The sequence below is a fragment of the Sinosporangium siamense genome, assembly GCF_016863435.1.
GTDB lineage: Bacteria > Actinomycetota > Actinomycetes > Streptosporangiales > Streptosporangiaceae > Sinosporangium > Sinosporangium siamense.
The window spans coordinates 1-57,671 of record NZ_BOOW01000020.1 but is presented as its reverse complement, the minus strand read 5'-3'; the positions used below and the strand labels follow the sequence as shown (position 1 = coordinate 57,671).

Annotated in this window: 42 protein-coding genes (1 of these 42 running past the window's edge); 27 read left to right on the top strand and 15 right to left on the bottom strand. The window is 68.7% G+C overall.

What is annotated here, in order from left to right:
- From Ssi02_RS15670 to Ssi02_RS15630, 9 genes are all read left to right on the top strand, one after another.
- Nucleotides 1-397, top strand: the 3' portion of a protein-coding gene (locus Ssi02_RS15670) for an endonuclease/exonuclease/phosphatase family protein (RefSeq protein ID WP_204026180.1). It extends 3,284 nt beyond the left edge of the window; the window shows 397 of its 3,681 coding nt (coding positions 3,285-3,681); its start codon lies off the left edge, out of view; its stop codon occupies nt 395-397.
- A gap of 133 nt (nt 398-530) precedes the next feature.
- Nucleotides 531-743 carry a hypothetical protein gene (locus tag Ssi02_RS15665; protein ID WP_204026178.1) on the top strand — a complete coding sequence of 71 codons (213 nt, stop codon included), beginning with the start codon at nt 531-533 and terminating at the stop codon, nt 741-743.
- A gap of 538 nt (nt 744-1,281) precedes the next feature.
- A complete protein-coding gene (locus Ssi02_RS15660) occupies nt 1,282-1,551 on the top strand; it encodes a hypothetical protein (protein WP_204026176.1) in 270 nt (89 codons plus the stop codon).
- Nucleotides 1,544-2,167, top strand: coding sequence for a DUF6879 family protein (locus Ssi02_RS15655; protein WP_204026174.1), 624 nt, complete (start codon nt 1,544-1,546; stop codon nt 2,165-2,167). Before Ssi02_RS15660 ends, Ssi02_RS15655 begins: the two co-directional genes overlap by 8 nt.
- Nucleotides 2,168-2,227: 60 nt before the next feature.
- Nucleotides 2,228-4,573, top strand: a complete 2,346-nt coding sequence (locus Ssi02_RS15650; protein ID WP_204026172.1) for an ATP-binding protein — start codon at nt 2,228-2,230, stop codon at nt 4,571-4,573.
- A 386-nt stretch (nt 4,574-4,959) separates the two neighbouring features.
- Entirely contained in the window at nt 4,960-17,991 is a 13,032-nt protein-coding gene (locus Ssi02_RS15645; RefSeq protein WP_204026170.1) for a Tc toxin subunit A-related protein, read from the top strand.
- Nucleotides 17,992-18,005: 14 nt separating this feature from the next.
- Nucleotides 18,006-20,351, top strand: a complete 2,346-nt coding sequence (locus Ssi02_RS15640; protein ID WP_204026168.1) for a hypothetical protein — start codon at nt 18,006-18,008, stop codon at nt 20,349-20,351.
- A gap of 210 nt (nt 20,352-20,561) precedes the next feature.
- Entirely contained in the window at nt 20,562-20,981 is a 420-nt protein-coding gene (locus Ssi02_RS15635; RefSeq protein WP_204026166.1) for an FAD-binding protein, read from the top strand.
- On the top strand, nt 20,951-21,937 hold the full coding sequence (locus tag Ssi02_RS15630) for an SDR family NAD(P)-dependent oxidoreductase (protein WP_204026164.1): 987 nt from the start codon (nt 20,951-20,953) through the stop codon (nt 21,935-21,937). The genes Ssi02_RS15635 and Ssi02_RS15630 overlap by 31 nt, the downstream gene beginning before the upstream one ends.
- A 269-nt stretch (nt 21,938-22,206) precedes the next feature.
- On the opposite strand, the gene Ssi02_RS15625 is transcribed toward Ssi02_RS15630, so the two are convergent.
- The gene (locus tag Ssi02_RS15625; RefSeq protein ID WP_204026162.1) at nt 22,207-22,806 is read right to left on the bottom strand and encodes a TetR/AcrR family transcriptional regulator; all 600 of its coding nucleotides are present in this window, start codon (nt 22,804-22,806) and stop codon (nt 22,207-22,209) included.
- Between the two features lie 35 nt (nt 22,807-22,841).
- Nucleotides 22,842-23,951 carry a CaiB/BaiF CoA transferase family protein gene (locus tag Ssi02_RS15620; RefSeq protein ID WP_204026160.1) on the bottom strand — a complete coding sequence of 370 codons (1,110 nt, stop codon included), beginning with the start codon at nt 23,949-23,951 and terminating at the stop codon, nt 22,842-22,844.
- Nucleotides 23,952-24,092: 141 nt separating this feature from the next.
- On the opposite strand from Ssi02_RS15620, the gene Ssi02_RS15615 reads away from it, so the two are divergent.
- The 3 genes from Ssi02_RS15615 (at nt 24,093) to Ssi02_RS15605 (ending at nt 29,618) form a co-directional block, all read left to right on the top strand.
- The gene (locus tag Ssi02_RS15615) at nt 24,093-25,688 is read left to right on the top strand and encodes an AMP-binding protein (RefSeq protein WP_204026158.1); all 1,596 of its coding nucleotides are present in this window, start codon (nt 24,093-24,095) and stop codon (nt 25,686-25,688) included.
- A gap of 10 nt (nt 25,689-25,698) precedes the next feature.
- Nucleotides 25,699-28,929 carry a carboxyl transferase domain-containing protein gene (locus Ssi02_RS15610; RefSeq protein ID WP_239128935.1) on the top strand — a complete coding sequence of 1,077 codons (3,231 nt, stop codon included), beginning with the start codon at nt 25,699-25,701 and terminating at the stop codon, nt 28,927-28,929.
- Between the two features lie 65 nt (nt 28,930-28,994).
- Nucleotides 28,995-29,618, top strand: a complete 624-nt coding sequence (locus Ssi02_RS15605) for a TetR/AcrR family transcriptional regulator (protein WP_204026154.1) — start codon at nt 28,995-28,997, stop codon at nt 29,616-29,618.
- Here Ssi02_RS15605 and Ssi02_RS15600 read toward each other — a convergent pair.
- Nucleotides 29,602-30,792 (bottom strand): thiolase family protein, encoded by a 1,191-nt coding sequence (locus tag Ssi02_RS15600; RefSeq protein WP_204026152.1) that lies wholly within the window; start codon nt 30,790-30,792, stop codon nt 29,602-29,604. The genes Ssi02_RS15605 and Ssi02_RS15600 overlap by 17 nt on opposite strands.
- Nucleotides 30,793-30,971: 179 nt before the next feature.
- Here Ssi02_RS15600 and Ssi02_RS15595 point away from each other — a divergent pair, with 179 nt between their 5' ends.
- The 8 genes from Ssi02_RS15595 (at nt 30,972) to Ssi02_RS15560 (ending at nt 38,579) form a co-directional block, all read left to right on the top strand.
- Nucleotides 30,972-32,159 (top strand): lipid-transfer protein, encoded by a 1,188-nt coding sequence (locus Ssi02_RS15595; protein ID WP_204026149.1) that lies wholly within the window; start codon nt 30,972-30,974, stop codon nt 32,157-32,159.
- Nucleotides 32,156-32,602 carry a MaoC family dehydratase N-terminal domain-containing protein gene (locus Ssi02_RS15590; protein ID WP_204026147.1) on the top strand — a complete coding sequence of 149 codons (447 nt, stop codon included), beginning with the start codon at nt 32,156-32,158 and terminating at the stop codon, nt 32,600-32,602. Before Ssi02_RS15595 ends, Ssi02_RS15590 begins: the two co-directional genes overlap by 4 nt.
- On the top strand, nt 32,599-33,036 hold the full coding sequence (locus Ssi02_RS15585; RefSeq protein WP_204026145.1) for a MaoC/PaaZ C-terminal domain-containing protein: 438 nt from the start codon (nt 32,599-32,601) through the stop codon (nt 33,034-33,036). Before Ssi02_RS15590 ends, Ssi02_RS15585 begins: the two co-directional genes overlap by 4 nt.
- Nucleotides 33,036-33,869 (top strand): SDR family NAD(P)-dependent oxidoreductase, encoded by an 834-nt coding sequence (locus Ssi02_RS15580; protein WP_204026144.1) that lies wholly within the window; start codon nt 33,036-33,038, stop codon nt 33,867-33,869. Before Ssi02_RS15585 ends, Ssi02_RS15580 begins: the two co-directional genes overlap by 1 nt.
- Before the next feature lie 79 nt (nt 33,870-33,948).
- Nucleotides 33,949-35,376 (top strand): MFS transporter, encoded by a 1,428-nt coding sequence (locus tag Ssi02_RS15575; protein WP_204026142.1) that lies wholly within the window; start codon nt 33,949-33,951, stop codon nt 35,374-35,376.
- A gap of 85 nt (nt 35,377-35,461) precedes the next feature.
- Complete coding sequence (locus Ssi02_RS15570; protein ID WP_204026139.1) at nt 35,462-36,646, top strand: acyl-CoA dehydrogenase family protein; 1,185 nt, start codon at nt 35,462-35,464, stop codon at nt 36,644-36,646.
- The gene (locus Ssi02_RS15565; protein ID WP_204026137.1) at nt 36,643-37,776 is read left to right on the top strand and encodes an acyl-CoA dehydrogenase family protein; all 1,134 of its coding nucleotides are present in this window, start codon (nt 36,643-36,645) and stop codon (nt 37,774-37,776) included. Before Ssi02_RS15570 ends, Ssi02_RS15565 begins: the two co-directional genes overlap by 4 nt.
- 41 nt (nt 37,777-37,817) lie before the next feature.
- Nucleotides 37,818-38,579 carry a 3-hydroxyacyl-CoA dehydrogenase gene (locus Ssi02_RS15560; RefSeq protein ID WP_204026135.1) on the top strand — a complete coding sequence of 254 codons (762 nt, stop codon included), beginning with the start codon at nt 37,818-37,820 and terminating at the stop codon, nt 38,577-38,579.
- A 728-nt stretch (nt 38,580-39,307) separates the two neighbouring features.
- Here the strand turns inward: Ssi02_RS15560 and Ssi02_RS15555 are convergent.
- Both Ssi02_RS15555 and Ssi02_RS15550 read right to left on the bottom strand, forming a co-directional pair.
- Nucleotides 39,308-40,489, bottom strand: coding sequence for a UDP-N-acetylglucosamine--N-acetylmuramyl-(pentapeptide) pyrophosphoryl-undecaprenol N-acetylglucosamine transferase (locus Ssi02_RS15555; protein WP_204026134.1), 1,182 nt, complete (start codon nt 40,487-40,489; stop codon nt 39,308-39,310).
- 183 nt (nt 40,490-40,672) lie between these two features.
- A complete protein-coding gene (locus Ssi02_RS15550) occupies nt 40,673-41,080 on the bottom strand; it encodes a MerR family transcriptional regulator (protein ID WP_204026133.1) in 408 nt (135 codons plus the stop codon).
- 60 nt (nt 41,081-41,140) lie between these two features.
- Between Ssi02_RS15550 and Ssi02_RS15545 the strand changes: the two genes are divergently transcribed.
- Nucleotides 41,141-41,848 (top strand): SDR family oxidoreductase, encoded by a 708-nt coding sequence (locus Ssi02_RS15545; RefSeq protein ID WP_204026132.1) that lies wholly within the window; start codon nt 41,141-41,143, stop codon nt 41,846-41,848.
- A gap of 108 nt (nt 41,849-41,956) precedes the next feature.
- On the opposite strand, the gene Ssi02_RS15540 is transcribed toward Ssi02_RS15545, so the two are convergent.
- From Ssi02_RS15540 to Ssi02_RS15510, 7 genes are read right to left on the bottom strand one after another with little or no spacing between them, the layout of a single operon-like run.
- Complete coding sequence (locus Ssi02_RS15540; RefSeq protein WP_204026131.1) at nt 41,957-42,868, bottom strand: 2-hydroxy-3-oxopropionate reductase; 912 nt, start codon at nt 42,866-42,868, stop codon at nt 41,957-41,959.
- Entirely contained in the window at nt 42,865-43,674 is an 810-nt protein-coding gene (locus Ssi02_RS15535; RefSeq protein WP_307825676.1) for a hydroxypyruvate isomerase family protein, read from the bottom strand. Before Ssi02_RS15535 ends, Ssi02_RS15540 begins: the two co-directional genes overlap by 4 nt.
- A gap of 47 nt (nt 43,675-43,721) precedes the next feature.
- Entirely contained in the window at nt 43,722-44,975 is a 1,254-nt protein-coding gene (locus Ssi02_RS15530; RefSeq protein ID WP_204026130.1) for a pyridoxal phosphate-dependent decarboxylase family protein, read from the bottom strand.
- Nucleotides 44,972-45,751, bottom strand: coding sequence for an amino acid ABC transporter ATP-binding protein (locus Ssi02_RS15525; RefSeq protein WP_204026584.1), 780 nt, complete (start codon nt 45,749-45,751; stop codon nt 44,972-44,974). Before Ssi02_RS15525 ends, Ssi02_RS15530 begins: the two co-directional genes overlap by 4 nt.
- A gap of 5 nt (nt 45,752-45,756) precedes the next feature.
- Complete coding sequence (locus Ssi02_RS15520) at nt 45,757-46,662, bottom strand: amino acid ABC transporter permease (protein ID WP_204026129.1); 906 nt, start codon at nt 46,660-46,662, stop codon at nt 45,757-45,759.
- Nucleotides 46,655-47,563 carry an ABC transporter substrate-binding protein gene (locus tag Ssi02_RS15515; RefSeq protein ID WP_204026127.1) on the bottom strand — a complete coding sequence of 303 codons (909 nt, stop codon included), beginning with the start codon at nt 47,561-47,563 and terminating at the stop codon, nt 46,655-46,657. The genes Ssi02_RS15520 and Ssi02_RS15515 overlap by 8 nt, the downstream gene beginning before the upstream one ends.
- A 47-nt stretch (nt 47,564-47,610) precedes the next feature.
- A complete protein-coding gene (locus Ssi02_RS15510) occupies nt 47,611-48,912 on the bottom strand; it encodes a serine hydrolase domain-containing protein (RefSeq protein ID WP_204026125.1) in 1,302 nt (433 codons plus the stop codon).
- Nucleotides 48,913-49,291: 379 nt separating this feature from the next.
- On the opposite strand from Ssi02_RS15510, the gene Ssi02_RS15505 reads away from it, so the two are divergent.
- Nucleotides 49,292-49,981, top strand: a complete 690-nt coding sequence (locus tag Ssi02_RS15505; protein WP_204026123.1) for a GntR family transcriptional regulator — start codon at nt 49,292-49,294, stop codon at nt 49,979-49,981.
- A 15-nt stretch (nt 49,982-49,996) separates the two neighbouring features.
- Here the strand turns inward: Ssi02_RS15505 and Ssi02_RS15500 are convergent, their stop codons facing one another.
- Nucleotides 49,997-50,722, bottom strand: a complete 726-nt coding sequence (locus Ssi02_RS15500) for a TetR/AcrR family transcriptional regulator (protein WP_204026121.1) — start codon at nt 50,720-50,722, stop codon at nt 49,997-49,999.
- Nucleotides 50,723-50,827: 105 nt separating this feature from the next.
- Between Ssi02_RS15500 and speB the strand changes: the two genes are divergently transcribed.
- From speB to Ssi02_RS15475, 5 genes are all read left to right on the top strand, one after another.
- Nucleotides 50,828-51,844, top strand: coding sequence for an agmatinase (gene speB / locus Ssi02_RS15495; protein WP_239128934.1), 1,017 nt, complete (start codon nt 50,828-50,830; stop codon nt 51,842-51,844).
- A 374-nt stretch (nt 51,845-52,218) separates the two neighbouring features.
- A complete protein-coding gene (locus tag Ssi02_RS15490; RefSeq protein WP_239128933.1) occupies nt 52,219-52,455 on the top strand; it encodes a heavy-metal-associated domain-containing protein in 237 nt (78 codons plus the stop codon).
- Nucleotides 52,456-52,571: 116 nt separating this feature from the next.
- Nucleotides 52,572-53,993 (top strand): MFS transporter, encoded by a 1,422-nt coding sequence (locus Ssi02_RS15485; protein ID WP_204026116.1) that lies wholly within the window; start codon nt 52,572-52,574, stop codon nt 53,991-53,993.
- A 130-nt stretch (nt 53,994-54,123) separates the two neighbouring features.
- Nucleotides 54,124-54,717 (top strand): hypothetical protein, encoded by a 594-nt coding sequence (locus Ssi02_RS15480; protein WP_204026115.1) that lies wholly within the window; start codon nt 54,124-54,126, stop codon nt 54,715-54,717.
- Nucleotides 54,718-54,826: 109 nt separating this feature from the next.
- Nucleotides 54,827-55,351, top strand: coding sequence for an NUDIX hydrolase (locus Ssi02_RS15475; RefSeq protein ID WP_204026114.1), 525 nt, complete (start codon nt 54,827-54,829; stop codon nt 55,349-55,351).
- 50 nt (nt 55,352-55,401) lie between these two features.
- Here Ssi02_RS15475 and Ssi02_RS15470 read toward each other — a convergent pair whose 3' ends face one another.
- Nucleotides 55,402-55,989 (bottom strand): histidine phosphatase family protein, encoded by a 588-nt coding sequence (locus Ssi02_RS15470; RefSeq protein WP_204026113.1) that lies wholly within the window; start codon nt 55,987-55,989, stop codon nt 55,402-55,404.
- Nucleotides 55,990-56,098: 109 nt separating this feature from the next.
- The coding region (locus tag Ssi02_RS15465; protein WP_204026112.1) for a pyruvate, phosphate dikinase at nt 56,099-57,671 on the bottom strand (1,573 nt) is incomplete at its 5' end.

The following is a 57,671-nucleotide window of genomic DNA, read 5'->3' as shown; positions in this document are numbered from 1 at the left end:
CGTCAGCGGCGGCCACACCGCGGAGAACACCCCGGTTATCCTGCACGCCGACCAGGACGCGCCCAACGAGCGGTTCACCAGGATCCCCGCAGGGCAGACCGAGGGCGCCGACTGCAACTACCTCGTCTACGCCGGCAAGTACCTCAACTCGACGGCGGCCAGCCTCGATCCGATGACCGGCAACGGGGTCACGCTCAACTCGTTCCGCCCCAACAGCGACGGCTACCTGTGGTGCGAGCAGAACGGACCGGACGGGATATCGGTGACCAACTACTCGTTCCGCACACACATGGTCGAGGAGCCCATGTACCTCACCGAGAACGGAACGAACCACCAGTTGACCATCGTCACGAGCCACGCCGCAGACACCTGGCGCTGGCTCCCCGTCACCCAGTGACCACCTACACTCGCCGACCGCTCTGACACCGGGCCGTCGCCGTACCGGATCGCACCGGTACGGCGACGGCCAAAGGTGTGCGCACTAAAAAGCGGAGTTGGTCCGTGCCGGCTGTGCCAGGTCGTGGCGTGTCGTGTCCGTGCGTGGTGGTGAAGCGTTTGCGGTATTCGGTTGGGGTGATGCCGAGGCGGCGGGCGAAGGTGCGGCGGAGGGTCTCGTCGCTGCCAGGCCGCTGTACTGCGCCGCCGAGGTGATGCTGTGGCCCGCCAGGAGGAGTCTGGTGCTCCTCGTGCTCTTCTTCCAACGCCGCATCGTCGCCGACCTGACGGCCGGCGCCCTCAAGTAGCCCGGCCTCACCGCCACCGTACGGTGTCCCGGTCATCGGCCCGGCAGGCGTTTGTCCCAATGGCCACCCTTACGGCGTCTCCGAGTGCCTAGCCGGCGATTGTCGTATTCCGTGAGTGTTCAGCATTCCAACCACCACACTTGGCTGACTTCTCGCCTATGGAAGGCCTACCCCCTTCCCAAAGAGTGGTTCGTCCTAGTTGGACCGTTCTGTCATTTCGACGATCAATTGCTGGCTACATTTCTGTCTCCTCGGGGGTGGCCGGCTATAGGCAGGCCCACACTCGAGAGGTACAGTCATGATTGCGTAGAGGACAAAGCGGACGCTTCGCGAACTAGCCTGCCGTAAGTCAGATGCTTGCTTGCCGATCGGGGTCGCACGCAACTCCACAGTGCCATAACCTCGTTTGCTGCAGTCACGCCTGCGGACGGCAAACGAGGATGGGAGGCCCGCGTTTCGGCCATTGAGCCTGCGTAACCGGGTGTAAGTGGTCCCAAGTTACGGGATCGCGCAATGAAGAGCATCTAAGGAGTAGCCAATGGCCCGCCCCTGGGAAGCCGATCCCCGAGCCGATTTCAAACGCCGATTGGGCGCATCCCCCTCAGACACTGGTGCTTCCCAAGACGAAGTCGACTGCCCAGACATGTGGGAACTCGATAACGGCGATATCGCAATCATCGGCCGAGATCTCACAGAGGTATACCAATCACGACTGCCGAATGGGGTCAGGATTGGCAACGACGAACGACTGGTCATCTTCCCCGGCCGTATGCTCAGCGCAGCAAAACCCGACATTCCCGATGCCTAATCAAACTTGGATCACTCTCGACCCTTCGGCCGGACGACGCCTCGCCAGAGACGCCTACCACGCGGACTTCCGACATTACCGCGGAATCATCCGCGACAGTAACTCCTGGAAGCTGGAGCGACGGCAACACTTCGAGGAAATAGGCTCCCCGAGCCGCGACGCCTTGCGCCGTGGGGAATGGGAGGAGTCCCTCGCCTACCTCGAGGAACTACGCGAAGGCTTCCTGAGGGGTGTACTCAAAGATCGGGAGAACAACACGGCCTTCCACAGGTTGCGGATCGTGGAAGAGCCGCTGACACCGTACATCCAGTGGGAGCTGCACTCCCTTCGCATCGAGGCGGAGTGCGGCAAGCCGATTCGCGTCGTGAACGCCAGGACACTTGGCTCCCTCGAAGAACCCGGGCCGCTCCCGGAGATCGTCATCCTGGGGCAGGCGGCCCTGTATCAAGTGCATTATACAGAATCAGGCGTCCCCGATGGAGCCACCGCGTTCTACGACCGAGACGTCATCCGTTCATGGACTGAACTAATACAACAACTCTACGAGGCCGGAGAAGGCGTGATCGAGTACTTCAATAATCACGTGGCACGTCTCCCTCCGCCGCCGAAAGCTTAGGTGGAGACAATTAAAGAGGGTAATGATCGGGGGCTGCCCCCCGGTGAGACACATGCCGAGATGTCTGGACATTCCCGCGACGTTGTCCAGGCCGGCAATGTGTCCGGCGGAGTCCACTTTTACGGCCAGTGGCGGGATAAGCGGCAGGGCGGGCGGACGCCACGGCAGTTGCTTGCCGCCATAAAGGGCTTTGTCAATCGCACAGATGAACTAGGGCGCCTGAACGCGGCACTGGCAGAAGAGTCACCGACTCACAGCGCTGTGTACGTCATCGTCGGCACAGCGGGTGTGGGGAAGACCTCCTTGGCCCTGCAGTGGGCGAACCAAGCGCAGAGCAACTTTCCGGACGGCCAGCTGTACATCAACCTCCGCGGTTACGACCCCGGCGAGCCGGTGAAGCCTGAGGAAGCGCTTCACCGGTTCTTGAGCGCGCTCGGTGTGCCTTCGGCTGCTGTCCCCCGCGATCGCGAGTCTGCCGCGGCGATGTACCGATCGGAGTTGGCCGACCGGCGGATGCTGATCGTCCTCGACAACGCCGCCACCGTCTCCCAGGTACGCCCTCTACTGCCCGGCAACTCCCATTGCCTCACGGTGGTGACAAGTCGTAGCCGCCTGTCCGGCCTTGCGGTACACAACGGAGCCGTACGCCTGAAACTCGATGCGCTGATCGAATCGGAGTGCGTCGTTCTGCTTCGCACGCTCACCGCGGAGTATCGACCCCACGATGACACCGAGGAGTTGGTCCAACTTGCGGCACTGTGCGCGCGCCTTCCACTGGCATTGAGAGTGGCAGCCGAGCGCGCGGTTTGCCGTCCGCACATGCGGCTGGACGAGTTGATCGCCGACCTCCGGGACACCTCCGCCCTTTGGAACGCCCTGAGCACGGGTGACGATGAGGACGAGGGGGCGGTTCGCAGCGTGTTCGCCTGGTCGTATCGAGCGCTGTCCATCGATTGCGCACGCATGTTCAGGCTGCTCGGCCTCCATCCGGGTGCCGATTTCGGGATCGGTGCGGCCGCCTCGTTGGCTGAGGTGAGTATCCGGCAAGCGCGGCATCTGCTTGACAGCCTGGTCGCGGCACACATGGTGGAGCAAAAGGCTCCTGACCGGTATGAGTTTCACGACTTGCTGCGGGCCTACGCGCGGGACCAGGCTCTCTTGGAGGAAACCCCTGAGAGTCGTCTGAAGGCTCTGGAGCGTGTGCTCGACTGGTACATCCACATGACGGATGCGGCACAGGTGTGGATCATGCCCAAGCGTGAGCGCATCGCCCTCGATCTCCCGCACAACGGGGTGTCCACCCCCTTTCTCACCTACGACCAGGCGGTGGACTGGACCGAGCTCGAACAGTCAAACTTTCTGCCAGTCGTCCATGCCGCACTCCAGGCGGCGCTGGACAAGCAGGCATGGCAGTTGTCGTTGATTCTCTGGAGCACCCGGCCCCCGACCGCGGTTGGAATTGATTGGATCGAACTGGGTCAGCTGGGTCTGCAGGCGTCCCGGCGCCTGAACGACCGCGCCGGCGAGGCCGGCTCGTTGAAGAGCCTGGGATTCACCTACGCTTCTGCCAACCAACTGGCCAAGAGCGTGGAACACCACGAGGCGGCGCTGGCCGTTTACGTGGAGCTCGGCGACCGGCAAGGCGAGGCGGCCGCGCTCAACGCCATCGGGATCACTCATCTCAGGTCGAGGGACCTTCCCGCCGCGGAAAGAAGACTCCGTCAAGCCGGCTTGCTGTTTGAAAGCCTGGGCTCGACCTACTGGAGCGCCGTCGTCAGTTCCAATCTCGCCTCTGTGTACTACCACGCGGGACGATTGGAGGAGGCCGACGAGGTCGGCATCAGGGCATTGAACCTCCATCGAGAGCTGGGCAACAAGAACACCATCGGCAACGCTCTCTATCTGCGCAGCTGCATCCATCTTGACCGCGGTGAACTCGAGCAGGCCCTGGAAGCCGCGCAGGAGGCATACGAGATCGCTTTGAGCCTCCGTAGCCATGCGCTGGAGGGCTTCTGGTTGCTTGCGCTTGGCGACGCTCAGCACGCGCTTGGGCGAGGCGACGAGGCGTTGGTCTCCTACCAGCGATCGGCGGTGCTGCACCGGCGGTCGGGTAACCGTAGTCGTGAGGCGTTGGCGTGGCAGGCTGCGGGCCGGGTGTACCACCGGGGTGGGCGGCACGGTGAGGCTGCGGATTTCCACCGCCAGGCGGCCGTGGTTCAGCGTGAGCTTGGGTTTCGATGGCATGAGGCGACGGCTCTCGAGGACTTGGCCGAAGCGTTGTCGGAGAGCGATGCCGATGCCGGCCGGGAACAGTGGCGGAGGGCTCTGGGGCTGATCTCTGACTACTCCGACCCGAGGGCGTTGCGCATGCGGCAGCGGATCAGGGAGCGTTTGGGGGGCGAATAGAGGGCTTTTATGGGCATTTAGGGAGGTTTGTGGTTTTCCTGGAGGTAGATGTGCGCATCTCCTTTCTGGGATTTTGGGTGGGGCAGGGGCTCCGGGTGCTTGGTGGCGGGGGATTCCCTCTTTAGGGTGAGAATTTGCGAGATTTATTCGTATTAACGGCATGTAGGCGTTCGCGAGGCTGCGGGGTTCGTATTCGCAGGTGACAGCAGGGTTGTGTGCTGCCAACGGTCCGGGACACACCGATAAGCAGTGGCTTGCTAGAAAAGGGGAGTTTTGTAGTGGATGAAAGGAGGATTAGAGATATGTCGGACTGGTAAGTAGGCGTGGGTTGTTCATCTTCGGGATCATGAGGCGCCGTTCCGGGGCCTTTTGGGGAGATGAGCATGATGAGCGCAGGATCGTCGCCCGACTACGCACGGTTGTTTGGAGAAATACGTTTTCCCGAGGCGGACGACGCGCGGTCGGTGTACTCACCGGCCGCTTATTTTGTGGAGCTGCTTGGGCTGCTTGAGGGGACGTTCGACCAGCTTGAGCTCTTGCGGCGGCGGCCCGACTTGACGGAGTTCCTGCTCGACGAGAAGAACACGTTCACCGAGATCGCCTACCTCGACGTCGTCAACGAGGTGCTGGAGCGGCTGATCGGGAACGCTCCGTACGACACTCTGCGTAACGACACGCACCCTTTCGGGCTCCCGTTCTCGCTGCACTCCGAGCGGCTGCGGGTCTGCCTGGAGGAGTTGAAGGTGACGCCGGAGGAGCTCTACCGGCTGTTCGCGGCGCGCGTCGACCACGATGTGGCGGCGCGGGAGTATCTCGAACTCAGCGCCGAGGACGTGGAGGTCGTCACCGGATCCAGCACGGACCCGGCCGTGCTCAAGGAGCGCTACGGCCTCGCCGGCGATGAGGATCTCAAGGCGCTGCTGGTCACCCGGCGGTTCAACGAGGCGACCGGGCTGGACCACCCGCGACTGCGTGAACTCGTCGCGCTCGGCGGGCAGTTGAACGACGTCACGCTCAAGGTGGACGACGAGTCCGCGCTCATCCCGGCCGGGGGCGCCGCCGACCTGCCGCCGCGGTGGCTCGACCGGGCGCACCGGCTGATCCGGCTGGCCCGCAAGACCGGCCTCTCGCTCACCGATCTCGACCTCGTGCTGACCTCGTACGCCGGAGGCCTGCTGGACAAGTCCGCGCTCCGCGCGGTGGCGGGGGTTGTACGGCTCGGCCGGGTGAGCGGGGTCGAGATCAAGGACGTCTGCGAGCTTGTCGTGGAGTGGAAGCCCGACGAGGAGGTGAAGGTCGAGTTCGGCTCGGGCGACATCCTCACCCCCGCCAACCGCGACTACCGCTTCCGGCTGGCGGCCGTCATCGGCGTCGCCGAGCCCGACATCGTGGAGATCGTCCGCCGCTATCGGGAGCGCTACTCGGCGAGCGACCCCAGCCCGTTCGACCGCGGCACGATCGCGATGCCGGAGATCTCGCTGCTCCGGCGGGTGGGGCTGCTGGCGTCGGCGCTCGGCGTCGGCGCGGGCGAGCTGTTCGACGTGCTCGTGGCGCTGGAGGGCGACCCGGGGCTTCAGCGGTATACGACGTTCGCCGTCCTCGGCGAGGCGGGGCCCGAGACGCGCGACCTGCACAAGGTCCTTGAGGGCGGGGACTCGGCGGCGGTGTCGACGCTCTGGCTGGTGCAGACGCTGTTCGCCGTCGTCGGCTGGATGCGCACCGCCGGGTTCGAGGGCTCGGAGCTGGCCGAGATCCTCGGCGGCCGGCCCGATCCCGATCCGGGCGAGCTGAAGGCACTGTTCGACCGGCTGAGCGATGAGCTCGACCCGGTCGCGCTCTCCCCGCGGACGCTGGTGTCCGACCGGTTCGGCGAGCGGGCCGCGGAGGTGATCCACGACGTGCTCGTCGCGTTCGATGAGGGGGTCGTGGCGTCCGTCGGCAGCCGTCTGCTGGAGGTGGAGCGTGCCAAAGCCGAGGCCGCCGCCCACCGGGCCGTCACCGACCTCGGCGTGATCTTCCCCTCGGACCTCACAGGACTCGGTCTCGGCGACCGCCTCCAGGGGAAGATCTTCCGCAATCTGGTGTATCGGGGGCGGCTGCGCGCCGACGGCACGCTCACCGCCGCGACCTCCGAGGACCTCGCGGGCGATTTCACGCCGTACGGCGAAGCCCTGTTCACCGCGATCTCCGCCACCGTGAACGGCACCGCGGCCTACTATCCGTCCGACCTCGAGACGCTCGCGGTCGAGGGCCTCACCCCGCAGCTGCGGGCCGAGCTGTACGACAACCTCCTCTACAACGGCCACATCGACGAAGAGGGCGAACTCCGCGACCCCGGCTTCTTCCTCGATCCCCGCAACGCGCCGGGCTTCACCGTGAACGTCGACCTCGCCGACGCCGTCAAGCCCGTCGCCGGCCTCATCCAAGAGCGCCTCGACCGGTTTCGCGAGGAGGCGCTCAAGCTCGACGAGGCGGCGCTGGCCGGGCTGCGGTTCACCGGAGCCCAGCTGGCCCGGCTGCTGGAGAGCCTGCGCTTCAACGGCCACATCGACGCCGCCGGCCGCTATACCGACCAGGCAAGGCTGCTCACGTTGGATCCGGCCGACTTCGGGCTGGCCGCCGAGTTCGCGGTGGTGCGCATCGCCGTGCTCTCCGCGCTGCGCGGCCAGATCGCGGCCTTCCACACCGAGCTGACCACGTTCGACGCCGAGGACCTCGCCGAGGTCGCCGACGAGCTCGCCGCCGCCCGTGCCTTCGCCGCGCTCGACGGCGTCGAGCTCGCAGACGGCCGGGTGATCGACCCGTCGCGGTTCGCCGGCCCCGAGGGCGCCGTCTCGCTCGGCCCGCAGTTCAGCGCCACCGACGAGCAACTCGTGTTCGGCCGCCTCGTCGAGGTGCTCAAGGACGAGGCCCCCTACCGGCTGGAGCCGGCGGCGCTCACCACCCTCGGCCTCACCGACGCGCAGCGCGCCGCGCTTTTCGCCCATCTGGTCGAGACGGGCGCTCTCGACGAGCGGCAGTCGGTGCCGGCCGCCAAGCTGGGCTACTTCGCCAACGCCGACAACTCCCTCGCGTTCGAGCTGCCCGGCATGATCGACTACTCCCGCGATGTCTTCTTCCTGCTCCACGACGTGGCCAAGGAGCTGACCGCCGCCGTCGAGGAGGTCGTCGACCGGCTCGTGGCGCTCGCCGGCCGGCAGGACGAGACGCTCTACGCCTGCCTCGCCGACGTGCTCGGCCTCGACCAGGACACCGCGCGGGCGCTGTGCGTAAGCGTCGCCGGCGGCGAGCGGCAGGCCCGCGTGCTGCTCGCGGCCCCCGCGCTCGACCTCCCCGAGCTGCCCGACGACCCGCGGCTGCGCCTGGCCCACCGCAGGATCCGCAGGTTCGCCCTGCTCGCCGCCAAGCTCGGCCTCGACGCCGTCGAGGTGCGTGTGGTCTTCGCCGACCAGGACCTCGTCGGCAAGTTCCCCGAGCCGCTGACCCTGCCGCCGGGCGTCACTCGCATCCAGGCCCTGCTCGACGCCGGAGACGGCACGATCCTGCTGTTCGGCGACGACGGCGGCTACTGGGCCTACTCGGCCGTCACCCGCGCCCTCACCAGCCCGGCCCGTCTCCCGCTCACCGAGCTGTCGCCCAACCTGGCCGCCCTGACGACCGTGGACGCGGCGTTCGTACGGCCCGGCGGCGTCGCCTGGCTCGTCGGGCGCGACGCCGGCGGCTCGCCCCTGGCGTACACCCGTGAACCGGGCGGCACCCGCTGGGGCCGCAAGACCCAGGCGTGGGGGAAGGTCAAGAACGCCTTCGCCGATCCGGCCAGGATCGACAGCGCGTTCACCGACCTCGACGGGCGCACCTACCTTTTCGCCGGCGACCAGTACGTGCGCTACTCCGGCACATACGACACCGTCGACGAGGGCTACCCGCGCGACGTCGACGAGTGGCGGACCTTCGAGGGGCTGCCGCTGCCCGCCGTACGGGAGACCGTGGACGCCTGCTTCCAGGACCTCGACGGCGTCGTGCACGTGTTCACGGGCGACCGCTCGATCACCGCGGGAGGTGAGCGGCCCGCCGCCGAGGTGTGGGGCCTGACCGGGTCGGCATTCGCCGAGCTGAAGGGCCTGGACGCCGCCTACACCGAGCCTTCGGCCGTGCGCCTGATCCTCGGCGGTGAGGCGCTGCGCTACTCCGACAGCGTCGAGAACCCCGGCGTCGTCGCCGACGAGGGCGTGCCGCGCCGCCTCCAGGGCGTCCCGCCGCAGTTCGAGAGCGGGGTGGAGGCCGCTTTCACCGACCCGTCAGGCGTGGTGCACCTGTTCAAGGACGGCAAGACCGTCGCGCTCGACGGCACCGGCACGATCCTGCCGACGGCGGAACGCTGGGGCCGGCTCCTGCGTCCGCCGCTGGGGGCGCACGTCGACGCGGCGTTCGCCGGGCTCGACGGCCGCACCTACGTGTTCAGCGGCCAGACCTACCTGCGCTACTCCACCTCCGACTACTCGGTCGCCGATCCGGGATATCCGCGTCTGATCCCCGGCGACTGGGGAGGGCTGGACCGGGTGCGCGCGTCGTTCGTCATGGACGGCTGCACCTACCTGTTCGGCGACGGCGGGATGCTCTTCGAGCTGCCGGTCGCCCACCAGGCCGATCTGGACGCCGGGCGGATCACCCCCGCGCTGCGCGTCCTCTTCCAGGAGCACGGCCTCACCCTCACCGGGATCACGGGTGGGGCGGTGCCGCGCTGGGACCTCACCACCGCCGAGCGCGTCGCGCTCGTCGTGGAGCGGAGGGGGCTGCGGCTGAAGGTGTACGGCCGCGGCTCGCGCTTCTACGTGCGCTACTCCACCCGCGACTACCGGACCCCTGACCAGGGCTTCCCCAAGCCGCTGTCGGACAACTGGTGGAACATGCCGGAAGGCATACAGTTCGAGCAGGTCGACGCGGTGTTCACCGGAAGGGACCAGCGCACCTACCTCTTCGCCGGTGACCGGTTCGTGCGCTTCGACGCCCGGCACCGCTGGTGGTCGGAGCCGATGGCGCTGCGCGAGAAGTGGGACAGCATCCCGTTCAGCAGGATCGACGCCGCCTTCGTCGGCGTCGACGGCCGGACCTACCTGTTCTCCGGCGGGCAGTACGTGCGCTACTCCACCGACGACTACACCGAGGTCGACGACGGATACCCCGCCGCCGTGAACAACCTGTGGGGCCACGTCGCCAACAATCTCGCCCGCACAGGAAAGGTCGACGCGGCGTTCGTCCTGCGCGTCACGGAGAAGGTCGACGGTGTGGACCAGGAGTTCACCCGCACCTATCTGGTCTCCGGCGATCAGTTCGCGCGCTACACCGGGGACCGCCCGGAGGCCGCAGACCCCGGCTACCCCCGCCGGATCTCCGCGCTCGCCGGCGAACCGGGCCTCGGCGCGCTGTCCGTCACGCTCGACGGGGTCGACGCGGCGTTCACCGACCGGCGCACCCTCTACCTGGTCAGGGGCGGGCAGTGCCACGCGGTGTCCACCACGCCTGAGCGCCGCTACGACAACCTGCCCCTCCAGGGGCTGAGCTGCGCATACCTCGAAAACGGCTCGATCGTGGCCGAGACCGGCGCGGGCTGGCAGCGGCTGTCGGCGCTGGAGGGAACCACCGTCGCCGCCACGCCGTTCCTGCCGCGCACGCTGCGCACTGTGCCGGCGGGGTTCGCGAGCGGTCTTTCCTCCGTGCTGACGGGCGCCGACGGCACCACCTACCTGTTCAAGGGCACGAACTGCTTCAACACCGAGGTCGGCCACGCCTACCCGATCGCCGACGAGTGGGGCCGCCCGCGTGACGTGCTGCGCGAGACCGGCGCGGTGGACGCCGCGTTCGTCGGCCGCGACGGAAGGACCTACCTGTTCAGCGGTGACCAGTTCGTCGTGCACGACGTCGGCCAGGCGCTCGCCGAGGGCGACCCGCGGCCGATCGCCGAGCACTGGGGCGGTCTCGAAAGCGTCGGGCTGGCCTATGTGCATCGCGACAAGACGCACCTGTACGGCAGGCCGGACGCCGAAGGCCGCGTCCGGCACGTGGTCTACTCGGGCACCTCCTACGCCGCGCCCGACGGCGGCTACCCGGTCACCGTCGAGGCGGCCTCGGTGTTCCCCGGCGCCCCGGACGGCTTCGCCGTACCCGACGCCGTCCTGGTCGAGGGCACCGCGCTGGTGCTGCTCGCGGGCAAGCGGTGCGTGTCCTACGACGACCGGGCAGGCCACTGGTCGATCGTCCGCCCGATCGACCGGCTCTACCCCGGCTTCGGCCAGGGCCTCGACGCCCCCGACAAGCTGCGGTCGGCGCTGCGCGCGGCCGACGGAGCCACCTGGTTCTTCTTCGGCGACACGTGCGTGGACTTCCGCGACGGCGCCTTCGGCACCCGCGGCCCGGTCAGGGACCACTGGGGCGGCTCGCCCAACCCGTTCCTCGCCGCGGACGGCACGGTTGACGCGGCGTTCGTCTGGCGCGGGGAGCACACCTACCTGTTCTCCGGCGACCGGTACGTGCGCTACACCGGGCGGGTCTACGACCACATCGACCCCGGCTATCCCAAGCTCACGGCCGGCAACCTCCGCAAGGAGGAGCCGTTCGCCAAGTTCCCCGAGAGCTTCGAGGACGCACTCGGCCGGCCGGTCGACGCGATCGTCGGCAACGACCGCACCATCCACGTGATCATCGAAGGGGTCTGCCACACCGCCTCACCCGCCCAGGCCGCCACCTTCGCGCTGAGCTCCCTCGGCCGGATGCGCAACACCCTCGCGGAGACCGGCCGGGTCGACGCCGCGCTCGTCTACCAGGGGAAGCTCTACCTGTTCTCCGGCGACCAGTACGTGCGCTACTCGGGCAGGGACCGCGCGCGGGTGGACGACGGCTACCCGCGCGCGCTCGGCGATCTGGCCGCGGAGCTGAACATCCCGCAGTTGCCGCCCGGCTTCCAGAACGGCCTGGACGCCGCGTTCTGCGGCTCCGACGGCGTCGTCCGGCTGTTCAAGGGACGCCAGGTCCTGTGCGGCGGAACCCTCGACGAGATACGCGGCAAGTGGGGCCTGGTCCGCAACGGACTGGAGGCCGGCAGGCTCGACGCGGCCTTCACCGCGCCCTCAGGCGAGCTGTACGTGTTCAGCGGCGACCAGTACGTGCGCTACCCGGCCGACGGCGTGCTGGAGTACGTCGAGTCCGGCTATCCCAGGACCGTCAAGGACGACTGGGGTGACATTCCATCCGACTTCGAGGCCGGCCCCGACGGCGCGTTCGTGCTCGACGGCCGCACCTACCTGCTCAAGGGCGACAGGTACATCCGCTACTCCGGCCCCTACCACGTGGTGGACCGCACGTTCCCGCAGGACTTCCTGCACCGCTGGTCGGGCACCGCGGACTACCGGCTGAACGACGTGCACACGATCGTCAGGTTCACCGAGCTGTGCCGTACGCAGCCGGACGGGCTCGCCGCGTTCTTCCTCGACGGCGCCGAGGACCCCTACGCCTACCTGGCCGAGACGTTCGGGCGGGACCTCGACGAGGTGCGGTGGGCCCGGCGCAACATGGGCCTGCTGCGGGCCGACACCCGCGAGGAGAACCTGTTCGAGATCGAGTTCCTGCTGACCCTGGTGGACCTGTTCACCGCGGCAGGCAAGATCGGCAGCGACCTCCCCGAGTTGCATGGCGTCTGGGCGAAGGCGTTCGGCGCCGCCCCCGATCTCGACGGGGCCGCCACGGCGCTGCACGCCGTGCTCGAACGGCGCACCGCCGCACAGGAGTGGCGGGCGGTGTCGGACCGCCTGCGCGACCGGTTGAACGTGCTCAAGCGCGACGCGCTCGTCGCCCGGCTCACCCCGCAGCACGGCAGCTCGCGCGACCTTTACGAGCAGTACTACATCGACGTGGACATGGGGGGTGAGGGCAGGGCCTCGCGGGTCCGCGAGGCCATCGCCGCCACGCAGCTCTACCTCCAGCGCTATCTGCTCGGCCTGGAGAGCGTCACCCTGCCTGCCGGCTCCGGCCCCGAGGAGGAGGTGCGCGCCCGGCTTCGCAAATGGTGGAGCTGGATGCGCAGCTACCGGACCTGGGAGGTCAACCGCAAGGTCTTCCTCTATCCGGAGAACTACCTGCGGCCCGACCTGCGGACCCGCCAGACCCCGGCGTTCGCCGCGCTGAAGGACGACCTGCTCCAGGGCGACATCACCGACGCGACCGTCCAGGCCGCCTACAAGCGCTACCTCGACGAGTACACCGAGGTCTCCCGGCTGGCGATCGCGGGCGGCTACGTCTGGAACCCCGACGGGGCCGCGCCCGGGGTGCGGCGGCTCGTGCTGTTCGGGCGCACCCGCACCGAGCCGCGCCGCTACTACTACCGCTCCGCCGAGTTCCGCGACGGTGGCAAACTGTCGGCCACCTGGGATCCCTGGTTGAAGGTGGACGTGCAGATCGACGCCGACCGGGTCCACCCGGTGCACGCCTTCGGCCGGGTGTTCGTCTTCTGGTCGGTCGTGGAGCCCGTCCCGAAGGAGGACCCGTCCAAGTCAACCGTCGTCGTCAAGGACGGCGCAGACGGGCGCCAAGACGTCAGCACGCCGCCGCCGCTCTTCCGGGTGAAGATCTACTACTCGTTCCTCAACCTCAACGGCGAGTGGGTGCCGGCGCAGGTGCTCGACGCCAAGATCGAGGAGACCGACCCCGACGTCAAGGCCGCGCAGATCGCCGACCCCGACGCGAACAAGGAGCTCGAAGGTCTGATCTTCGGCGTCGACCTGGCCGTGCAGGCGTCGCGTCACGTGCCGGACGTCGGCGGGGGAGAGCACGACTCCGTCGTCGTGCAGTGCAGCTATGTCGCCATCACCTTCCCCTCGGCGGGACGCTGGGATCTGAGTTTCGTGAAGTCGGCCCTCTCCCTCACCCCCGAGATGTACGGACTGACCGCCACGACGACCGTCGCCCCGGCCCAGCCCGCCGACCTCGAGCGCGTGTTCGCCGAACCCCCCGAGACGGCGATCAGAGAGGGCCAGGTCGTCCGGTTCAACGCGCCGGCGGACTATCAGGACGGCCGCTGGTTCAGCGTGGACCACAAGGGCGGAAGCTTCCTGTGCAGGCCCATCGCCGACGAAGGCGCCGCCGAGCCCCCGCTGCCGTATGCCGGCAATCAAGACCAGCTGCCCACCACGTGGAGTCAGGTCGACGCCGCATTCCGCCTCGGGGACGGAACCCTCTACTTCTTCGACGCCGGCGCCGGACAGTACATCGCCGTTCCCCCCGGCAAGGCCGCGCCCAATCAGAACCGGAAACCGACCGGCACGAGGTTCGGCATCATCGACACCTCCCTGTGGCGCACCGGTGTCGTCGACGCCGGCGTGGTCCGAGGCGGTCGGCTCTACCTGTTCGCCGGTGCGGACTACTACCGCTACCAGGCGACGGTGCCGCTCGGCGACCTCGACCCCGGTTACCCCAAGAAGATCCGGGGCAACGCCGACGGACTGCCGCCGCGCTGGGACCGGGTCGATGTGGCGTTCACCATCCCCAACGGCGTCGAGGTGTTCTACGAGCGGGCGAGCAACGGGTTCGTCACCTCGGCCGACCTCCTCACTCGCCAGTCGGCGGAATCGAAGTGGAAGGTGCCCTCCAACGTCGGTGTGCAGCGAGTCCACCAGTCCGGCGGCGATGTGTTCGTCGTCTTTGGCGACAAGTACGTGCGGCTGGCCGCCGACCTCACAACGGCCTCCCAGCCCCTCGCGCTCGCCGGCAACAGGGACGGTGTGCCCGAACAGGCCAAGCCGGGGCCCGAGCTGCGGATCGGCTCGACCTTGCTCTCCTTCGACAACACCCGCGGCACGTACACATTGAACGGACTGAACGAGAGATTCGCCACGCGCGACCTCGGCCGGGTTCCCACCGAGTTCGGCCGGAGCGGGGCGGTCACGGCGTCCTACATCGTCGACGGCAAGCTCTTTCTCGTCGGACCAAGGGAGTACGTCCGGTACACCCTCCCCGATGACAGAACGACGATTCCCGAATGCATCGACGCGGGCTATCCGAAACCCGTGAGGCGGGCGATCCGCGGCGTGTTCCCGCGCGGGAACCTGCTGTACGCGTTCACCCCCTCCGGGTATGCCCGCGTCCCCCGCAACTGGGAACCCGACGCCGACCTCACGTTGCTGCCTTACGAGGGCAACTGGCGCGGGGTGCCCGACGGGTTCCCCGGCCGGTTCAACGGACTGTTCGAGAGCGACACGAAGTTGTTCTTCTTCCTCGGACCGAAGTACGCCCGCTACCCGCTCGGCGACACCGTTTCGCGCCCCTATGAGATCGCCACGCTGCCCATCCAGGTGATCCGGCTGACCTCGAGCACGGCTTCCGAGCTGAACCGGCGTCTGCTCGCCGGAGGTTTGGACGCGCTGCTCGACCCGAGCACCCAGGAACTGGACGAGTTGCCTGCCTTCAGCACCACCGTCTCGAACGCCACGACGGTGCGGGTCCGGCCGGAGCTTGGAAGCTACATCCCGGTCAGCGCGCACCTGGACTTCGAAAGCTCCAACGGCCTGTACTACTGGGAGCTCTTCTTCCACGCGCCGCTTCTCATCGCGCAGGCGCTCAACGGAGCCCAGCGCTTCGAGGAGGCCCGCCGCTGGTATGAATACGTTTTCGACCCGGGCCTGCTGACCCGCTACTGGCGGTTCCTGCCGTTCCTCGCCGCCGACGTCGACGCACTCATCGCCGGATGCCGCCAGGACCTCACCGATCTGGGGCCGAATCCGGTCCAGCCGGAGCTGGAGCCCATCCTCGCCGCACTGGCGACCCTCGCACCCGCGTTCCGCCACGTCCGCGAACTCACCAAGCCCGAGCTGGACTACCTCGACCTCCTCGCGGACACCGGCCTCGACGAGGTCAGGAGGAAGCTGGCCACCATGCCCCCCGGCGCCGGTGTGGCGGGCCTCGGCGAACGTGTGGAGCTGATCGGCCAGCTGCGCCGGCAGTACAACCTCATGGGAGACGGGAAGGCACTCCTCCAGGCATATCTCGACGATCCAAACCACCCGCACACGATCGCCGCGTTGCGTCCCGAGGCCTACCGGCGGGCCGTGGTCATGGGCTACATAGACAACCTGCTCGACTGGGGCGACATGCTGTTCCAGCTGTACACGAGCGAGACGGTCGACGAGGCGCGGATGCTCTACATCTACGCCTACGACCTGCTCGGCCCCCGACCCGTGATGCTCGGTCCCGCGACGCTGCCCCCCGCCGCGCCGTACACCCCCGCAGGCAACGCCACGGGGGCTGAGGACGTCGCGCACCTCACCGCCGGCGGCAAGATGATCGACGGCGACATCGTGCACTCGGGCATCGCCAACCCCTACTTTTTCGTGCCGGGCAACCCCGAGCTCCTCGACTACTGGACGCGTGTGGAGGACCGGCTCACCAAGATCCGTGCATCGCTGGACTTCCTGGGCATCAGCCGTCCGCTGCCGCTGTTCGACCCGCCCCTCGACGTCATGGCGCTGGTGCGGGGCGCGGCCTCGGGCGGCACGGCCGACGCCCTCGCCGCGGCTGCGGGCGGCCCCGTGCCCGCCTACCGGTTCGACTTCGTCTACCAGCGGGCACGCGAGCTGACCGACCGGCTCCAGCAGCTCGGCAGCCAGCTGCTCGACGTCATCGACCGCCGCGACAGCGAGGAGCTCACGCGCCTGCAGAACCGGCAGGACGGCGAGATCCTCGCGCTGACCACGTTGATCAAGGAGACCGAGGTCAAGATCGCCGAGGAGAGCCTCGCCGAGCTCCGCGACGCTAGGACCGCCGCAGAGAACCGGGTCGCGTACTACCAGAAGCTCATCGACGACGGCATGTCGCCGCTCCAGGAGGCGCAGCTGGCGATGATGGCGATGGGTGCCGCCGCGCAGTTCGTCTCCGCCGGGCTGCGGATCGGCTCGGGGGTCGCCGCGGGCTTTCCGCAGGCACTGCTCGGTCCCTTCATCATGGGCAGCGAGGTCGGCGGAGAACAGGTCAGCAAGGCCCTGGAGGCCGCCGCGGAGGTCTCCTCCTCCTTCGGCGAGGGCTTCAGCGGAATCGGCGAGGTGCTCGGAGTGCGGGCCGAGCAGGAGCGCCAGGAACAGGACTGGGAGTTCCAGCGCGACACCTGCCGCGCCGACGTCGTGCAGATCGGCCACCAGGTCACAAGCGCGGAACTCCAGGTCGTGACGGCGCGCCGCGAACTGGAGATCCACAAGCGGCAGATCGCCCACCAGGCCGCCGTCGCCGACTTCCTCACCTCCAAGTTCACCGGGCCCGAGCTCTACGGCTGGATGGTCGGGCAGGTTTCTGGGATCTACTTCCAGACCTACCGGATGGCCCTCGACATGGCCCGCGCCGCCGAACGCGCCTACGAGGCCGAGCGCGGAAAGGCGCCCGGCGTCATCAGGGGGACCTACTGGGACTCAAGGCGCAAGGGCCTGCTCGCCGGCGAACAGCTCGGCTTCGACCTCGACCGGCTCAACCAGGCCTACTTCGACTCCGGCAGCCGGGGCATGGAGATCACCAAGAAGGTGTCGCTGCTCCACCTCGACGCACCCGCCCTGCTGGCGCTGAAGAACGACGGACGCTGCGAGTTCGCCCTCACCGAGACCCTCTTCGACCGGGACTTCCCCGGCCACTACCAGCGCCGGATCAAGACGGTGAGCGTCGCCTTCATCACCGCGGACGGCCCCGTCACCGCCAACGCGACCCTCACCCAGATCGACAACAAGACCGTGTTGTCACCCGACCCGAAGGCCGTGCGCTATCTGCTCGACCCCAAGGGCCTGCCGCCCGCGAACCTGCGCGGCGACTGGCGCCCCGGCCAGCGGATCGCGCTGTCGGAGGTCGAGGAGGGCCGCGAGGACAGCGGCGTGTTCGACCTGCGCTACGACGACCCGCGCTATCTGCCGTTCGAGGGCACCGGCGCGGTGTCGCGATGGCGGCTGGAGACACGTCGTCCCCCGGCGGGGCTGCTCGACGTGGTGATCATCGTACGGTATACCGCCTCGGACGGCGGCGACACCTTCGCCACGGCCGTGCGCGGCATGCTCAAGCCCTACCCTTCGGCGCTGTTCCTCGACGTCGCCGCGCAGTTCCCCGACGCGTGGGACGCCTTCGCCGAGAGCGGCACGGAACTGGAGCTGCCGATCACCCCCGCCCTGTTCCCGTCGATGTCGGGACGGCAGGTCACCGGGGTCGTCGCGCAGTACGGCACAGCCGGAGGGAACGCGCGTTTCCTCCTGAACGGCGACGCCCGGCTCGCGCTGACCGCGGGCCGGCTCGTGCAGACTCCCGGCCTGACCGCGGGCGGGCGCCCGTGGCGGTTCACGGCGGCCGGCGACCCAAGCGCCCTCGCCGGCTTCACCCTGATCCTGCTCTACCGAGCGATCCCCTGACGAGGCAGGTCTCGATGCCCAAAGACAAGAAGAAAAAGATCAAGGCCCGTACGAAGTCGATCTACAGCCGTCCGTCTGGAAGCCGCGCCGGCTCGCCGACCTCGCTCAAGGCGAGCAAGGCGAAGCGTCCCCATTCGAGGCCCGCGGACCCCGGCCCCACGTGGCCTCCCGCCCCACGGGGCCCGCGAGCTTTCTCGATCGAGCCGCGAGGACTGCCTGCGGGCAAGAAGGTCCAGCTCGTGCCATACGTCGCCGTCAAGGGCGACAAGATCAAGAGCATTGCCTTCGGCCGTCAGCGCACGCCGTCGCCGCTCATCGGCGGCAAGATGGGCGACCACACCGGCTCCTGGGCAAGCGTCGTCGACTCCGTGCACTCCCTTCTCTACGACAAGCCGGTCAAGGAGGCGGTGGGGCTGCTGCACGAGAAGCAGCGCAGGGCGCAGGCATGGATGTCCGACGACGGGTCACCCGGCATGAAGCTGTGGAAGACACTGGACTTCGACGACCAGGAGAACCGCCAGGGCTCCCTCGAACACTATGCCCATCAGGTGGACAGCCTGTTGAAGCAGGCGGCGGACGCGCTCAACAGGCCGCTGATCGATGAGGCGAGCCGGGAGGCCGCCGCCCGCGCACCCGGCCTGCTGTCCGAGGCGATGGGCTACCACCTCGCCTACCTCAACTTCCTGCCCTATGCCACGGTGCCGGCGGGGAGCCAGACCGGTTCGAAGGGGGCGGGGGAGGGCTCGGCACGCGCCGAGGTGCTGGAGATCGAGAGCAACCCGGGGACGGCCCTCTCGTCGACCGAGCGGGAGACGGCGCGCGAGAACCTGTGGGGGTTGTTCTCGACGGAGGCCGCGGTCCGCGAGGCGGCGGCCGACCGCGCGGTCTCGCCGAAGAAGATGGAGAAGATCTCGGGTCACATCGACGAGCTCGTGGCCTTGTCGGGCGAAGTGGAGGCGCTGCTCTCGGGCTTCCTCGCCCCCGGTGCCTCGCGCGTGCAAGTGGCGACCGCGGTAGGCGGCGATATCTCCGCGTTCAACGCGAAAGTGATGAAACTAAAGGACAAGGCCGAGAAGCTCTCGGGGACTCTGAGCACCAGCGAGTACGCCAAGATCCGCGAAATGCCCACCCAGATCAAGCAGACCCTGAACACGTTATCGGACCTGACACTCGGCAAGACGGCTGTCGGCACCTCGTCGCTGATGAGGCCTCATGCGGACCTGAAGCAGTCGTCCGACGGTCTGAAAGAGCTGAAGAACTGGCTGGTCGGCGATGCGGACAATGCGCGTGAGGAAAGTGCTCTCATCCTCGCCCGCCTGCTCTACGACCACCAGACGGCAGTGGCCGAGGCCTATCCCAACGCCGTCAAGGAGTCGGAGTTCCTCACGTTCGACGCGGCGGACAAGGACCGCCCGACCGACGCCGCCGGTGCCGCCGTCGGCATGCTCAAGAGATACCTGGCGGCCGACAAAGGCATGGAGGCGGAGGACGACGCGATCGAAAAACTGGGCGAACGCGTCGCGGCTCTGCACGCCACTCTCGGGCCGCGTCCGACCCCGGCCGCCGACAGCAAGTGGGTGGCCGACTCCAGCACCGAGAGCCTCGTCGTCTCCTTCCGCGGCGACGAGCTTGTCATCGTGGGCAGGGCCGCCGCGCCGTACGGCGTGGCCGGCATGGGCTCTCATACGACGGCGTGGGTGGACGAGGTCGACGCGGTGAAGAGGCTGGTGGCCAAGAGCAAGAAGGGCGAGATCACGAAGCAGATCGCCAAAGAGGTGGCCGCCGATCTCAAAGGCGCCCCGCTGAGGGGGCTCGCCTCGCTGCTCCCCGCCGAGCAACTGGACGGCGGGCAATTGTCGGCCGTCTTCAACGCGGCGGCGAACGTCATGGCCGCCAGGTCGCCCGAAGAGTCGATCAAGGCTTACCTGTCCTTCAGGAACCTCCTGCCCTATGCCACCGTCGACGCCGGCGACCGCGCGGGCCACGGCGAAAGGAGCGGAGGGAGGAAGAAGAGCCAGTTCGACAAGGAGTCCCTCCAGGCCGCCATCGACCTGAAGGTCAAGGAGTTGGACGGCGACGACGTCGCCTCGACGACCGAGGCGATGGAGAAGGCCGCACAATCCCTCACCGACATCCTCGACGACATCGTGATGGCCGACCCCGATGCCGACCCGGCCGACTCCACTCCGTCGTGGACGGACTATCCGGAGGTGGAGGACGCCGCAAGAGCGGTCATCGACGACCTGACGGCGAAGGCCCGGGGCCTCGCCGACGGCAAGCTCAAGGCCAAGGCCTTAGGAAGCACGATCATGAAAATCCGCGACGACGAGGACACGAGGGTCCGCAGACTTTGGAAGTGACCGTAGGGGCCGCTCGGCGGCCCCTACGGCAGTCCCATCCCGTTTCCGGGCCATGCGGTCGGGCGCCCACTCCCGTAGGGCACCCCGGCCGCAGGCTTTCACCACCTGCTCCCCACCGGTGGGGAGCGCCGCCGGTCATCCGATCGGTGGGGTGGATCAACCGGTCGGAGGGGCAAAGGGTTCCACCACCGACTCATGAGATAGACGGATGTGTTCCTTGCTCACGGATTGAGAGGCAGCGGGGGGCACTGCTTCGAGAACTTCACCGCCGACCCGGCGGTGCGGATGCTGCTCGACCTCTCCCCGATGGACGCCGTCGGCTACGACGCCGGCCGGCGGGCTTTCGCCGTACAGCCAGGAGCCCCCCTCGGGCATGTGTATCGGACGCTGTTCAAGGGGTGGGGCGTGACGATCCCCGGGGGCGGTTGCCCGGAGGTGGAGGCCGGCGGGCATTTCGCGGGTGGCGGGTACGGGCCGCTGTCCCGGAGGTACGGGTCGGTGGTGGATCACCTGTACGGCGTGGAGGTCGGCGGCTTTGACTACATTGACTGTATTGATACAGTCGATGTAGTCAGTTGCCACGCGGAAGGAAGTCGCACATGGGAGCACTCGACGGGCGGGTCGTCCTGATCACCGGGGCGGGACGCGGCATCGGCAGGGAAGAGGCGCTGCTGTTCGCGGCCGAGGGCGCGAGCGTCGTGGTCAACGACCCGGGTGTCGCCGTCGACGGCAGCGGTCACGACGACGGTGTGGCCGCCGCCGTGGTGAATGAGATCGTCGCGCGGGGTGGCCGCGCGATCGCCGACACCGGCAGTGTGGCGGACTGGGACGACGCCCGGCGCATGGTGGACACCGCCGTCTCGACGTTCGGCGACCTGCACGCGGTGGTCAACAACGCGGCGGTCGAGCGCAACGCGCCCCTGGCCGTCATGGACGCGGCCGACTTCGACGACGTCCTCGCAGTAAAGCTCAGGGGCACTTTCGCGGTCAGCCGCTGGGCGGCGCACTACTGGCGCGAACGGCATGTGGCGGGTGTGCGCGCCGACCGGGCCATCGTCAACACGGCCTCGGGCTCGGGCCTGCTCAACCCGCTGCCCACCCAGACCTCTTATGCGGCGGGCAACGCCGCGGTCGCCGCGATGACCCTGGTCAACGCCTTGGAGCTCCGGAGATACGGCGTGCGCGTGAACTGCGTTTCACCGTCCATGGTCCGCACCCGGCTTACGGCAGGCGTGCCGGGCATCCAGGAGTCGCAGCCCGGGGCGTTCGATCCGCAGCACCCCGCCACGACCGCGCCCATCGCCGCCTACCTGGTCAGCGCGGACTGCCCGCTCACCGGGCAGGTGCTGTCGATCCGCGGCGGCTCGGTCGCGGTCAACCACGGCTGGACCCGGGGCGCGCAGGCCGAGAAGGACGGCATGTGGGAGGTGGCCGAGCTGGCGCGGGACCTGCCCGGCCTGCCCATGGACGACCCCTTCGACAAGCTGGTCGCGGCCCTAGGCGGCGCGTTCGGCATCACCGACCGCGACACGGTGCTGCGGATGGTGGACGACACCCTCGACCGGTACGACCAGGCCGCCGGCTAGCCGGGCGCCAAGAGGTCGCCGGCCTGACGGCCCCCGGAGGTCGGAGGGGCACCCCGAATTCCCGAATCAGCGGCCTCGGATCTCCTGGCGACCAGCGCTTCGTCGCGTCGCGCAGGGAGACCGGCTGTACGGCGGAGCGAAGGTGACCGGCACCGGGCGACGGCCACCCCCGCCCGCCACGGCCTTGGCGGGCGGGGGCGGCCATCGCCTATGACCACGAAACGACCGTACGGCGAAGCACGGTGAGCACGCCGACGACGCCAGGCCGGTCAGGTGCCGGTCGGCGTCGGCCGGGCGTGGATTCCGTCAAGCACCAGCTCGCAAAGCCGGTCCGCGATCTCCTCGGGGGTCAGCCTGCCGTCCGCCCGCAGCCACAGGTAGGTCTGGCTGTGCATCGTGATGACGGCCTTCGCCTGCACCGGATCAAGCGCACGGAACAGACCCGCCGCCGTGCCGGATTCGATGACCGTGAGCCATGTGTTCTCATAACTGCGCCTGAGCTCGGCGATGATCCGCTTGCGATAGCCGGTGAGCTGCTCGAACTCCGCGCTGACCACTTGCCACGCGGTCAGGTTGGCCCCGATGTTGCGGATCAGCTCCCGGCTCAGCTGCCGCAGCTTGTCGTCCGCCGGGCCCGCCTTTCCGTGGATCCGCTCGCCGGCCTGGACAAGCTCCTCCAGCAGCAGCCGGCTGATCTCGAAGAGGGCCTCCTCCTTGCTCTTGATGTGGTGGTAAAGAGCGCTCTTACCGATGCCGGCGGCGTCGGCTATCTGGGCCGTTCCGGTGCCGTGGTAGCCGTTCGCCGCGAACAAATCCGTGGCGATGCTGAGGATGCGCTGCTTTTTCCGTGGATCAGCCTGTCGTGGCATGAGTCACCTTCGTTGAGCGACCGTTCACTCGCAGCTTAGCTGGCAGCCGATGCGGCAGGCGCCGACCAGCGTGCGCCCACGGTCGCGAGCGGCACCGGGGTGCTCGGGGGCTCGTCGGGCTCGGCTCCCGCCGTACGGGACAGGTGGGGTGCGACTCCGGCCTGCCGGACTCCGCCGATGTTCCGCACGGCGCGCCGTGCGGCCATGTGCGGGTGCTCGGCGACCTCGCCGAACTCCAGGACCGGCGTGACGCAGGCGTCGGTGCCGGCGAAGTGCGCGGCCCACTCGTCTCTCGTCCTGGTGGCGAAAACCGCCGTGAACCGGGCCCGGAGCCGAGGCCAGCCTGACCGGTCGTTTTGATCGGGCAGCGGCTCGCCGGCGAGCCCGAGCCCGGCCACCAGTTCGGCGTAGAACTGCGGTTCGATGGCACCGACGGCGACGTAACGGCCGTCTGCGCACTCGTAGGTGTCGTAGAACGGCCAGGATCCGTCGAGCAGGTTGTCGGCGCGGGAATCGGACCAGTAGCCGGTCGCGCGCAGGCTCCAGATCGGCTGAAGCAGCACGCTCACGCCGTCCACGATCGCCGCGTCGACCACCTGGCCGCGCCCGGAGCGCTCCCGCTCCCACAGGGCGGCCAGCACGCCGTAGACGAGGAACAGTGAGCCGCCGCCGAAGTCGCCGACCAGGTTCAGCGGCGGAACCGGCCGCTCGCCGGCGCGGCCGATCGCGTGCAGTGCGCCGGTCAGCGAGATGTAGTTGATGTCGTGTCCAGCGCGCTGGGCGAGCGGCCCGTCCTGTCCCCAGCCGGTCATCCTGCCGTAGACGAGGCGGGGGTTGCGCCGCAGGCAGGCGTCGGGCCCCACGCCGAGACGCTCGGCCACGCCGGGCCGGAAGCCTTCCAGCAGCACGTCCGCCTTGCCGACGAGATCGAGCACGGCTTCCTGCTGCTCGGGGGACTTCAGGTCGACGACGGACACCGTACGGTTGCGCAGCATCTGGTCGCGGGCGTCGGCGGTCCGATCCGCGGCCGGCCGTTCCAGCCGGACCACGTCTGCGCCGAGGTCGGCCAGAAGCATCGCCGCGTGTGGACATGGCCCGATGCCGGCCAGCTCGATGACGCGAAGCCCCTCCAGCGCTCCTGGCATGAGAACCCCTCTCGGCGATGTGCGATGACTAATCGTTACAGTACTGAGCGGTCGATATAGTAACCTACGTGCACCAGGTTCGCCGATCCCTTGTCGTCGGGCTGACCTCGCCGAAGCCTGCAACCTCGTCATGGAGGATCAATGTCTGCATTGCCGGAGCTGGAGAGGCGTACATTCATCCACGCGTTCGAACGCGCGCTTGCCGAGGTGCCGGACAAGGTGGCTCAGACCGACCGGTCCGGCCGCTGGACCTTCGCGGAGAGCTTCGACCGCTCGTTGCGGTTCGCCGGTGGGCTGGCCGCGGCGGGAGCCCGCCGCGAGGCCCCGGTCGCGCTCATGATGGACAACTCGATGGACGCCATCCACGCCTGGTCGGGGCTAAGCCTGACCGGTGTGGTCGAAGTGCCGGTGAACACCGCCTACAAGGGCCGCTTCCTGACGCACATCCTCAACGATTCCGGCGCGGAGATCCTGCTGCTGGAGGATCAATACTGCGAGCGCCTGGCCCGGGTGGCGGGCGACCTGACGTCGGTGCGCACGGTGGTGGTGCGCGGCGGCGCGGGCGACGCGCTGCCGGCGGGGCGCTTCCGGGTCGTCCCGTTCGAGGAGCTCGACGTCGCCACTGCGGCTTCGCCCATCCGCGTCGGGCCGTCGGAGCTGATCGCCTATATGTACACCTCGGGCACGACGGGCGCCTCGAAAGGGGTCATGACGTCGCACGCTCACGCTTATACATACGCCTCTGGTGAGGACCAGGTGCGGCCGCGCGATTTCGACAGCATCCTGGTCACGCTGCCGGTGTTCCACCTGTCCGGCCAGTGGTCCGGTGTCTACAAGGCGCTGGTCCACCGGGCGAGCTGTGTGCTGGAGCCTTCGTTCTCGCCGAACCGGTTCTGGCCGCTGGTGCGTGAGCACGGCATCACGTTCACGGCGCTGCTCGGTGCCATGGCGCAGATGCTGGCCGCCCGGCCGCCGCACCCGGACGACGCGGACAACCCTCTGCAGATCGTGGGCATGGCGCCCCTGGTCGCCGACTACCAGGCGTTCCGTGAGCGGTTCGGGGTGGACATCATCACCGCGTACGGCATGAGCGAGATCGGCGCCGTGGTGTACGGCCCGCCGGATTCGGTGGTTCCCGGGGCGTCCGGATTCCGCCGCCCGGGCTACGAACTGAGGATCGTCGACGAGCAGGATCGCGATCTGCCGCCCGGTGAGGCCGGCGAGCTGCTCGTGCGGCCCGAGGTGCCGCACACCGTCATGGCCGGATATCACGGTCTGCCGGACACGACCGCCAAGGTGTTGCGCGACGGCTGGGTGCACACCGGTGACGTGCTCCGCAGGGACGACGAGGGCCGCTACTACTTCGTCGACCGGCTCAAAGACGCCTTGCGCCGCCGGGGCGAGAACGTGTCGAGCTTTGAAGTGGAGTCGGTCATCAACGACCACCCCTCGGTGGCGGAAAGCGCGGTCGTGGCCGTGGCCTCCGAGCTGACCGAGGACGACATCATGGCGGTCGTGGTCCCGGCCGAGGGCGAGGAGATCGACCCGGTCGCGCTGACCGAGTTCCTGATCGACCGCCTGCCGTATTTCATGGTGCCCCGCTACATCGACGTGGTTGCCGAGTTGCCGAAGACGCCCACTCAGAAGGTGCGTAAGGCACACCTCCGCGATATCGGCATAGGCGACGGCACCTGGGATCGCGAAGCGGCGGGGATCGTCGTGCGGCGGGAGAGCTGAGGAGATGCCGGTGAACCAGGCGGCCGCGGCGAGACCTGAGCCGGAGCACGGCACGACGGGCGGGCTGCTCGTGGCCAATCGCGGTGAGATCGCCGTCCGAGTGCTCGGTGCTGCCGCCGACCTGGGCATCCGCACGGTGGCCGTCTACGCCGAGGACGACGCCGACAGCGCCCATGTCCGCCGGGCGGACGAGGCATACCCGCTCGCGGGGACGGGGCCGGCCGCCTACCTCGACGCCGAGACTGTGATCGCGGTGGCGTCGCGCAGCGGGTGCGACCGGGTGCACCCCGGATACGGCTTCCTCGCCGAGAACGCCGCCTTCGCCGCATCCTGCGAGCGCGCGGGGCTGACCTTCGTCGGCCCGACGCCGGAGCAGCTCTCGCTGCTCGGGGACAAGGCACGGGCCCGCGGCCACGCCGAGGAGCTGGGCATCCCGGTTCTGGCGGCGACGCCTGGGCCGGTGTCGGCCGAGCAGGCGCACCGCTTTCTGGCCGAGCTCGGCGCCGGGGGAGCGGTCATGGTCAAGGCACTCGCCGGCGGCGGCGGCCGGGGCATGCGGCCGGTGCACGACCCCGATCTGCTCGCGGACGTCTTCGCCCGGTGCGCCGCCGAAGCGGCAGACGCGTTCGGCGACGGCGCACTGTATGTCGAGCGGCTGCTGACCGATGCCCGGCACATCGAGGTCCAGATCGTCGGGGACGGCACCGGTGCGGTGACCCACCTGTGGGAACGCGACTGCAGCGTGCAGCGACGCCGGCAAAAGCTGGTGGAGCTCGCCCCCGCGGTGGATCTGCCCGACAAGGTGAGGGACGGCCTGCTGCAGGCCGCGACCGCGATCGGCCGCTCGGTGCACTATCGCGGGGTGGGCACCGTCGAGTTCCTCGTCGCGGGGGACGAGTGGGTCTTTCTTGAGTGCAACCCTCGCCTCCAGGTCGAACACACGGTGACCGAGGAGATCACCGGCGTCGACCTGGTCGACGTGCAGCTGCGGCTCGCCGGCGGCGCCACGCTCGCCGCGCTGGGTCTGGCCGAGCCGCCCGCACCGGAGGGTGTCGCGCTGCAGGTCCGGGTCAACGCCGAAACCGTGTCGCCGGACGGGCAGGTCCGCCCGCAGGCGGGGCTGCTGGAACGGTTCGTGCCCCCCGCGGGCAAGGGGATCCGGGTCGACACCCACGGCTATCCCGGCTATCGGCTGGGCACCCGGTATGACTCGCTGCTCGCCAAGGTGATCGTCACCGGTGACGACGTCACCACGGTCATGGCGAGGGCACGCCGCGCGCTGCGGGAGTTCGACGTGGCTGGGCCGTACACCAACATCGGCCTGCTCGACGCCGTGCTCCAGCGGCCTGAGCTGCGGTCGGGCCGGCTCACCACGGACTTCGTCGACCGGCGGCTCGCCGACCTGGTCGACGAGGAGCCGCACCCGGATCCCGGAGCCGGCGGGCCCGCGCCCCTGACGATCACCGCGCCGGTGGACGCCACCGTGGTGGCGGTGGAAAGCCGGCCGGGTGCCGCGGTGAGCGCCGCGTCCTCCCTGATCGTGCTGGAGGCGATGAAGATGCACCACGTCGTCGCGGCCGGCCGCGCGGGGACCGTCCGGGAGATCCGAGTCGCCCTCGGTGACTCGGTCCGCCAGGGCGATGTGCTGGCGGTGCTGGCCGCGACCGGCGACGACGAGCAGCAGGACGCCGTCGAAGAGCTGGACCTCGACCTGGTGCGGCCGGAGCTGGCCGAGGTGCTCGACCGGCACCGCGGGGTGCGTGACGAGGCGCGCCCGCGTGCCGTCGCCGCCCGGCGGGCGGTGGGCCGCCGCACCGCCCGCGAGAACATCGACGACCTCTGCGACCCGGGAACGTTCGTCGAATACGGTGCGCTGGTCGTCGCCGCGCAGCGGCAGCGCCGCTCCACGGCCGAACTGATCGAGCGCACTCCGGCCGACGGCCTGGTCGCCGGCATCGGGGTGATCGGCGGGCGCCGGTGCGTCGTGATGTCGTACGACTACACGGTGCTGGCCGGCACCCAAGGTGTGCGCAACCATCGCAAGACCGACCGCATGCTGGGGATCGCGCAGCGCGAGTCGCTGCCCGTCGTGGTGATCGCGGAGGGCGGCGGCGGCCGGTCGGGCGACACCGACCACGGCGCGGTCTCCGGTCTGGACGAGCCCGCCTTCGCACTGCTGGCCCGGCTCTCCGGCGCGGTGCCGCTGGTCGGCATCGCGTCCGGCTATTGCTTCGCCGGGCACGCCGCGATCCTCGGCTGCTGCGACGTGGTGATCGCCACGAAGGACTCCAGCATCGGCATGGGCGGTCCCGCCATGATCGAGGCGGCAGGTCTAGGCGCCCTGCGGCCCGAGGACGTCGGTCCGCCGTCGGTCCAGACGGCGGGCGGGGTGATCGACGTTCTGGTCGAGGACGAGGCGGCGGCGGTGGCGGCGGCGCGGCACTACCTGGCGCTGGTGGGCGGCGGCGAGCAGGCGGGGGACTGCGGTGACCAGCGGCTGCTCCGCCATCTGGTGCCGGGCGATCGGCTGCGGCCCTATGACGTGCGCGCGGTGGTGGAGGCGCTCGCGGACACCGGTTCGGTCATGGAGCTGCGGCCGTCCTTCGGCGTCGGTGTCATCACCGCGCTGGCCAGGATCGACGGCATGCCCGCAGGGATCATGGCCAACAACCCGATGCATCAAGGCGGGGCGATCGACGCGCCCGCGGCGGACAAGGCCGCGCGTTTCCTCCAACTGTGCAACGCGCACGACCTGCCGGTGCTGTCGCTGTGCGACACCCCGGGCTTCATGGTCGGGGCGGCGTCGGAACGCACCGCGACCGTGCGGCACTTCAGCAGGATGTTCATCGCCGCCTCGCATCTGGAGGTGCCGATCGCGTTCGTCGCCCTGCGCAAGGCATACGGACTCGGCGCCATGGCGATGGCGGGCGGCAGCATGCGCATACCTGTGTGCAGCCTGGCGTGGCCCACCGGTGAGTTCGGCGGGATGGGACTGGAGGGCGCGGTGCGGCTCGGCTACCGGGCCGAGCTGGAGGCGATCGCCGACCCGCGAGCGCGCCAGCGCCGCTTCGAGGAACTGGTCGCTCAGCTCTACGAGTACGGCAAAGCCCTGTCGGTGGCGGCGGTGTTCGAAGTGGACGACGTCATCGATCCGATCGAGACGCGGCGCCGGGTCACCGCCGCGTGGCGCACGGCGAGCCGATCTGCCAACCGTGGCCGCAGGCCGCTCGACGCCTGGTGAGAGCCGGTTGCGCCGGGGATTCACCGGCAGACTGATACGCTCGCAATCTCGGGGGAAGGCGGGTTATGCGCGGCGATGAGCAGGCCGGCGACTGGCGGCGGCGCGAGCCGCTGGAGTTGCCTCCGTTGCTGGCCGGCGCCCTTGAGTCCTTCTACGAGAAGGGCTATCACGGCGCGTCGGTGCGCGACATCGCCTCCCGCGTCGGGGTGACGGTTCCGGCGCTCTACTACCACTACGCGAGCAAGCAGGCGATCATGGTCGCCCTCGTCGAGCTGGCCGCGCGGGATTTCTCGGAGTTCGTGGCGCGGGCGTTAGGGGACACTCCGGACGACCCCGCGTCCCAGCTCGCCGTCCTCGTCGAGGCCATCGCGCTGCAGATGACCCAGCGGCACCGGCTGGCCTTCCTCGAAGCCGAGTTGCGCTATCTCGACCCGGCGGCGCTCGCCGCATACAGGCGGCATCGCCAGCGGGTGGAGGACAAGCTGATCGAGGTTCTTCGCGCCGGCACGCGCGCCGGTGTGTTCCAGATCGACGAGGTCACCGAAGTGGCCAGGGCGATCCTGGGCATGTGCCAGGCGATCGCGACGTGGTACCGCCCGGGCGGTGCCCTCTCGCCGACCGAGCTCAGCGGCCGATACGCCTCTTACGCGATGAACCTCGCCCGTGCCGGGGTCACAGCCGCTCGATGACGGTCGCGTTGGCCATCCCGCCGCCTTCGCACATCACCTGCAGCCCGTAGCGCCCGCGCGTGCTTTCCAGATGGTTGACCAGTGTGGCCATCAGCCGGGTGCCGCTGGCGCCGAGCGGATGGCCGAGCGCGATGGCGCCGCCGCGCGGGTTCAGCCGGGCCGGATCGGCGCCGAACTCGGCCTGCCAGATCAGCGGCACCGGCGCGAACGCCTCGTTCACCTCGAAGGCGTCGATGTCGGAGATCTTGAGCCCGGAGCGTTCCAGGATCTTGTGGGTGGCCGGGATGACACCGGTGAGCATGAGCACCGGGTCGCTTCCGGTCACGGCGAAAGCGTGCAACCTGGCACGCGGCCGCAGGCCAAGCTGTTGTGCCCGCCCTTCCGACATCAGCAGCGCCGCCGAGGCGCCGTCGGTGAGCGGGGAGGAGTTCCCCGGCGTGATGCGCCAGTCGATCTCCGGAAAGCGGTGCTCCGCGGCCGGGTCGGCGAAGGAGGGGCGCAGCGTGCCCAGGGTCTCGGTGGTTGTGGCCGGCCGGATCGTCTCGTCGCGGCTGTGGACGGTCCGCTCGCCCGATGCCGTGGACACCTCGATGGGGACGATCTCGTCGTCGTAGCCCCCGGCGGCCGCGCATGCGGCGGCTCTGCGGTGCGACTCCGCGGAATACTCGTCCAGCAGCCGCCGGTCGAGCCGCCACCGCGCGGCCAGCAGCTCGGCCGCGATGCCCTGCGGCACGAGACGGCCGTCGTATCGCGAGGCCACCGGGGCGAAGGGCTCTCCGCCCCGCGTGCTTGACCCCATGGGGACGCGGCTCATCGACTCGACCCCGCCCGCGATCACCACGTCATAGGCCCCGGCCATGATGCCCTGGGCGGCGAAGTGCAGCGCCTGCTGGCTGGACCCGCACTGGCGGTCGACCGTGGTGGCCGGAACGCCGTCCGGAAACCCCGCGGCGAGTACGGCGCTGCGTGCCACGTTGGCCGACTGATCGCCGACCTGGGATACGCACCCCGCGATGACGTCGTCCACCATCGCCGGGTCGACCTCGTTCCGTTGCATGAGCGCGCTCAGCATTCGCCCGAGCAGGTCGGCGGGGTGGATGCCCGACAGCGCCCCGCCCGGCTTGCCGCGACCGGACGCCGTGCGTATCACGTCGACGATGACTGCGTTGGTCATAGTAGGGTCCCTTCGTTCAAGATCACTGACTTAGCGGTCGATATAACTCGACCATAGAAGTCGGGTATTCGCACTGTCAAAGCGCATCTATTAAGGGTTGACGCGGCGACGGGCGGCTTTCTACAGTCTCTATTTATCGACCGCTAAGTAGATGTCGATCGAACGTTGGAGGGCCCGAGGTGAGCAGTGTCTATGTGGTGGGCGTCGGGATGATCCCGTTCACCAAACCCGGTCGCGAAGAGCCCTACGCCGTGATGGGCGAGCGGGCCGCCAGGGCCGCGCTGGAGGACGCCGGCGTCGAGTACGCCGAGGTTCACCAGGCCTACGCCGGCTACGTCTACGGAGATTCCACCTCCGGCCAGGCGGCTTTATACGGACTGGGGCAGAGCGGGATACCGATCGTCAACGTCAACAACAACTGCGCGACCGGCTCCACGGCGCTCTGGCAGGCACGGCAGGCCATCGCCAGTGGCGCCGCGGACTGCGTGCTGGTGCTCGGCTTCGAGCAGATGCGCCGCGGAGCGCTGGTCGAACACTGGGACGACCGCCCCTCCCCGATGGCACGCAGCCAGGAGACGATGGCAGAACTGCAGGGCCACGAGCCGGACGTGCCGCTCGCGGCCCGGTTCTTCGGCGGTGCCGGCCGGGAGTACATGCGCACCTACGACGTGGGACCCGAGGTGTTCGCCAAGGTCTCGGTCAAGGCGCGACGGCATGCGGCGGCCAATCCCTACGCCGTGTTCAGGGAGCCCCTGACGGTGGAGGAGGTGCTGGCATCGCCCGCCGTGTACGGGCCGCTGACCCGCCTCCTGTGCTGCCCGCCCACCTGTGGCGCCGCGGCCGCCGTGCTCTGCAGTGCGGAATTCGCCCGTAGCCGCGGCCTGCGGCGTGACGTCCGGATCCGCGCGCAGGCCATGGTGACCGACGTGCCCGGCACCTTCACGGAAGGCGGCATGATGACGCTGGCCGGCGCCGGGATGGCCCGCGCCGCCGCCGACCAGGTCTACCGGCAGGCCGGCCTCGGGCCGGAGGACGTTCAGGTCGCCGAGCTGCACGACTGCTTCGCCACCAACGAGGTCATCTCCTACGAGGCGCTGCGCCTGGTCCCCGAAGGGGAGGCGGAGAAGTTCGTCGCCGACGGTCAGAACACCTACGGCGGCCGCATCGTCACCAATCCCTCGGGTGGCCTGCTGGCCAAGGGGCATCCGCTGGGCGCGACCGGCCTGGCGCAGTGCGCCGAGCTCACCTGGCAGTTGCGCGGCGAGGCCGGGGGCCGCCAGGTCGAGGGCGCGGCGGTGGCACTGCAACACAACCTCGGACTCGGTGGCGCCTGCGTCGTCACGATGTATGAGAAGGCGGGCAAGTGATCGACCGGGCATTGATCGGCGCGGCGCTTCCCGCACACGACGAGATCGTGGACCGCTCCAGGCTGCGGCGGTTCGCCGAGGCGATCGGCGAGACGGACCCGGTCTACGTCGACGTGGCCAGTGCCCGCGCCGCGGGCCACCCCGATCTGCCGGTCCCGCCGACCTTCCTGTTCTGCCTGGAGATGGACGACCCGGGGGCCTTCGCCTTCCAGGCCGAACTGGGCATCGACACCGGACGGGTGCGCCACGGGGAGCAGACCTTCGAGTATCACGCGATGGCCCACGCCGGCGACCGGCTGCACATCGCGTCGTTGATCAGCGACGTCTACTCCCGCGAGCAGCGGCAGCTCGACTTCATCGTCAAGTCGACCCGGATCACCCGCGACGACGAGCTGATCGCGACCATGCGCAACGTCATCGTCATCCTGGGGGAGGACCGATGAACGCCACGACGGGGATCACCTGGGTCGTGGGCGCCGAGCTGCCCGACCTGGCGGTGGAGCCGGTGAGCCGCACGACGCTGGCGAAGTACGCGGGTGCCTCCGGTGACTACAACCCGATGCACGTGGACATCGACGCGGCACGGGCGGCGGGTTCGCCCGACGTGTTCGCCCACGGAATGTTGTCGATGGCCTACCTGGGCCGGCTGCTCACGCGGTGGTTCCCGCAACGCCACCTCCGGTCGCTGCGGGTGCGGTTCCGGGCGCTCACACCGATCCACGCGCGGCCCGTCTGCTCCGGCCGGGTGGTCGCCATTGAAGAGGGCCGGGAGCGACTGGCCCGTATCGAACTCTCCGTCGCCGTACAGGACGGCACGGTCACAGCGGCCGGGGAGGCAGTCGTCGCCTGCCCCGCCGAGGAAAGGGCGGTGGTCTGATGGCCGCGGGGACTCTCACCGGGAAGGTCGCGCTGGTGTCCGGTGCCGGCCGGGGCATCGGACGCGCGGTAGCCGAACGGCTCGCCCGCGAGGGCGCGCTGATCGTGATCAACGACATGGACGAGGAACCGGCGGAGCAGGCCGCCCAGGCCGTGCGCGACGCCGGTTCCGAGGCGCTCACCTGCGTCGGCAGCGTCACGTCCGCCGATTTCGCCGAGCGGTTCGTCTCGACCGCGATCGACGGCTTCGGCGGCCTGGACATCGTGGTCAACAACGCCGGCTACACCTGGGACGCGGTGATCCAGAAGATGACCGACGAGCAGTGGAACGCGGTCCTCGAGGTGCACCTCCACGCGCCGTTCCGCATCCTGCGGGCCGCCTTGCCGCACTTCAAGGCGGCGGCGAAGGCGGAAGGCGAGGCCGGGCGGCCGGTGCACCGCAAGGTCGTCAACATCTCCTCGCTCGCCGGCCTCGGCGGCAACGCCGGTCAGAGCAACTACGCGACGGCGAAGGCGGGCATCGTCGGACTGACCAAGACCCTGGCCAAGGAGTGGGGGCGATACCGCGTCAACGTCAACGCGGTCGCCTTCGGCATGATCTCCACCCGGCTCACCGCCGACCACGGCCGGCCCGAGGCGTGGATCGACGTCGAGGGCAGGCAGGTCCGGGTGGGCATTCCGTCGAACGTCATCGACGGGGCGGCCGGCCTGATCCCTCTTGGCCGGGCCGGTACACCGGCAGAAGCGGCGGGCTCGGTCTATCTGCTGTGCACCCCCGACGCCGACTACGTCACCGGCGAGGTCCTCTCGTGCGGTGGCGGCCTCGCTCTCTAACCACCTGATGCCGTGACGGCCGGGACAGCTTAATTCCTACTCACTGGCGGTGCCGTACCCCCCAAGGAAGTGATCCGTCATGTCCGACCACCTCAACCAGAGTTCCGTCCCACCGGGAAGAGATGACGCGGGACGCACGGCCGACCGGCAGGCGGTCATCGCCGCGCGGCTGGACCGCCTGCCGGTCGGCCGCTGGCATCGCCGGTTGACCGGCGTCATCGGCATCGGGCTGTTCTACGAGTACTTCGAGCTGGTTCTCGGCGGCACGCTTGTCGCGACCCTGCGACCGCTGTGGAATCTGACGGCGTTCGAGTCCGGTGTCCTGATCTGCTCGGTGTTCCTCGGCATGTTCGTCGGCGCCATCGGGCTCGGATACCTCGGGGACCGGTTCGGCCGCCGCCGGATGTTCCTGATCAACCTCACCATCTACCTGGTCTTCGGGCTTCTCGCCGCGGCGGCGCCCAACGTGTGGGTGCTGGCCGCGTGCCGGTTCGTCGCCGGCATCGGCGCCGGCGCCGAGTCGACCCTGGTCGGCGCCTATCTGGGCGAGTTCCTCCCCAAGGGCAGCCGGGGCAGGTACATCGGCTGGGTCATGACGATTGGCTTCCTCGCCTACCCGACGGTGGCCTTCCTGGGCGCGCCGCTGGCCCAGACCACGTTCCTGATCGAGGGGTGGCGGTGGCTGCTCATCGCCGCCGGTTCCGGCGCCGTCCTGCTCCTGTGGGTACGGCGGAGCCTGCCGGAGTCCGCGCGCTGGCTGGCCGGCCGGGGCCGCTACGCCGAGGCGGAAGCCGTCGTGGCCGGCATCGAGAAGGAGGCCGAACGCGAGTCGGGGCCGCTGCCCGCTCCGGTGGTGGAGCCGGTCGGGCCAAGCCGGTCCGCGGCACCGGTGAGGGACATGTTCCGCGGACGCTACCTCGGCCGCCTCGTGGTGATCAACGTCTTCAACGTGTGTGCCGGAGTGGCGCATTACGGCATCGGCGCGATCGCCCCGCTCATCCTGCTGGCCAAGGGCTTCGACATCGTCCAGTCGCTGCTGTACACCGGGTTGATCGCGGTCGGATATCCGCTGGGCGCCGCCGTCGTCGCGACAATCGGCGACAGGGTGGAACGCAAGCGGCTGATCATCGTGTCCGCACTGCTCATGGCGGGGGCCGGCATCGTGTTCGGGGTGGCCGATCAGGAGATCGTGGTGCTGCTGGTCGGGTTCATCTTCACCACGCTCGGCAGCGTGTTCGCCACGGCGGCCTGCGTCTACGTGCCGGAGATCTTCCCGACCGAGACCCGCGGGTTCGCGACCGGTCTCGGCAACGGTCTCTCCCGGCTGGCGACCGCGCTCATGCCGTTCGCGGCGCTGTCCATTCTGGCGGCGCTCGGGCCGGTCGGCGTGCTCAGCGTCTCGGCCCTCCTGCTGGTGATCTGCAGCGTGGACATCGCACTGTTCGGCCCCCGCACCACCGGACGCCGGTTGGAGGACGTCACCGCGACGTTGGTGAGCGGTCGGTGAGATAAGGGCGCTTACGGCAGAGCCCGGTTCGAGGCGATGCCCAACAACCAGGGCTTTGATCACTTCTGAAAGGGGAGAGGCGACATTGGACGAGCTGCCGAACGACCTGCGCGTCAGGGTCGGCCGACTGCTCGCCGAGCACGATCCGGCGACGACGGGCAGACAGGAGTTCCTGGGGGCCCGGTTCGACGAGGGGCTGGCATGGGTCCACTTCCCGCCGGGTGCCGGCGGGCTGGCTCTGCCGTACGAATTCCAGCCCGAGGTGGACCGGCTGCTCGCCTCGGCAGGCGCACCGGAGAACGACATGCGCCGCAACGGCATCGGTCTCGGCATGGCGGCGCCGACGATCCTCCGTTTCGGCACCCCGGCCCAGGTGCAGCGGTTCCTCCGGCCGATATGGACAGGCGAGGAAGTCTGGTGCCAGCTGTTCAGCGAGCCGGGAGCGGGCTCCGACCTGGCGGCGGTCGCCACGCGTGCCGTCCGTGACGGAGACGGGTGGGTCGTCAACGGGCAGAAGGTGTGGACCTCGAGCGCGCACAACGCGCGGTGGGGGATCCTGCTGGCCAGGACCGACCCCGACGTGCCCAAACACCAGGGGCTGACCTACTTCGTGTGCGACATGACCGCGCCGGGGATCGAGGTTCGCCCGCTGCGTCAGCTCACCGGTGAGGCGGAGTTCAACGAGGTGTTCCTGACCGATGTTCGCATCCCGGACGAGCACCGGCTGGGCGGCGAGGGGCAGGGCTGGGCGGTCGCCTCGGCGACGCTGAACAATGAGCGGGTGGCCATCGGCGGCCGGGCCGACGCCCGTGAGAGCGGCATGATCGGGGTCGCCGCCCGCACCTGGCGGGAGCGGCCTGACCTGCGCACGGCCGAGCTGCACGGCAAACTGCTGCGCCTGTGGGTGGAGTCGGAGGTGCTCCGGCTGGCCGGTGCGCGGCTGCGGCAGAAACTGGCCGCCGGGCAGCCGGGCCCCGAGGGGGCGGCGCTGAAGGTGACCTTCGCGCGGCTCGCCCAGCAGCTCACCGGCTGGGAGCTCGAACTCCTCGGCGCCGAGGGGTTGCGATATGGGGAATGGCCGATGGTGCGCCCGTCGAGCGTCGACCTGACCGGACGCGACGCCGGCTACCGCTATCTCCGGGCCAGGGGGAACTCGATCGAGGGCGGCACATCGGAGATCCTGCGCACGATCGTGGCGGAGCGGATTCTCGGATTGCCGGCGGAGCCGCGTCCCGACAAGGGCGTGCCATGGAAGGACCTGGCCAGATGAGCAACGAACCCACCCTGCTCTACACCGACGTCGAAGGCGCCCTGCGGGCCGGCGTCCGCAAACTGCTCGACGAGCGGTGCGGGCTTCGCGGGGTCCTCGGCTGCTACGACGGCGATCGCAGCCTGGTCACCGGCCTGTGGCGGGGCCTGAACAGGGAGCTGCGTTTGTCGGCGCTGCTCGTGCCGGAGGCACACGGCGGCGACGGAGGCTCTTGCCGGGAGGCGGCAGTCGTCTTGGAGGAGCTCGGCCGGGTCGTCGCACCGGTTCCCTTCTTGACGAGCGCGGTCGTCGGCACCACGGCCCTGCTCGCCTCACCCGCTCCTGCGGCCGCCGTGCTCCTGTCCGCGCTCGCCGCGGGACGGCGGACCGTCACGCTGGTTGTTCCGCTTGCGGCCGGGCCGGGGGCGGCGGCGGGGTTGGACATACGCGTGGAGGCCGGTGAGCTGCACGGCCGGGTCGCCAACGTGGCGGGTGCCCTGGAGGCGGACGTTCTGCTGGTGCCGGCTGCCCGGTCGGGTGAGAGCGTCGAGCTCTGGGCGGTCCCGGCGGCGACGGCACACATCGAGCCGGTGTCCTCGCTCGACATGACCAGGCAGTTGGCGGACGTCACCCTGCCGGGTGTCCCCGGTGAGCTGCTCGCCCCGGCCGAGGCCGGTCGGCGCGCGGTCGGCGACGCGCTGCTCACCGGGGCCGCCCTGCTCGCGTCCGAGCAGCTCGGGCTCGCGCAGTGGTGCCTGGACACGACGGTCGACTATGTCCGGCTGCGGCGGCAGTTCGGGCGGACGATCGGGAGCTTTCAGGCCGTCAAGCATCGTCTTGCCGACCTGTATGTCGAGGTGGAGTCGATGAGGGCGGCGGCACGGCACGCCGCGACCGCGTGCGGGGGTGCTTCCGGCGGTGCTTCTGCCGAAAGTGCGGTGGCGGCCTCGGTCGCGCAGGCCTTCTGCGGGACGGCCGCGGTGCACGTAGCCGAGGAGGCCATCCAGTTGCACGGCGGCATCGGCATGACATGGGAACACCAGCTGCACCTGTACCTCAAGCGAGCCAAGGCGGACCAGATCGCCTTCGGCACTCCCGGCTCGCATCACGACGAACTGGCCCGCCTGGTCGCCCTGCCCCCACCGGTTTGATCCGGCATCAACTCACCCGGTCGGGAGAGAGAGGACTACCCATGAAACTCACCAGCGCGTCAGCACTCGTCACCGGCGGCGCCTCCGGACTCGGACTCGCGACCGTCCGGGAGCTGCACGCCGCCGGTGCCGACGTCACCATCCTCGACCTGCCGTCCTCGGACGGCGAAGCCGTCGCCAAGGAACTCGGCTCCCGGGGCGGCTTCATCCCCGGCGACGTCACCGACGAGAACGACGTGGCCGCCGCGATCGACAGATGCGTCGCCCGCGGCCCCCTGCGAGCGGCGGTGAACTGCGCCGGCATCGGCAACGCGATCAAGACGGTCAGCTCGCGTGGCGCCTTTCCCCTGAGCGACTTCACCGCCGTCGTCACCGTCAACCTCGTCGGCACGTTCAACGTCATCCGCCTCGCCGCCGAACACATGGCGCGGACCACCCCAGTCGACGGCGAACGCGGCGTGATCGTCAACACCGCGTCCGTGGCTGCCTTCGACGGCCAAGTCGGCCAGGCCGCCTATGCGGCGTCCAAGGCCGGGGTTGTCGGCATGACCCTGCCTATCGCCCGCGACCTCGCCGCCTATCAGATCCGGGTGGTCACCATCGCCCCGGGCCTGTTCCACACCCCACTGTTCGCCACGGTCTCCGACGAGTCGATCGCTTCACTGAGCGAGCAGATGCAACATCCGAAGCGCCTCGGCGACCCCGCCGAGTTCGCCGCTCTCGCGGGTCACATCATCGCCAACCCAATGATCAACGGCGAAACCATCCGCCTCGACGGCGCCATCCGAATGTCCCCCCGCTGACCGCGCACCCGGCAACACGGTACGGAGTGGACCTCGCCGAGGTTTGCCCGTACCGGGTCGGGTGCGGTTTCCATGCCTTACCGGGCAGTGAGGGTATGAGCGCAGAGCCTCCTAGCGATCACTTGGAGGTGATGCGCGATCTGCTGCATCTGCTGCGATGCCCCGACGACGACATCGTCAGGGAGCGCCCGGACCTCGACGACGAGCTGATGCGCCATACGCCGTGCGGGCTTGTCGCGGCACAGGGGCTTGTCGCTGCGGCACAGTCGATCCCGCGTCGTACGGCGGGGCGCCGGGGGCGTGATGAAACAGGTCCGCCGCGTGATGAAACAGCGGCACTCTCGGGTCGCTGTGCCGTCTGCGCGGGGTCGTTCACCCGGTCGGCGCGAGGCCGACACCGCAAATACTGCTCGCGCGCGTGCCAGCAGCGGCACTATCGGCGGAAGGCGCAGCGGCAATCAACATAGCCACCTGCCGTGGGGGCGATGCTCAAGCACAGAAGCCATGGACGCGCGTGAGCGCCCATGGCTTCCTCTCGGTCACAAGGCCGAAGAGCCGTACGCCGAAGGCCACGAGGCCCGTGGCCGACAAGGCGGGCGCCGTACCCGAGTCGGCCTATTGATCGCCACGGAGCGAGCCGAAGAACACGAGGCCCGTGGCCGACGAGGCGGGTGCCGTACCCGAATCGGCCTTTCGCGTGTTGCCTTCAGGTTGGAGACAGACGGCTGTCAGGCTCCCGCCGTAGCGGCAGGCGCGCGCTGATCGGCGGTCGATAGGATGACGTCCACCAGCCTGTCGGCCGCGTCCGGCCGTCCGTGGTGGCGGGCCCGGTCGGCCATGGCGGCACGCCGGTTGGGATCCGCCAGGAGCAGACCCACCGCCTCGGCCAGATGATGGGGGGTGACCTCGTCGAGCAGGGCCAGGGCCGCGCCCGAGTCCGCCAGGTGGCGGGCGTTGTGCACCTGTTCATTGGCCGCCGAGGAGGCAAGCGGGACGAAGACCGCGGGCTTGCCGAGGGCGGTCAACTCGGCGAGGGTGCCGGCACCGCTACGGGAGACCACCACGTCGGCCAGCGCCAGGATGTCGGGCAGCTCCGGGCCGACAAAACCGGCGAGGCGGTAGCGACTGGCCAGGTGCGGCGGCAGCGACTCCGCACGCTGCCGCAGCTCGTCGACGTTGGCCGGGCCGCACTGATGGACGACGTTCGCCTGGCCGAGCAGCCATGGCAGCACGTCCCCGACGAGACCGTTGATCTGCTGGGCGCCCTGCGCCCCACCGGTGACATAGACGGTGGGCAGCCGCCGGTCGAGCGGCAACCCCAGCACCTTGAGCGCCCTCTCGGGGGAGCCCGACAGCAGCTCGGGCCGGACCGGGTTCCCGGTGACGACCGCGGCGCTGCGCAACGACTCCGGCAGCAACGGCAACGTCGACTCCGAGGAGACCGCGATGCGCGCCGCCGACGAGGCGAGTTTCCTGTTGGCCAGCCCCAGGCGCACCGTCTGCTCGTGGAGCACAAGAGGCCGGCGACACAGACGCGCGGCCAGCCCCGCCGGAACGGCGACGTATCCACCCGTGGCCAGCACGACGTCGGGCTGGAAGTCGGACACGATCTTGTACGCCTGCGCCACACCGAGAGGAACCCGCGCCATGTCCCGGACGTTGGCCGGCGACACCATCTTGAGTGGGTTGCGAGCGCGGCGGATCTTACCCGTGGCGACCGTGGCGAACGGAATGCCTTCGGCCGGCGCGACACGAGCCTCCAAACCGCTGTCCGTCCCGATCCACAGGGCCTCCAGACCTTGGCCACGACTTGCGAGCCTGGCCCGCAGCGCACGCACGGTGGTCGCGGCCGGGTAGGTGTGGCCGCCGGTTCCACCGCCTGTGACGATCAGACGAAACGGTGATCTCATGAGGGGGACCTTAATGGAATGCGATAGCTACCCCCGAATTATCGCGAGCTACGAAGTTCCCTACAAACCCCCCGAGCAGCCGCAGGCCACCAAGCCTTTCGGAAGAGCAACCAGTACCCACCGGACTTCCCGGCCACGCTCCTCAGGCGATAACGCAGCCCCGACCGGGCCTGGCCGTCGCGACTATGGCATCACGGAGTGACTCGCCTGCGCGGCGACGTCGCGGTCCGCGATGTATGTGCAGCCGCTGCCCGGGCTTCCGGAGAAGGCGATGACTGCGTCGAGGCGGTCACGCGTGCGGGTCAACGCGGCGATCTGGGCATCGATGCGATCGCGCTCGACGGCCAGCCGGGCTCGCGACTCCGGAGTGCTGACCCTGGCATCGACGCAGGGCAGCAGCTCTGCGATGGTCCGGCTGGACAGGCCGGCCGCGTAGAGCATCTGGATCAGCTGAACCCGGGCTGCCGCCGACTCGGGATAGTGGCGCTGCCCGGAGTCGCTCCGGTTCGCCTCCAGCAGCCCCTGCTCCTCGTAATAGCGCAAGGCCCTCACGCTGACGTCCGACCGCGCCGCCAACTCACCGATACGCATCGTGACCTCCGTCACATAAACTTGCCTCTGACGTCAACGTCAGGTTTTAGCCTAACCGGCATGCAGATCAACGGAGCACACGTGCTGGTCACCGGTGCCAACCGCGGCCTGGGCCGGCAGTTCGCCCTTTCCCTTCTCGACCGCGGCGCCGGCAAGGTGTACGCCACCGCCCGCCGCCCCGAACTCATCGACGTGCCAGGGGTCGTCCCGCTGCGCCTCGACATCACCGATCCGGCATCGGTCGCCGCTGCCGCGGCAGCCGCCCCCGACGTCAAGATCGTCATCAACAACGCGGGCATCTCCACCGGGGCGAACCTGGTCACCGGGGACCTGGACGCGATCCGCCGCGAGATGGACACCCACTTCTACGGCACCCTCAACGTGATCCGAGCTTTCGCACCCCAACTGGCCGACGGCGCGATCCTCAACGTCCTGTCCGTGATTTCCTGGCTCGCCTACGACGGCGCGGGCGGCTACCACGCGGCCAAGGCCGCCGAGTGGGCGCTCACCAACAACGTCCGCCTGGAGCTGGCCCACCAGCGCACCCTGGTGACAGGCCTGCACCTGGGTGCTGCGGACACCGACATGATGGCCTGGTACGACGGCGACAAGACCGCCCCCGAGGTGATCGTCGCGGCGGCCCTGGACGGCATCGAGGCACACCGGCCCGAGGTGCTCGCCGACGCCTGGAGCCGCCAGGTGAAGGCATGGCTGTCGGAGGACCCAAGCGTCATGTACCGCGAAGCGGCGGTCGCCCTCACCACCTGACCACCACCCCTGCGGGCGGCCGGCATTCCACATACCACGGGGAACGCCGGCGAACCGTCCTCGGCATGTCCTCGCTGGACGAACTTCTATCCGACGTCATCAGGTGATCTAGGCCGGTGGGGCTCCGAGGGCGTTCAGCTCGTTGCGCCGGCCGGACAGCGACTCGACCTGAAGCAGAAGCGCCGAATGATCCAAGGACCCGCCACCTTGCGCGCGGAGCGAGGCGATCAGGCCCGCCACATGGGTTCCGAGCGGGAGTGACACTCCCGCCTCGCGGGCGGCGGCCAGGACGATGCCGAGGTCCTTGTGGTGCAGGTCGACACGGAAGCCGGGGGCGAAGTCGCGGGCGAGCATCGCGGGCGCCTTGCGCTGGAGTACGGCATTGCCGGCGAGGCCGCCCGCGAGCACACGCACCGCCGCGCCGAGGTCCACTCCGCGGGCGTCCAGGAAGACGAGGGCCTCCGACACGAGTTCGATGGTTCCCGCGACGATGAGCTGGTTGGCCGCTTTGACCGTCTGACCGGCGCCTGCGGGGCCGACGTGCACGATGGTGGAGCCCATGGCCCGCAGCACGGGGAGGGCGGATTCGTAAACCTTCTCGTCGCCGCCCACCATGATGGACAGGGCGCCCTCGACGGCGCCCGCCTCGCCCCCGCTCACCGGGGCGTCCAGGGCGCGGATGCCGCGTGCTTGGGCCGCCGCCGCGACCGCCCGGCCGGTCTCCGGGTGCACGGTGCTCGCGTCGATGAGCAGCGCGTCGTGCCGCGCGGCCTCAAGGACGCCACCCTCTCCCAGCACGACGGCTTCGACGTCGGGGCTGTCGGGGAGCATGGTGACGATCACATCGGCGTCGCGGACGGCCTCGGCGACGGAATCCGCCCGCCGCCCGCCCCGCGCTACAAGGGCGTCCGCCCGTGCCGGGGAACGGTTGTAGCCGATGACGTCGAATCCGGCTTTCACCAGGTTGTGGGCCATCGGCGCACCCATGACGCCGAGACCGATGAACGCGACGACGGTCATGCGAGTTCCTTCCATGCGGCGAAGTCGAGGTTCTCAAACGGGTCGGCGCCGGAGTGTGTGTATTCGAGGGCGACCGGGCCGTCGTAACCGGCGGCGCGCAGTGCGGCGACCCATTTCACCAGTGGCAGCTCACCCGAGCCGGGAACACCGCGACCTGGCGCGTCGGCGATTTGCACGTGGCCGACCACCGCGGAGTGCTGTTGGATCACACCTGCGATGTCGTCTCCGTTGACCGCCAGGTGGTAGAGATCCAAAAGCAGTGCGCGATTGTCCTGCCCGGCCGCCGAGACACGGTCGAGGACGGACAGGGCGTCCGCGGCGGTGCGCAGCGGATAACGCTCCGCACCGCTCACCGGCTCGATCAGGAGAATGCCGCCGATCTCGGAGACACGCCGGGCGCAGGCAAGCAGGTTCGCGACGGCGAGTTCGTCTTGCTTCTCCGGTTCGACGCCGTCGAGGCGGTTGCCGTACAGCGCGTTGAATCGGCGGGTGCCAAGGCGTTTGCCGAGCGCCAAGGCGACCTCGGTGCTCGCCCGGAATTCGGCTTCGCGTCCTGGCCACGACACGATGCCGCGGTCTCCGCCGCCCATGTCGCCGGCGAAGAGGTTCAGTCCGGTCAGCGTGAGCCCGGACCGCTCGATGGCGCACGCGAAAGCGTCGACCTCGGCCTCACTCGGCGTCGCGGTCTCGAACGGCCACCAGAACTCGACGGCGGTGAAACCGGCCCGGGCGACCGCGGCGAGTCGTTGTTCGACGGGACGGTCCTTCAGCATGATGGAGCAATTGACCGCCGGTGTTCGTGTCACTGTGCCTCCACGGCAGAAAAACTGATCGGTCCGTAAGGGGCCACGCGTCAGTCTCCGTATGTGAACGCGGTCGTCGCCCTCGGTCCTTCGCCGCGCACCTGGGCGACGGCTTCCCGCAGGTCGTGAAGGAAAGGGTCGACGATGTGTTCCATGTGCGGGCTGAGCAGGATGTGCAGCGACGGCGGGGCGAGCGCTGTCGAGACGTCCCACGCGCGCTCGAGCATCGCCGAGGAAACCGACTCCAGGTCCACCTCGGGTTCGGGGAAGACCACCAGGATCCCCGCCTCGGGAGGGAGATCGACGCGGAGCCCGTCGATCCGTTCGATTCCCTCGGCCAGCCGGCGCGCGCTGCGGTGGATGCTCGCGGCGGCCCGGACGTATCCTTCACGGCCGAGCGTGCGCAGAGTGGTCCAGGCCGCCGCGATCGTGCTTCCCGGCCGGGAGCCGGCGAAGCCGATCCGCTGATAACCGCGGTACGGCCAGCCCGGTTCGGGAAGCGTGTAGGTGTGCAGGCTCTGCAGGTCGCGGTGGCGCACGGAGAATGTGGAGATGCCGTTCAGGCAGAGACCGAACTTATGCAGGTCTGCCGACACCGACCAGACGCCCGGGATGTCGAGTGAGAATCGCGGAGTGGCGGGGTCCACCTCGCGGAGGGCACCGAGCAGGAATCCACCGACGCAGGCGTCGACGTGCATCCACACCTCGGAGTCCGCCGCCATCCGGGAGAGTTCCTCGATCGGGTCGATGACGCCTTGGGGATAGGACGGTGCCGACCCGGCGACGAGGATCGTGTTCTCGTCGACGCTTTCCCGCATGCGCGACGGAACTGCACGGAACTCGGCGTCGACCTCGATGCGCCTGACGTCCACGCCGAGCTCGTCGCCCGCCTTGTCGAACGACGGGTGCCCGGTCATCGGAATGACGATGTTCGGACGTGTTATGCCCATCGCCCTGCCGCGGGCGCGGGCGCCCTTCACCGCGAGGAAGTTGCTTTCCGTGCCGCCCATGGTGAGCGTGACGGCCCCGTCCTCCGGGACGTGCAGGATCTCTCCCACCATCTCACGCAGCTCGCGTTCGACGCGCTTGAGTGAGGGGAGAGCGTTCATGGAGAACAGGTTCGTGTGGGCGAACATCGACTGGGCGGAGCGCGAGGCGAGGTAGGCCTCATCGGGATAGGCGGGCCAGTAACGCTCGAACACCCCGCGTTCGTAGGGCATCTCTCCCGACTGATATTCGCTGAGCTCCTGCTCCAGGGTGCGCCAGGGGATGCCCTGCTCGGGGAATACGCCGCCACTCTTCATTTCTTCTCCGTTCCTGCCGAGTGGTCCGCCCAATGCGCGAGAAAGGCTCGCGTGCTCGCGTGTGCGGGGTGGTGGAAGACGACCGACGGTGGCGCGTCCTCGACGATCACACCGTCGTCCATCATTACGACGCGGTCGGCCGCCTTGCGCGCGAAGCCCAGCTCGTGGGTCACCACGATCATGGTCATGCCGTCGTGGGCCAGGTCGAGCATGACGGCCAGCACCTCGGCCACGAGCTCGGGATCCAGCGCTGACGTGGGCTCGTCGAACAACATCAGCTTTGGGTCCATGGCGAGCGCTCGTGCGATGGCGACGCGCTGCTGCTGACCGCCTGAGAGCTGGTTGGGATATAGATGTGCCTTATCCGCGAGGCCGACCCGGTCGAGCAGGTCCATGGCCCGGCTTCGGGCCTGGCCCGCGGCGAGCCTGCGCACACGTGCCGGGGCGAGCGCCACGTTCTCCCAGGCCGTCAGGTTCGCGAAGAGGTTGAACCTCTGGAACACCATCCCTATCTCGGACCGGCGCCGCGCGATTTCACGTTCACGGATCTCGAACAACCTGTCGCCCCGGCGTTCATATCCGATGTATCGCCCGTCGATGAGGATCTGGCCGCCGTCGATGGTCTCAAGGTGGTTGACGCACCTGAGCAGCGTGCTTTTTCCGGAGCCGGACCGGCCGAGGAGGCAGACGACGGAGCCGCGCTCCACACGCAGGTCAACCCCTTTGAGGATCTCGGTGGTGCCGAACCGCTTACGGACGTCGATCACTTCGAGCATGCTGCTCACGCTCGCCTCGCTTCCCTGCGCGATGTGCTCCGCACTGTGCGCCCGGGCGCGAGCCGGCGTTCAAGTGCCCATTGCCCCGCGGTGAGAATCGAGGTGAGAGCGATGTACCAGATGCTCACCACGATCAAGAGCTCGATGACGTGGAAATTGCGTGAGTAGATCGTCTGCGCCGTGGTGAGCAGATCGGAGCCGGAGATGACGGACACGAGTGCGCTGGTCTTGAGCATCGTGATCACCTCGTTTCCCGTCGGGGGCACGATCACCCGCAGGGCCTGCGGAAGCACGATCGCGCGCAACGTCTGACCCTTCGTCATGCCGACGGCGAGCGCGGCCTCGCTCTGTCCGGGATCCACGGCCACGAGCCCCGCACGAACGATCTCCGCCATATAGGCGCCGGCGTTGAGCCCGAGCCCGAGGAGCGCGGCGGTGAAGCCGGTGATGACGGTGTTCGTCTCGACGACCCACACCTCCGCGACGAGGGGGACGGGCAGGCCGATGGTGGGGAACAGCAGGCCGAGGTTGTACCAGAAGATGAGCTGCACGAGCACAGGCGTCCCGCGGAACGCCCAGATGTATCCGCGGGCGAGGTAGGCGAGCACCGGGTTGTCGGAGCCGCGGAGCACGGCGGTGACGACGCCGAGCACGATGCCGATGAGCATCGACGCGACGGTCAGGAGGATGGTGACGCCGACGCCGCGCAGGATCGCGGGGGCGGTGAGATGCTCGGCGACGACACCCCACTTGATGTTCGGGTTCACCGCCAGGGCATAAAGGAAGAGGGCGAGAGCGGCCAGGACGGCGAGCCCGAGCGGGATCCTGCCCCAATGGCGGAGAGGGACGATCCGGAGGTCCGATGACCGCTCACCTCGTTTCGGCGCGTCGGTCGTCACGGTGTCAGCCATCGCCGTTGATCACCGCTGCCGGGACGGCGCCGTCTTCGAGGTCATACCGCTCAAGGAGGGTCTTGTATTCCCCCGAGTCGATCAGCGACTGCAGCGCCGCTTTGATCGCGTCTCTCAGTTTCGTGTCCTGCGCGGGGACCGCGATGCCGATGTGCGAACCCGGCGCCTCGATCGGCTCGCCCACGATTTTGAAGTCGGCGGGCGCGTTCTTCACCAGGTAGCTCGCGTTGGGTACGTTTGTGATCGCCGCGTCGGCACGCCCTGATTTCAGCTGTGTCTGTTTGTCGGTCGCCGCGGGCAACTGGACGATGTTGACCGGGGCCTTGCCTGCGGCGGCACACTCGGCGTTCGGGGCTTCCGCCGTACGGCTTTCCGTGACCGCCCCCTTCTGCACCACGACGGTGCGCCCGCACAGGTCGGAGAAGGACGCGATGCCGGCCGGGTTCTTCGCGGAGACCATGAGCACCGCCCGGTCCTCGAAGTAGTCGATGAAATGAACCTTGTCGTAGCGTTCTTTGAGGTCGCTGATGAACGCCATCGCGATGTCGTAGCGCCCGGCGACCAGACCGGGAATGATCGCGTCGAACTCGGTGACGTTCACGAACTTCATCTCCACGCCCAGCTGTTTACCGAGCGCGGCGCCCAGGTCGGGGTCGAAGCCGATGATCGTCTTATTGTCCTCGGACATGTACTCGATGGGCGGGTAGGTGGCGTTGGTGGCGACGACCACGCTGCCCGCTTTGGCGATCTTCTCCGGCAGGAGATGGAAATAGGGGGCCTTGGCGTCGGCTTTCGCGGGTTTCGCTTGATCCTGGGTTCCGCATCCCGCGATCGCCAGCGCCATCGCGATCGACATGACCGGCGCGGCGACCCGGGTTCTATTCCGCTTCCATTTCCACATGGCTCTCCTCGTCGTGCTTGATTCCATGTGATGACGTAAAACTGAGTTCAGACGCCTGCGCGCTCGGCCACGTCGAACACGAGGTCGTCTATTCCGCCCGGAAAACGTGACACATTGCTGATCGCGACAACCGTTGCCTGGGTTTTGGGGAGGACGAGGGCAAACGTGTTGGTGCCGAGGTCGCCACCGCCGTGAACCCAGCCGTCCGGGCGCCGGGAGGAAACTCCCCAACCGAGTCCCTGGCCGTGGTCGGCGGTTCCCTGGCCCTCACCCGCCTGCAAAGTGAACGCCGCCGTGACGGCGCTCGGGCTGAGCACCCGCCGACCCCCCGGCAGAGCGCCGCCGTTCGCCCACATCGCGCTGTATTTCGCGAGGCTGAGCAATGAAGTGCGCATGCCTCCGTCGGCGAAGACGTCATACGTGTAGCGGGCGTACTCCACGAAGCCTTTTACCTCGGGACTTCCTTCGAGGCGTGAGTAGAGATACTCGTAGTCGAAGTCAAGACCGTTGTGCACCTTGCCGTCGACGACGGCGGCGTAGCCGAGGGCCGGTTCGGTGTCCGCGTCGGCGAGCCGGAATCCGCTGTCGCCGATCGCGAGCGGTTTGAGGAGGGCCGCCCTCATCTTGTCGTGCACGTCGCGTCCGGTGACGTGCTTGATGACATCCGTCATCGGTTGCCAGGCGAGATTGCTATAGCTACGGACCTGCCCGGGACGGGCGTCGCGGAGCCAGAAACCGGTTTCCGGGGGATAGACGTAATGGCGGGCGTGATTCCGCTGCGCGAGACAGCGCCGCGCCCACTCACCATCCCGAGCGGGGAGATCTCCGGCCCGGTAGCTGTCGGCGTAAGGTCCCGGTTCTGGGCCTACCTCCGCGAGGCCGCTGGTGTGGCTCAGCATCATCCGCAGAGTGATCGGCACAGCGGAGAAGAACGGGCTGCGCAGTTTATAGGGCAGATAGTCGTTGACATCGGCGTCAAGGTCGATCAGTTGCTTGTCTACGAGAGTCAGGACAAGCGTCGCCATGTAGGTCTTGGTGATGGAGGCGATGTTGTGAGTGGTCTGAAGGGTGAATGGCCGCCCGGCTCGTAGATCGCGCTGACCGTACGCGCGGGCCCAAACGATCCTCCCCTGCTTGGTTATCGCGAGAGCGCACCCAGGAACTTTCGCGAAATTTCCAAGCCGTGCTGCCACAAGTCGCTCTACCTCGGGAAGGTCGGGGCCGACCGAGGTGGGGCCGTCGCGGCGCACTTGATGGCCTTGGGAGAGTGGTCGCGATCCGGTGCCGGCGGCTACTACAGATGCGCTTCCCGCGCCGGCGATGAATTGAAGTGCTGAACGACGGTTCATGCTTTCTCCTCGGTCGGTGATCGGCCGTTGGCGTACGGTGACCACCGGATTAATGCGGTGAAACAAAGTCGATCGGAAAGCCCGGACGGCGATGTCACCCCGTAAGAGGCGGTTGGTTTTGGATCGTTCCACCCAGGGGCGCCTGGGTGGCCTGTCTATGCTGGGGCCCGCGTCTTGGCGGCAGGGGTCGGCGAGCGTGGTTTCGGGGGAGTGGGGGAGGGTGGGGGCCGGCGGGGAGCGGGCCGGATGTCGGTGCCTGTGCCGGTTTGGCCTCGCTGCCCTAGGTCGGGACCTCTTGGGTGCGCAGGGCGACCAGGTGTTTGCCCGGAGTGATTGTGCAACAATATTGATGAGCGTAATTGTGTGTCAAGATGTCGCTATGACATCTCGCGACTCGACGGCAGCAAGCGCTGCCGAGCTCATCGCAGAGGACCTCCGCGAACGTCTCCTGCGGCTGGAGCTCTACCCCGGAAGCCCGCTTCGCGAAATTGATCTTTCTGAGCGATACGCAGCGAGCAGGCACACCGTCCGGGCCGCCCTCGCACTCCTCGAAGCCGAAGGCGTGCTTGTGCACGACCGTCATCGCGGCGCGCGGGTGCGCGAGTTCGATGCGTACGACGTCAACGACGCCTTCGACCTGCGCGAGGCGTTGGAGATCGAAGCCGTCCGCCTGATCTGCCGCCGACGGCCGTCGCTCGACGGGCTGAGAGCCGCGGTCGATCACCTTGACCGGCTGGAGGCGGTTGAACGGGAAGCTCCATCGCCGAGCGTGATCTGGGAGACCATGCGGGCCGATCGCGTCGTGCATCGCGCGCTCATCGAGACGACCAGGAGCACGCGCCTGTTACGCGCCTACGTCGGCATCGACATGGAGATCGCATACTGCTTCGCACTCTGCCGCGTCACGTCGATGTCGCCCGACAAGCAGGAACATCGGCGCCTCCTTGACGCCCTTGAGGCGGCCGACGAAGCAGCCGCGCTGGACATCCTCATTCCCCACATCGACGACGCGCGTGCGCAGTGCCTTACGGCGGTGCGACCGCCGAGACTCGGTGGCGCCGGCTCCTGACTCCGCGACCGATGATTACGCGTCGCCTGGTCGCGAAGCCGGGGCGCGTGGGGCGCGGCGGCGGGGGCTCGGCCGGCCGGGGGATGTGCGAGGTGGAGGGGGGCCCGGGTCGGGGAGGGGCTGAAAGGGGAGTTCGCCGTCGAAGCCGACGGCGAGGGTGAGCTGGCGGGCGCCCAGGCGGCGGGCGTCGGTGAGGGCGAGGCCGCCCGGGTCCGTGAGGAGCCACCTCGTCAGGCCGTCGAGGAGGGCCATGGCCGTGACGGCGACCTCGCCCGGTTCGCAGTCGCGGAAGTCGCCGGTGCGCAGGCCGTCCTCGACGGTGGAGATGAGCGGGGCCTGAACCCGGCGGCGCAGTACGGCGAGGGCGGCGGCGAGGTCCTCCGACCCGGTGGAGCGGATCTCCAGCTCGGCCCAGAGGCGGGCTTCGAGGATGTCGTCGTGGGTGAGCGGCAGCAGGAAGTCGATCAGGTCGGCGAGGCGCTTCGCCGGGGTGTCGCGGCCGGAGTTCCGCATGCCGCGCTGCAGCCGGATCTCGGCGCGGGTGAGCGAATAGGCGAGCGCGTCGGTCAGCAACCGGTCGCGGACGGCGAAGTGATAGTGCACCAGCGCGGTCGACACCCCCGCGCGGGCGGCGATGTCGGCGATGCGCACGCCGTCGAAGCCGTCCCTGGCGATGAGTTCGACTGCCGCCTGGAGGATGCCCTCCCTGCCGCCGCGTGTGCCGGTGCTGGTTGTGCTCACGGCTTGGATCCTGTCACACCCACTTGCCCTGGCCCGACGCCTGACTTTAAAGTCAGGCCATCTAGCCCTGACTTTAACATCAGGGACTTGCGCGAGGAGAACCCCATGAGCCGCTACGGAGCGATGTTCGGCCCCGACATCACGTTCCTCGGAATCGACCCCTGCACACTCGACGACCCCGCCACATACCGGGACGCCGATGTGGTGATCGTCGGCGCCCCGTTCGACGGGGGCGTGAGCCACCGGCCGGGCACCCGGTTCGGTCCGTCGGCGATCCGATCGGCCGACTACCTCGCGCATGACGGGTCGCGCCCGTCGCTGTCGATGCGTGTGGACGCGCTGCGGGACCTGCGGGTGCTGGACGCCGGCGACGTGGAGATGTTCGCCGGGGACATCGAGGGCAGCATCACCGCCGTCGAGGAGGCCGTGGCCACGATCGCGGCCTCCGGCGCCATCCCGGTCGTGCTGGGCGGCGACCACACCATCGCGCTGCCTGACATCACCGGCGTGGCCCGGCATCACGGCATGGGCCGGGTCTCGGTCATTCACTTCGACGCGCACGCCGACACCGGGCACATCGAGTTCGGGCACCTGCACGGCCACGGACAGCCGATGCGCCGCCTGCTGGAATCCGGCGCCGTCCGCGGTGACCGATTCCTGCAGATCGGCCTGCGTGGTTACTGGCCCGATCCGGACACACTGGACTGGATGGCCGACCAGCACATGCGCTCATACGAGATGAGCGAGATTGTCACCCGCGGCCTGCAAGAGTGCATGGACGAGGCCATGGCCATCGCGCTCGACGACTGTGACGGGGTGTTCCTGTCGGTGGACGTCGACGTGGTCGACCCCGGCATGGCCCCCGGCACCGGCACCCCCGAGCCCGGGGGGCTGACCTCCCGCCAACTGCTGGACACCGTACGCCGCCTGGCCTTCGAACTCCCCGTCGTGGGCATGGACGTCGTCGAGGTCTCCCCTCCTTACGACCATGCCGACATCACCGCCTTCCTCGGCAACCGGATCGTCCTCGAAGCACTGTCGGGCCTGGCGGCCCGCCGCCGCGGGGACACCTGGCAGCCGGCCCGGCCGCTGCTCGACGGACGAGGTACGGCTACGCCCTGATCACGACGTTGTGTGCCGTGCTTCGCCGTACTGATTCGGCGGAGGAGCGGGCGCCCTTCGACGAGGTTGTGCGGCGCCCGCCTGCCGGTGTACGGCGGAGCCGGCATGACGCCCTGATCAGGCAGGGCCTTTGGTTGCGACATCGAGGTCAGGTGGCTCGGCCGCCTGGCCTCGATGTCGTGGTCCCGGCGTGGCGACGGCGACCGACTTTTCCAACTCTGGACGGACCTCCTGCTCCCTGATCGAAAGAGGCGATACCGATGGGGTTTGCAAACCCCCTAGGGGTATGTTACAGATATACCCCCGAAGGGTATGACTTTTAGGAGGACTACATGTGCACGGCATGTGCGTGCGGAACCGGAGACGCCGCGCCGGTGACAGTCGCCACGAACGAGGGGACTGACCGGAGCGTGTTCGCGGTGAGCGGCATGACCTGCGGCAGCTGCGTCTCGTCCGTCTCGGCGGCGATCGGCAAGGTGGACGGCGTGTCCGGTGTGGACGTCGAGCTGTCCACCGGCGCGGTCACCGTCAGCGGGACGGGCTTTACCGACCAGGAGATTCGCGACGCGATCGAGCGCGCGGGTTACCAGCTGTCCGGGACCGGGTCCTAGGAAAGTGAATGGTGGGCGTGCATTGCCCTGCACGCCCACCTTGGGGCCGGTCTGTTGTTGAACTTCCCCAGACCCCTAAGTCGCATCATATGGTGCGAGGAATCAGGAGTGCGGCGATGAATGCCGTCAATCCCCGCAGGTGGTGGGCACTCGTTGTGCTCGCCGCCGCACAGTTCATGGTCATCATGGACACCTCGATCATCGGTGTCGCGCTACCGGAGATGCAGCGCGACCTCGGCTTCACTCAAAGCGGCCTGCAGTGGGTGTTCAACGCCTACGTGATCGCCTTCGGCGGTCTGCTGCTGCTCGGCGGCCGGCTGTCCGACCTGTTCGGCGCCCGCAAGATCTTCACCACCGGCTGGATCGTCTTGATCGCCGGCTCGGTGATCGCCGCAGCCGCAGGAACGGCCTGGGTGGAGATCCTCGGCCGGGCGGTGCAGGGTGTCGGCGGCGCGCTGATCGCCCCCGCCGCGATGACCCTGCTCATGATGCTCTTCGGCCACAACCAGCGCGAGCTCGGCAAGGCCATGGCACTGTACGGCGCAGCCGCGCCGGCCGGTGGCACCGCGGGCGTCTTCCTCGGCGGCGTCATCACCGAATACCTGAGCTGGCCGTGGGTGTTCATCGTCTACATCCCCATCGGCCTGGCCACCCTCGCCGCCGTCCCGGCGCTGCTGCCCGCGGTGCAGGGCAGGCGCGGCTCGGTCGACGTGCTCGGCGCCGCGGCGGTCACCGCCGGCATCGCGCTGGCCGTGTTCGCCATCGTCCAGGCGCCCGAACAGGGCTGGGGCTCGGCCGCCACCCTGCTGGAGCTGGCCGGCGCGGTCGTGCTTCTCGCGGTGTTCCTGCTCATCCAGCGTGCCGTCAAGCAGCCCATCATGCCGCTCGGCATCTGGCGCACCCCCGGCCTCGCCACCGCGAACCTCGCCATGGCGCTGCTCGGCGCGGCGTGGATCCCGATGTGGTACTTCCTTAACCTCTACCTCCAGCAGGTCCTCGGCTACGGCGCCTTCCCCAGCGGCGCGGCGCTGCTGCCGATGACCATCGCGGTCATGATCTTCATGATCGGCATCACGGCCCGCCTGCTCGGCCGCTTCGGCGCCAAGCCGCTCATCGTGCTCGGCCTGCTGGTGCTGGCCGTGGGCGTCGCAGGACTGGCCCTCGCCCGGCCGGGCGGCACCTTCGCCGTGGACGTCCTCCCGGCCAGCCTTGTGGCGGCGGTCGGCATGTCGCTGGCGTACATCCCCGCCATGATGTCGGCGATGTCCGGCGCACGCCCGGAGGACGCCGGCCTGGCCTCGGGCATCGTCAACACCACCTACAACGTGGGTTCGGCCCTCGGTCTGGCGGTCATGACGGCGATCGCCATGTCTCAAGGGGCCGCCGAGCTGGGCGACGTCGTGAAGCTCACCGACGGCTTCCAGGCGTCGTTCGTGGGCGCGGCCGTGGTCGCCCTCGTGGGTGCCGCACTCGCGCTGGTGCTGATGCGCAAGCCGGCGCCTGCCCCTCAGGAGGAGGCGGCGGCGGGGCGCGCCTGATTTCATATCCGGGACAGGGCACAGCTCTGTCCCGGATATACCCTAAGGGGGTATAGTGTTTCGAGCAAATAAATATAGGGAGTCTGTGACTCAGATGCAAATCTCCCGATATTTAGCTACGATGGCGGCTATGACAGACCAATCGCAGAGTGCGATGCCCCCGCCGATCGACTCCGAGGGGCATCACCACCACGCTCGGATCGGATCGTGGTCGATCCTGTGCACCTGGGACGAGGCGCGAAAGAAGTCCGGCCCCTCGCAAATGGTCATCACCGCGGCCCCCGACGGCGATCCCCAGGAGATCGCCAAAGGCATCACCCCCGGCGTGCTACGCGCCATCCCACTGGGCGACCTCATCAAGGAGCAGCGGATGACGGTTCAAGACGCCACCGCCACACTCAGGGAGGCCGGCGTCAAGGCGGCCGCCCAGGTCAAACGCATGGTTGACGACAACCCGCGCCCCGGCAGGGCCGGACGCCCCCCGGTCTTCTACGCGATCGTCGCCTCCGCCTACACCTGCGCCCTGGTCGCCCAGGAAGAACGCCCGGTGGCCTGGCTCGCCGAGCAGATCGGCGCCGACCGTAAGACGGTGGAAAACTGGCTACGGCTGGCCCGGGAGGAATACGGCATGCTCTCTCCGGCCACACACGGCGTCGCCGGGGGCGTCATGACCCCCAAGGCCGAACAGGTGCTCCGGGAGGCCGCCGACGTGCCCGCCCAGTGACGGACGCATGCGCGTGAAATGCGCAATGGTCTTTCGATTGCCTTGTCGAAGCCGAGAGGCCGCTGCTCGGTTGTAGTCTGTCGTGTGACGGACAAGGTGGGAGCGCAGCATGCTTTGGAAAGTCAGGTCGGAGAAACCGCTATACACCGATGAGTGGTTAAATATCCGGCTCGCCGAAGTAGAGCTGCCAGACGGCACAAATTTAAGCCACCGCATCATTCGCACTCCCGCGGGAGCGGGCGCGACTGTGGTAAACGACGAGAACAGTGTGCTGATGATCTGGCGTCATCGGTTCATCACCGACTCCTGGGGATGGGAGATTCCGATCGGCAGGGTCGAGGCCGGTGAATCGCCGATCGACGCCGCAGCGCGTGAGGTGGAGGAGGAGACCGGCTGGAGACCGGGACCCCTCCGTAAGCTGCTCTACACGCAACCGACCAATGGCATCTCCGATGCGGCGCACCACATTTTCCGCGCCGATACCGCGACGCACCTGGGTCCGCCTTCTGAGAAGTGGGAGGCCGACCGGGTTGAATGGGTCCCGCTGGCCGATATTCCTTCCCTGATCGCAAGCCGGTCCATTGTGAGTGGGACTACTTTGGCGGCTCTGCTCTATCTGATGGTCGCCGGTTAAGCGAATAAAAGTCTCCGAGAGATTTCCCGTTGCCCGTCCGGCCCCGGCTCTTATGGCCGGACGCCGGGGCCGAACCCCGTCCAGCGCAGGTCGGGCGGGAGGTGGCCCATGTCGTTGTACAACAGCACGGTCGGCGCCGCCCCGCTGTAATACTCGATCGCGGTCAGCGCCGTGTTGCCGCAGCTCAACCCCAGCCACCGGGCCAAGGGCGCGCCGAGGGCGTCCCGCACCAGCCAGGCCACCTGATAGGCGTGGGTGACCAGGACCTCGTGGGTCTCGGTGTCGGCGGGGCGGGCGAACCGGTCGATCAGCGCGTTCGCGAGACGTGTGCCCGCAGCCGCTTCCGCGGGGTCGTATCCGTCGAAGAACCCCGCCCACGCCGGCGGGATGTCGTCCGGCACATGAGGCACGTGGTCGATCAGTTCGGCCGCCTCCCGCACAGGAGCGTTCGGCAGGTATTCGCCGATGATCTCCGCCGAGCGTGCCGCCCGGGACAGGGGCGAATGCCAGATCGCGTCGATCGGCAGGCCGGCGAGCCGATCCGCCACCAGTTTCGACTGCTGCCGCCCCACGTCGGTCAGTTCGCCGAACGTGTTGGCCGCGCCGTGCCTCACCACGTGCAAATGCCGAGTCGCCATCAGGACTCCCATATAACTAGAGATCGAATTCAGACTTCGCGCCTCACGGCGTCATTCCGCTCGGCTCCGCCGTACAAAGGGCGACCGTCAGGGCTCCGCCGTACGAGCGTCACCGGTGCCGGGAGTCGTGCCCGAGCGCGGTGTGGGCCGAGGTGAGGCGTTGGACCTCATCTCGTCCGGATCGGTCGCCCGACACGTCGTCGGCCCATTCGAGTAGCCGGCGCAGGGGGCCGTCTGCCGTGTTTGTGGTGATGGGAGGGCTGCCGAGGGCGACCTCACCGCTGGTCCCGTCGATGGTGACGAGGGTGCCCTCACCGATGGTGTGCTCACCGGCTCTTATCGAGGTGACGTCGACGACGAGGTCGGTAACGCCCACGACGGCGGGTTTGCCCATCGCCCGTGCGACGACCGCGGCGTGGCTGACCGGGCCGCCCCGTGCGGTGACGATTCCGGCGGCGGCGGCCAGGCCGCGCATGTCGTGGGGGGAGGTCTCCGGGCGTACCAGGATGACCGGCCCGTCGGCCGACATGCGCACGGCCGCGTCGGTCGTGGTGGCCACCCTGCCGGCCGCGACACCGGGGCACGCTCCCACTCCCCGGGCCACGACATCGGCGGACGCCGCCATGCGCGGTGTGCGTACGTGCCGGAGGTGCTCTGGCGAGACCCTGACCAGTGCCTCCTGCCGTGTGATCACGCCCTCGTCGGCCAGGTCGGTCGCGACGCGGACGGCGGCGGCTCCGACGAACCGGCCGGAACGGACCTGCAACATCCACAACTCGCCGGCCTGGAAGGTGAACTCGACATAACACGCGTCGCGATAATGCTCCTCGACCCGGCTCAGGGCATCGACCAGGCCCGCCCACACAGCCGGTTCCCGATCGGCGAGCTCATGCAGGGGCCGGGTGAGCGACCGGCCTGACACGACTGCTTCGCCTTGATGGCCGAACAGGACTTCTCCGTACGGGATGTTCTCGCCGGTGTTGGGATCGCGGCTGAAGGCGACGCCGGTGCCGCTGTGGTCGTCGCGGTTGCCGAACACCATCGTCTGCACGATCGCCGCCGTGCCGAGATCGTGGGGAATGTCGTGGAGTTCGCGGTAGGTCCGGGCACGTGGCGTGTCCCACGACGAGAAGACGGTTTCGACTGCCATCTCCAATTGCCGGGTCGCGTCGTCCGGGATGGGCCTGCCGCATCGTTGCCGGATGAGCTGCTGCACCGCTTCCACGTCCCCGGCCGCCGGGCCGTCGACGTCGGTGCCGGTGAGCGCGGATGCGAAGCCGGTCAAGAACCGCAGTCGTGAGTTCGACGCGAACTGCGTGTCCCCGGTCTCGGCCGCCAATGCCGCCGTGGTCTCGGCGGTGAGCCCGAGGTTGAGGATGGTGTTCATCATGCCGGGCATCGACACGCCGGCCCCGGAACGGACCGACACGGTCAACGGCCTCTGTGCTCCGCCGAGCCGTCGCCCGGTCGCCGCCTCCAAGCCGGTTATGGCGGTCGCGAGTTCGGCGTCCAGTCCGTCGGGAAGACGACCGTCTCGCAGGAATGCCCGGCATGCCTCGGTGGTGACGACGAACCCGGGAGGCACCGGCAGTCCGAGACGGTGAAGCACCACGAGTCCATGTGCTTTGGCGCCCAGAATCTCCGCTGTCTCCGCGGTCCGCGCGGAGAGCGGCAGAATCCAC

What these genes read in the sequence shown, in the direction of transcription:
- Ssi02_RS15620 (WP_204026160.1), bottom strand. Translation starts at nt 23,951, where the DNA reads ATGCCAGGAGCGCTGGAGGGGCTTCGCGTCATCGAGCTGGCCGGCATC.
- Ssi02_RS15515 (WP_204026127.1), bottom strand. Translation starts at nt 47,563, where the DNA reads ATGTGGAAATGGAAGCGGAATAGAACCCGGGTCGCCGCGCCGGTCATG.
- Ssi02_RS15625 (WP_204026162.1), bottom strand. Translation starts at nt 22,806, where the DNA reads ATGCCACGACAGGCTGATCCACGGAAAAAGCAGCGCATCCTCAGCATC.
- Ssi02_RS15520 (WP_204026129.1), bottom strand. Translation starts at nt 46,662, where the DNA reads ATGGCTGACACCGTGACGACCGACGCGCCGAAACGAGGTGAGCGGTCA.
- speB (WP_239128934.1), top strand. Translation starts at nt 50,828, where the DNA reads ATGAGCCGCTACGGAGCGATGTTCGGCCCCGACATCACGTTCCTCGGA.
- Ssi02_RS15505 (WP_204026123.1), top strand. Translation starts at nt 49,292, where the DNA reads ATGACATCTCGCGACTCGACGGCAGCAAGCGCTGCCGAGCTCATCGCA.
- Ssi02_RS15485 (WP_204026116.1), top strand. Translation starts at nt 52,572, where the DNA reads ATGAATGCCGTCAATCCCCGCAGGTGGTGGGCACTCGTTGTGCTCGCC.
- Ssi02_RS15630 (WP_204026164.1), top strand. Translation starts at nt 20,951, where the DNA reads ATGGGAGCACTCGACGGGCGGGTCGTCCTGATCACCGGGGCGGGACGC.
- Ssi02_RS15650 (WP_204026172.1), top strand. Translation starts at nt 2,228, where the DNA reads ATGTCTGGACATTCCCGCGACGTTGTCCAGGCCGGCAATGTGTCCGGC.
- Ssi02_RS15475 (WP_204026114.1), top strand. Translation starts at nt 54,827, where the DNA reads ATGCTTTGGAAAGTCAGGTCGGAGAAACCGCTATACACCGATGAGTGG.
- Ssi02_RS15580 (WP_204026144.1), top strand. Translation starts at nt 33,036, where the DNA reads ATGGCCGCGGGGACTCTCACCGGGAAGGTCGCGCTGGTGTCCGGTGCC.
- Ssi02_RS15555 (WP_204026134.1), bottom strand. Translation starts at nt 40,489, where the DNA reads ATGAGATCACCGTTTCGTCTGATCGTCACAGGCGGTGGAACCGGCGGC.
- Ssi02_RS15480 (WP_204026115.1), top strand. Translation starts at nt 54,124, where the DNA reads ATGACAGACCAATCGCAGAGTGCGATGCCCCCGCCGATCGACTCCGAG.
- Ssi02_RS15645 (WP_204026170.1), top strand. Translation starts at nt 4,960, where the DNA reads ATGAGCGCAGGATCGTCGCCCGACTACGCACGGTTGTTTGGAGAAATA.
- Ssi02_RS15660 (WP_204026176.1), top strand. Translation starts at nt 1,282, where the DNA reads ATGGCCCGCCCCTGGGAAGCCGATCCCCGAGCCGATTTCAAACGCCGA.
- Ssi02_RS15540 (WP_204026131.1), bottom strand. Translation starts at nt 42,868, where the DNA reads ATGACCGTCGTCGCGTTCATCGGTCTCGGCGTCATGGGTGCGCCGATG.
- Ssi02_RS15550 (WP_204026133.1), bottom strand. Translation starts at nt 41,080, where the DNA reads ATGCGTATCGGTGAGTTGGCGGCGCGGTCGGACGTCAGCGTGAGGGCC.
- Ssi02_RS15585 (WP_204026145.1), top strand. Translation starts at nt 32,599, where the DNA reads ATGAACGCCACGACGGGGATCACCTGGGTCGTGGGCGCCGAGCTGCCC.
- Ssi02_RS15565 (WP_204026137.1), top strand. Translation starts at nt 36,643, where the DNA reads ATGAGCAACGAACCCACCCTGCTCTACACCGACGTCGAAGGCGCCCTG.
- Ssi02_RS15605 (WP_204026154.1), top strand. Translation starts at nt 28,995, where the DNA reads ATGCGCGGCGATGAGCAGGCCGGCGACTGGCGGCGGCGCGAGCCGCTG.
- Ssi02_RS15545 (WP_204026132.1), top strand. Translation starts at nt 41,141, where the DNA reads ATGCAGATCAACGGAGCACACGTGCTGGTCACCGGTGCCAACCGCGGC.
- Ssi02_RS15530 (WP_204026130.1), bottom strand. Translation starts at nt 44,975, where the DNA reads ATGAAGAGTGGCGGCGTATTCCCCGAGCAGGGCATCCCCTGGCGCACC.
- Ssi02_RS15510 (WP_204026125.1), bottom strand. Translation starts at nt 48,912, where the DNA reads ATGAACCGTCGTTCAGCACTTCAATTCATCGCCGGCGCGGGAAGCGCA.
- Ssi02_RS15525 (WP_204026584.1), bottom strand. Translation starts at nt 45,751, where the DNA reads ATGCTCGAAGTGATCGACGTCCGTAAGCGGTTCGGCACCACCGAGATC.
- Ssi02_RS15560 (WP_204026135.1), top strand. Translation starts at nt 37,818, where the DNA reads ATGAAACTCACCAGCGCGTCAGCACTCGTCACCGGCGGCGCCTCCGGA.
- Ssi02_RS15575 (WP_204026142.1), top strand. Translation starts at nt 33,949, where the DNA reads ATGTCCGACCACCTCAACCAGAGTTCCGTCCCACCGGGAAGAGATGAC.
- Ssi02_RS15470 (WP_204026113.1), bottom strand. Translation starts at nt 55,989, where the DNA reads ATGGCGACTCGGCATTTGCACGTGGTGAGGCACGGCGCGGCCAACACG.
- Ssi02_RS15615 (WP_204026158.1), top strand. Translation starts at nt 24,093, where the DNA reads ATGTCTGCATTGCCGGAGCTGGAGAGGCGTACATTCATCCACGCGTTC.
- Ssi02_RS15655 (WP_204026174.1), top strand. Translation starts at nt 1,544, where the DNA reads ATGCCTAATCAAACTTGGATCACTCTCGACCCTTCGGCCGGACGACGC.
- Ssi02_RS15640 (WP_204026168.1), top strand. Translation starts at nt 18,006, where the DNA reads ATGCCCAAAGACAAGAAGAAAAAGATCAAGGCCCGTACGAAGTCGATC.
- Ssi02_RS15600 (WP_204026152.1), bottom strand. Translation starts at nt 30,792, where the DNA reads ATGACCAACGCAGTCATCGTCGACGTGATACGCACGGCGTCCGGTCGC.